Origin of the sequence: Microbacterium sp. UBA1612 (assembly GCF_002321605.1) — a bacterium.
In the GTDB taxonomy this organism is placed as follows: domain Bacteria; phylum Actinomycetota; class Actinomycetes; order Actinomycetales; family Microbacteriaceae; genus Microbacterium; species Microbacterium luteum.
In genome coordinates, this window is the sequence record NZ_DCMW01000003.1 from 196,602 (window position 1) to 252,815 (window position 56,214).

The window sequence follows — 56,214 nt, forward strand, 5'->3', positions numbered from 1 at the left end:
TCATGTCCAAGATGGGCATCTCGACGGTGTCCTCCTACGCCGGCGCACAGGTGTTCGAGGCCGTCGGCCTCTCGCAGGAGTTCGTCGACAAGTATTTCACCGGCACCGAGACCAAGCTCGGGGGCGTCGGACTCGAGGTCATCGCGACCGAGAACTCGTCGCGACACGAGTACGCCTATCCCGAGGACGGAGCGGTGCGCGCCCACGAGCGGCTGTGGACGGGCGGTGAGTACCAGTGGCGCCGAGACGGCTCCCCTCACCTGTTCAACCCCGACACCGTGTTCCGGCTGCAGCACGCGACCCGGACCGGTCGATACGACATCTTCCGCGAGTACACGAAGCTCGTCGACGACCAGGCCGCCGAGCTGAAGACGCTGCGAGGCCTCTTCCGGCTGCGCACGGACGAGCGCACGCCCGTTCCGATCGATGAGGTCGAGCCGGTCTCGTCGATCGTCAAGCGCTTCCAGACCGGCGCGATGAGCTACGGCTCGATTTCGAAGGAAGCGCACGAGACGCTGGCGATCGCGATGAACCGCATCGGCGGCAAGTCCAACACCGGCGAGGGCGGCGAAGACGTCGACCGTCTCATGGACCCGGAACGGCGCAGTTCGATCAAGCAGGTGGCATCGGGTCGCTTCGGGGTCACGAGCCTCTACCTCACGGAGTCCGACGACATCCAGATCAAGCTCGCGCAGGGTGCGAAGCCCGGTGAGGGCGGCCAGCTGCCGCCCACGAAGGTGTATCCGTGGGTGGCTCGCACGCGTCACGCGACCGCCGGGGTGGGGCTGATCTCGCCTCCGCCGCACCACGACATCTACTCCATCGAGGACCTCAAGCAGCTCATCTTCGACCTCAAGCGCGCCAACCCGAAGGCGCGCATCCACGTCAAGCTCGTGAGCCAGTCGGGAATCGGCGCGGTGGCGGCGGGTACGGCGAAGGCACTCGCGGACGTGATCCTCGTATCGGGTCATGACGGCGGGACCGGAGCGAGCCCGATGAACTCGCTCAAGCACGCCGGCACGCCGTGGGAGCTGGGGCTCGCCGAGACGCAGCAGACGCTCATGCTCAACAACATGCGCGACCGCGTCGTGGTGCAGGTCGACGGGCAGATCAAGACCGGTCGCGACGTCATCATCGGCGCGCTGCTGGGCGCCGAGGAGTTCGGCTTCGCCACAGCACCGCTGGTGGTCTCGGGCTGCATCATGATGCGCGTGTGCCACCTGGACACGTGCCCGGTGGGAGTGGCGACGCAGAACCCGGTGCTCCGCTCGCGGTTCACCGGCAAGCCCGAGTTCGTCGTCAACTTCATGGAGTTCATCGCGCAGGAGGTGCGTGAATACCTCGCGGCCCTCGGCTTCCGCACGCTGGATGAGGCGATTGGCCACAACGAGCTGCTCGACATCGACCGCGCGATCCAGCACTGGAAGGCGAGCGGCATGGATCTCGCTCCCGTCCTCGAGGGCCCGGCGTTCGCCGACGACCTCGCACGGCGTCAGACGCGCAGCCAGGATCATGAGCTCGACGACCACTTCGACGTGCAGCTCATCGAGCGCGCTCGCGAGGTCATCGAGGGCGGGGGAGAAATCTCGATCGACCTCCCGGTGCGCAACACGGCGCGCGCGGTGGGGACGCTGCTCGGTCATCACGTGACCGTCGCCCACGGCGAAAACGGCCTGACGAGCGGGTCGATCCAGGTCAATCTCACCGGCTCCGCCGGTCAGTCCTTCGGTGCGTTCCTGCCCGCCGGGATCACGCTGCGCCTGGAGGGCGACTCGAACGACTACGTCGGCAAGGGCCTGTCGGGTGGCAAGGTGGTCGTGCGTCCGCCTCGCGCCGCGACCTTCGACCCGTCGCAGAACGTCATCGCCGGCAACGTCATCGGCTACGGCGCCACCCGCGGATCGCTCTTCCTCGGCGGTGTCGTCGGAGAGAGATTCCTCGTGCGCAACTCCGGTGCGTCCGCGGTCGTGGAAGGCGTGGGCGACCACGCGCTGGAGTACATGACCGGCGGGCTGGCGGTGATCCTCGGCACCACGGGACGCAACCTCGGCGCTGGGATGTCCGGCGGCACCGCCTACGTCTACCGGCTCGATGAGTCGCAGGTGAACCGCGACGCGCTGGCGACCGGTGAGCTGCAACTGGGCGAACTCGGCTCCGGTGACGCCGAGATCCTGCGCGACCTGCTCGAGCAGCACGTCGCCGAGACCGGATCCGCGCTCGCGAAGGCGATGCTCGACGACTTCGACAACGAAATCTCCCACTTCGTCCGGGTGCTGCCGCGCGACTACGCCGCGGTGCTGCAGACCCGACAGGACGCCGTCGACCAGGGGCTCGACCCCGACGGCGACATCGTGTGGAGCCGCATTCTGGAGGTGACAGGTGGCTGACCCCAAGGGATTCCTCAAGACGACCGAGCGCGAGCTTCCCGCCCGCCGGCCGGTCCCCGTGCGCATCCTCGACTGGAAGGAAGTGTACGAACCCGGTGACTCGGCAGTGCTCCGGCGTCAGGCCGGACGCTGCATGGACTGCGGGGTGCCGTTCTGTCACAAGGGCTGCCCGCTCGGCAACCTCATCCCGGAGTGGAACGATCTGATGTGGCGCGGCGAGGGCCGCGCCGCGATCGAGCGGCTCCACGCGACGAACAACTTCCCGGAGTTCACCGGGCGGCTGTGCCCCGCTCCGTGCGAGAGCTCCTGCGTGCTCGGGATCAACCAGCCCGCCGTCACGATCAAGCAGATCGAGGTCGCCACCATCGACGACGCCGTCGCGAACGGCTGGGTCGAGCCGGAGCCGCCCGAGCGTCTCACGGGCAAGACCGTCGCGGTCGTCGGATCCGGTCCCGCCGGACTGGCCGCCGCTCAGCAGCTGACCCGTGCAGGTCACACGGTCGCGGTCTACGAGCGCGACGACCGCATCGGCGGGCTGCTGCGCTACGGCATCCCCGACTTCAAGATGGAGAAGCGTCACATCGAGATGCGTCTGCGTCAGATGCAGGATGAGGGCACGCGGTTCCGTGCCGGTGTCGAGATCGGAGTCGACATCACGTGGGCGGACCTGCGCGCGCGATACGACGCCGTGCTGATCGCCACGGGCGCGACCGTTCCCCGCGATCTGCCGATCCCGGGTCGGGACCTCGCCGGCGTTCATTACGCCATGGAGTATCTCGTCGAATCGAACAAGGCCGTCGCCGGCGACGCGGTCGCCAACCAGATCAGCGCCGAAGGCAAGCACGTCGTGGTCATCGGCGGCGGCGACACCGGAGCCGACTGCATCGGCACCGCACACCGGCAGGGCGCACTCAGCGTCACGAACCTCGCGATCGGCAAGCAGCCTCCCGAGGAGCGGCCAGAGCATCAGCCGTGGCCGATGACGCCGACGCTCTTCGAGGTGGCCAGCGCTCACGAGGAGGGAGGAGAGCGCTCCTACCTCGCCTCGACGGTGGAGTTCCTCTCGAACGATGTCGGCGAGGTGCGCGCCCTCGTGGTCGCCGAGACCGAGTTCGTCGACGGCCGTCGCGTGCCGAAGAAGGGCACCGAGCGGGAGATCCCCGCGGATCTGGTGCTCATCGCCATGGGCTTCACCGGTCCCGAGCAGGAGGCCTTGGACAGCCAGATCGGCACGGCCTTCACGTCGCGAGGCAACGTGGAGCGCGCGAGCGATTACCAGACCGAGGTTGCGGGGGTCTTCGTCGCCGGAGACGCCGGTCGCGGTCAGTCCCTCATCGTGTGGGCGATCGCCGAGGGTCGCGCCGCCGCATCGGCGATCGACGAGCACCTCATGGGCGTCACCTCGCTCCCGGCACCGGTCACCCCGACCGATGTCGCGATCGGACTGCAGCCTGCGTAGTCTGGTCACGGCCATCAGGCCGACCTCACCCCCAGCACCCGGAGAAGACATCGGATGAGACGTGCCAAGATCGTCGCCACGCTGGGTCCCGCCACATCGTCGTATGAGATGGTCCGCGCGATCATCGACGCCGGTGTGGACGTGGCCCGCCTGAACCTGAGCCACGGCGACTACTCGGTCCACGACAACAACTTCGCCAACGTCCGCAAAGCGGCCGACGACGCAGGGCGCGCGGTCGCCGTGCTCGTCGACCTCCAGGGACCCAAGATCCGCCTCGGCCGCTTCGCCGACGGACCCCACGAGCTCGCCGAGGGCGACATCTTCAAGATCACCGTCGACGACATCCCCGGCACCAAGGAGATCGTCTCGACGACCTTCAAGGGTCTGCCGCAGGACGTCAAGGCCGGCGACTTCCTTCTGATCGACGACGGCAAGGTTCGCGTCAAGGTCCTCGAGACCGACGGCACGACCGTGACCACCGAGGTCATCGTCGGCGGCCCGGTCTCCAACAACAAGGGCATCAACCTTCCCGGCGTCGCCGTGAACGTTCCCGCCCTGTCCGAGAAGGACGAGGACGACCTCCGTTGGGCGCTGCGCACCGGAGCGGACCTGATCGCCCTCTCCTTCGTCCGCTCCGCGAAAGACGTGCGCCGCGTGCACGTGATCATGTCGGAGGAGGGGCGCCACATCCCGATCATCGCGAAGATCGAGAAGCCCCAGGCGGTGGACAACCTCGAGGAGATCATCGACGCGTTCGACGGCATCATGGTCGCCCGTGGCGACCTGGGCGTCGAACTGCCGCTGGAGGCGGTTCCGATCGTGCAGAAGCGCGCCGTGGAGCTGTGCCGCCGCATGGCGAAGCCCGTCATCGTGGCGACGCAGATGCTCGAATCGATGATCAACAGCCCGGTTCCGACCCGCGCCGAGACGAGCGACGTCGCCAACGCGGTGCTCGACGGCGCCGACGCGGTCATGCTCTCGGGCGAGACCAGCGTGGGTGACTACCCGGTCGTCGTGGTGGAGACGATGGCCCGCATCGTCGACTCGACGGAGGTGCACGGACTCGAGCGCATCGCGCCGCTGCGGTCCAAGCCGCGCACGCAGGGCGGCGCCATCACTCTTGCCGCACTCGAGGTCGCCGCTTTCGTCGAAGCGAAGTACCTCTGCACATTCACCGAGTCCGGCGACACCGCGCGACGTCTCTCGCGTCTGCGTCCGGGCATACCGATGCTCGCCTTCACGCCGGATCCCGCTATCCGTCGACGGATGGCCGTCACGTGGGGTATCCAGTCCAGCCTCGTCGAGCATGTGCCGCACACCGACCGGATGTTCATCCAGGTCGACGACTACCTGCTGTCCAACGACCTGGCCAAGGTCGGCGACAAGGTCGTCGTGATCTCCGGTTCGCCTCCCGGGATCACCGGATCGACCAACGACATCCGCATCCACAAGGTGGGCGACGCGGTGCACGGCGCCGCGCCGATCTATCAGTCACGCGAATAGTCATCGCTCGGACCGGAACGGTCGCGCTATCCTGAGCGCGACCGTTCCGTCGTCCGTGAGGAGATCATCATGATCTGGGACATCTTCTGGTTCATGCTGATGGCGTTCTACGTCATCGCGTACATCTTCGTGGTGGCCCTGGTGATCGTGGATCTTTTCCGCGACCACCAGCTCGCCGGCGGGTGGAAGGCGCTCTGGATCGTCTTCCTTGTCTTCGTTCCGATGCTGACCGCCCTGGTCTACGTGATAGCTCGAGGACGCGGTATGGCCGAGCGGTCCGCGCGGCGGGAGCGCCCGGGTGCTCCGGAGGCCGATGACTACCGCCCTGCTGCATCGTCCGACCCTTCCGGCGACATCGCCAAGGCCAAGGAGCTCCTCGACGCCGGCGTGATCACGCGGGGCGAGTTCGACGCTCTGAAGAGCAAGGCACTCGGCAACCAGTACTTCGGCTGAGCGACGCTGTCACCCCCGCCAGGGCGTGACAGGGTGGTGGCATGCAGCTTCTTCGCAAGGGATGGTTTGCCGGGAGAGTCCGTGCTCGAACGGTCGAGATCGCTCGTGACCTCGACGCCGACGGCTATGTCGTGCGGGGTTCGAAACCGGAGGACGCCGCCGGAGTGACCGCCCTCGTGCGTGCGCACCTGGCCGGCGCGCCTTCGTTCGAGTACGCGCGTTCCGACGGTGCGGTGATCGTGACCGCCGAGGGTGGGGAGATCGCCGGGATCGCCGTCGTGCGCGCTTCCCTGTCGCCGCAGCAGAACGTGGTCGTGCACGTGCGCGCCCTCGTCACGGCACCGGAGCATCGTGGACGAGGAATCGCCTCCCTCGCTCTGGCCGTGATCCCTCAGGTGCTCGGCGCTGACCTGTCGCCCGAGGTGATCTTCGGTGCCGCGGCGAGTGAGCACGCCGTCTTCTTCCAGCGCAACGGGTTCGATGTGCTGCAGCCGGGGGAGCGGCTCGACCTGGGTGCCCACACCGAGGTTCTCGTGGACGCCGCGGCGGCGCCGCTGGACACCTGGTTCGTCAGAGCGACGTGACGAGGGTGTGCCGGTGGTGGGAGTCGAACCCACACGCCCTCTCGGGCAACCGAGTTTGAGTCGGTCGCGTCTGCCATTCCGCCACACCGGCCGGTGCGGAGATGACGATACCGTAGGATTCAATGGTGACAGAGCAAGATCAGTCCGCGTCTGCGGCCAGCGCCCCCCGTCGAGTCGTCGTCGCCGAAGATGAGTCCCTCATCCGCCTCGACATCGTGGAGATCCTGCGCGACAACGGATTCGACGTCGTCGGAGAAGCAGGTGACGGCGAGACCGCCGTGCAGCTGGCGACCGAGCTTCGGCCCGACCTCGTCGTGATGGACGTGAAGATGCCGCAGCTGGACGGCATCTCCGCCGCCGAGAAGCTGAGCAAGAACAACATCGCGCCCGTGGTGCTGCTGACCGCCTTCAGCCAGAAGGAACTTGTCGAGCGAGCGAGCGAGGCCGGTGCGCTCGCGTACGTCGTCAAGCCGTTCACGCCCAATGACCTGCTGCCCGCCATCGAGATCGCCCTCGCGCGCCACGAGCAGATCATCACCCTCGAAGCCGAGGTCGCCGACATGGTGGAGCGCTTCGAGACCCGCAAGCTCGTGGATCGCGCCAAGGGCCTGCTCAACGAGAAGATGGGTCTGTCCGAGCCTGAGGCGTTCCGCTGGATCCAGAAGGCGTCGATGGACCGCCGCCTCACGATGCAGGATGTCGCCAAGGCCATCATCGAGCAGCTGGCGCCCAAGAAGGACTGACGCCCTCGAACCCTCGGATCTCCCCGTCTTCGCCGGCACCGCCGTCAGGAGGCGGGGAGATCCGTTATGTGGTTGGTGATGCGCACCGTCGAGCAGCGTCGGCCGTCCTCGTCGGTGACCACGATCTCGTGCACCGTCATGCTGCGCCCGAGGTGGACGGGGGTGCACACGCCGGTCACGAGGCCGGATCGCGCCGATCGCGTGTGCGTGGCGTTGATGTCGACGCCGACCGCGAGCCGGCCCGGTCCGGCGTGCAGATTGGCCGCCATCGAGCCGAGGGATTCACCCAGGACCACGTAGGCTCCGCCGTGAAGGAGCCCCACCGGCTGGGTGTTCCCGTCGACCGGCATCGTGGCGACGGCGCGCTCCACGGTGAACTCCGTGAAGCGGATGCCCATCTTCTCGGCCAGGGCGCCCATCCCGCGCTCGGTGGCCCAGTCGAGTGCGTCGACGGTCGTCGCATCGGTCATGGCGGGAGCCTCCCTCGGAGCGGTTCGGGGGTGTCGGCACCCGCGTCTAGGCTTGCAGGGTGACGGACTCCGCAAAGCCTACCCTTCTGGTCGTCGACGGACATTCGCTCGCGTACCGCGCGTTCTACGCCCTCCCGGTCGACAACTTCTCCACGCGCGACGGGCAGCACACCAACGGCGTGTATGGCTTCCTCGCGATGCTGATCAATCTGATCAAGGCCGAGAAGCCGACCCATATGGCCGTCGCCTTCGACACCTCGCGGCAGTCCTTCCGCACTCGCGAGTACACCGAGTACAAGGCCAACCGGTCAGAGACACCGCCGGAGTTCAAGGGCCAGATCCCGCTGTTGAAGGACTGCCTCGCCGCCATGAGCATCACGGTGCTCGAACAGGAGGACATCGAGGCGGACGACATTCTGGCCACCCTCGCCACGCAGGGCTCCGCCGCCGGCTTCGACGTGCTGGTGTGCTCCGGCGACCGCGACACCATCCAGCTCGTCGACGACAACGTCACCCTGCTCTACCCGAACGTGCAGGGTGTGTCGCAGCTCAAGCGCTACGACCGCGAGGCGGTGCTGGAGCGCTACAAGGTGCCACCGGAGCAGTACCCCGATGTCGCGGCGCTGGTCGGTGAGACGAGCGACAACCTGCCCGGGGTTCCGAAGGTGGGGGAGAAGACCGCCGTCAAATGGCTCACGCAGTTCGGCACGCTCGATGACCTTCTCGCGCAGGCCGACACCATCAAGGGCGTCGTCGGCAACAACCTCCGTGACCACATCGACGATGTGCGCCGAAATCGCTCGCTCAACCGCCTGCTGCGTGACGTCGAGCTTCCTGTCGTGCCCGGCGACCTGGCCGTGCGGCCGATCGATGCCCAGGCGGTGCGCGACATCTTCGCGCGTCTGGAGTTCCGGACCCTCCTGCCACGCGTTTTCGAAGCGGCCGGCGTCGACGGTGCGATGGCCGCCGCTTCTGCACCTGTCGCGGAGGCCCCGACGCCGTCGGAGCCCGATGCCGCCGCGCTCTCGGAATGGTTGCAGGCCACGTCGGGCGAGGTGGGGGTGACCGTGTCGACCCTCGGCGAGCTGCCCCGCCGCGTCGGCCTGGCCACATCCGACGCGGCCGTCGAAGTGACCTGGGACGACGCGACCGCCGACATCCTGCTCCCGTGGCTCTCTTCGGATGCACCCAAGGTCTTCTGCGACGCGAAGGCGCAGGTGAAGGCCCTTCGCCGAGCCGGGGCGGTCGTCGACACCGTCGTCTTCGACGTGCTCATAGCCGGCTGGCTGCTGCGCCCCAGCCTTCCCGACAAGTCGCTCGCCGACCTCGTCGAGAGCTACCTCGATGAGAAGCTCCCCACCTCCGACCCGACGCAGCTCGTGCCGGAGGAGGAGGGGGCCACCCCCGGCCAGCTCTCGTGGTACGCCCTGAGAGTCGCCGATGCCCTCCGTGACAAGCTTCCCGCGCGCGTCGCCGACGTCCTCGTCGACATCGAGCTGCCCACGCTGCTGACTCTCGCGGACATGGAGCTGGCGGGTGTCGCCGTCTCGCACGAGAAGTTGGCGGCGTTCTCCGGTGATCTCGGTTCGCGCGCCGACGCCATCGCACAGGAGGCGTACGCGACGATCGGTCGCGAGGTCAACCTGGGCTCGCCGAAGCAGCTTCAGCAGGTGCTCTTCGAGGAGCTGGAGCTGCCGAAGACGCGCAAGACCAAGACCGGCTTTTCCACCGACGCGGCGGTTCTGGCGGATCTGCAGGAGTCGAGCCCGCATCCGTTCCTGCGTCTTCTGCTGCAGCACCGGGAGGCGACGAAGCTGCGGCAGATCGTCGAGTCGCTCGATGCGGCCATCGGAGACGACGGCCGCATCCACACGACGTACGTGCAGACCGGCAGCCAGACCGGTCGACTCTCGAGCACGGACCCGAACCTGCAGAACATCCCCATCCGCACCGAAGAGAGCCGGCTCATCCGCGCGGCCTTCGAGGTCGGGAACGGGTACGAGACCCTCCTGACCGCCGACTACTCGCAGATCGAGATGCGCATCATGGCGCACCTCTCGGGCGATGAGGGTCTGATCGAGGCGTTCAACACCGGCGAGGACCTGCACCGCTTCGTCGGTGCGCGAGTGTTCGGCGTCGAACCTGCCGAGGTCAGCCCCGCCATGCGCACGAAGGTCAAAGCGATGTCGTACGGACTGGTCTACGGCCTCTCGGCGTTCGGTCTGTCGAAGCAGCTGCGGATCGAGCAGTCCGAGGCGAAGGAACTCATGCGAGAGTACTTCGCCCGTTTCGGTGCCGTGCGTGACTACCTGCGGTCATCGGTCGAGCAGGCTCGCATCGACGGATACACCGAGACGATCTTCGGCCGTCGTCGTCCTTTCCCCGATCTCGCCAGCCCGAATCGCGTGCTGCGCGAGAACGCCGAGCGCGCAGCGCTCAACGCCCCCATCCAGGGAAGTGCGGCAGACATCATGAAGATCGCGCTGCTGAACATCCACGCGGAACTCGGTGATGCCGATCTGTCGTCGCGCGTGCTGCTGCAGATCCACGACGAACTCGTGGTCGAGGTCGCCGCCGGCGAGTGGGATGCCGTCGAGCGGATCGTCACGGCTCGCATGGGTGATGCCGCGAGCCTCACCGTTCCGCTGGACGTGCAGATCGGCCGCGGCGCGGACTGGAGTGTGGCCGGACACTGACGCCCGCCTGAGCGGGCCCGGGATCTTCTAGGCTCGGAGCATGACAACGCCTGAACGCACCCCCACGCCGATCGACACGATCGCGGAGGCGTGGGTCGACACGGTCGCGGACCTCGATCCGATCGTCGCGACGTACATCGGCCGCTTCGAGCACAACCATCGCTTCGCGGACTATTCGCCCGCGGGCGTCGCGGCCGGCGCCGATGCCGCTCGTCGCGCCCTCGCCGATCTGTCCGTTGCCGAGGTGACGGACGCGGTCGACGCCGTGACCAAGGAGGATCTCTCGCGAACGCTCGAGCTGGAACTCGAGCTCCACGATGCGCAGTGGCCCCTCCGCGACCTCAACGTGATCGCCTCGCCCGCACAGGACATCCGTTCCGTGTTCGACCTCATGCCTACCGAGACGATCGAGGACTGGTCGACCGTCTCCACGCGGATGTCGGCGCTGCCGGAAGCCGTCGCGGGATATACGCAGACCCTCCGCGAGGGCCTGTCGCAAGGCGTGGTACCGGCCCGGCGCCAGGTCGCCGAGGTCCTCGGCCAGATCGCGCGGTATACCGCCGACAACGGGTTCTTCGCCTCGTTCGTCGCGGAGGCCGCGCCCGGAGACGGCCATCTTCCCGCATCCCTCGCACGCGATCTGACCGACAACGCCAACGCGGCCCGCGTCGCCTACGACCGCTTGGCCGCCTTCCTCTCGAACGAGCTGGCGCCGGTCGCCGGCGAGAAGGACGCGGTGGGTCGCGAGCTCTACGGGCTCCACTCGCGACGCTTCCTCGGCGCGACGATCGACCTCGACGAGACGTACGAGTGGGGTCTGGAAGAGCTCGCGCGCATGGTCGCCGAGCAGGAGGCCATCGCGAAGGAGATCCTGCCCGGTGGCTCCGTCGAGGATGCCGTCGCCTTCCTCGAACAGGACGAGTCGCGGAAGTTGCACGGCACCGACGCCCTGCAGCGCTGGATGCAGGAGACGAGCGATCGCGCCGTCGAGGAGCTCGGCCGCACGCACTTCGACATCCCTGAGCCCATCCGACGCCTGCAGTGCATGATCGCGCCGACGAGAGAGGGCGGCATCTACTACACCGGGCCGACCGACGACTTCTCGCGGCCCGGCCGCATGTGGTGGTCGGTTCCGGAAGGCGTCGAGTCGTTCGACACGTGGCGCGAGCTCACGACGGTGTACCACGAGGGCGTTCCGGGTCATCATCTGCAGATCGCGCAGGCGGTGTTCAACCGCGCGACGCTCAACTCGTGGCGGCGGCTGCTCGCCGGCACTTCGGGGCACGCGGAAGGGTGGGCGCTGTACGCGGAGCGTCTCATGGAGCAGCTGGGCTACCTCGATGACCCTGCCGACCGGTTGGGAATGCTCGACGGGCAGCGCATGCGGGCCGCCCGCGTGGTCCTCGACATCGGCGTGCACCTGGAGAAGCCGCGACCCGACGGCAACGGCACCTGGGACGCCGATTACGCCCTCGACTTCATGATGCGCAACGTCAACATGCCGCCCGAGTTCGTGCGTTTCGAGGTGAACCGCTATCTGGGATGGCCGGGTCAGGCACCGTCCTACAAGGTCGGGCAGCGCATCTGGGAGAACCTGCGCGACGACTTTGCGACGGCGCAGGGGGGCGCGTTCTCCATCACGGACTTCCACAAGCGTGCTCTCGACGTCGGGGGAGTGGGCCTGGACACGCTCCGTTCGGCCCTCGTCTGACCGGAGCGGGAATAGCCCGGCGCCTGCGGCGTTCTCATGCATGTGAATACAAGCGATCTGTCCGGCGTCCACCTCGGCCTCGACACCTTCGGAGACATCACCGTCGATTCCGACGATCGTCCCTTGACCGCTGCACAGACGATCCGCAACGTGGTCGACCAGGCCGTCCTCGCCGACGAGGTGGGCCTGTCGTTCTTCGGTGTCGGGGAGCACCATCGCCCCGATTTCGCCGTCTCGAGTCCGGAGATCGTGCTCGCCGCCGCTGCGGCTCGCACCCGCGACATCCATCTCGGCACCGCGGTGACCGTGCTGTCGTCCGATGATCCGGTGCGGGTCTACGAGCGGTTCGCCACCCTGGATGCCGTGTCGGGCGGTCGAGCGGAGGTGATCCTCGGGCGCGGCTCGTTCATCGAGTCCTTCCCGCTGTTCGGCTATGAGCTGAGCGACTACGAGGTGCTGTTCGAGGAGAAGCTGGAGCTCTTCTCACGTCTGCGCGACGAACGTCCCGTCACGTGGCAGGGGAGCACGCGCGCACCGCTCGTCGAGGCGGATGTGCATCCGAAGACCGAATCGGGACGTCTGACCGCGTGGGTCGGCGTCGGCGGCTCGCCCGAATCCGTGGTGCGCGCCGCGCGCCACGGTTACGGACTGATGCTCGCGATCATCGGCGGTCCTGCCGGCAGGTTCCGCCCCTTCGCCGATCTCTACCGCCGCTCACTCGATCAGCTGGGCCGTCCGCAGCTCCCCATCGGCGTGCACTCGCCCGGCCACGTGGCCGAGACCGACGAGCAGGCGTGGGAAGAGGCCTACGCCGGCTTCCAGGCGATGCACGACACCATCGGCCGAGAGCGCGGATGGCCGCCCTACAGCAGACTCGCCTTCCAGCGCGACGTCGGCCCGGAGGGATCGACCTACTCGGGCTCTCCCGAGACGGTCGCCCGCAAGATCGCCGAGACCGTGCGCACGCTCGGGGTGGATCGGTTCGACATGAAGTTCTCCACCGGAACGCTCTCGCACGACAAGCTCTTGAAGAGCATCGAGCTCTATGGCACCCGCGTCGCACCGCGCGTGCGGGAACTGCTCGCGTCGTGACGGTCGTACGATGGGGCGCATGACCGACGCCGCACGGGCCCGGACCTCCGACGCCGGACGCCGCCTCGATCGTCTGCCGTTCGGCCGCCCGCATCTGAAGGTGCTCACCGGCTCCGGCATCGGGTGGGCTCTGGACGCGATGGACGTCGGATTGATCTCGTTCATCATCGCGGCGCTCGCCCAGCAGTGGGACCTCGCGCCGGGGGAGACGGCGTGGATCGCGTCGATCGGATTCATCGGCATGGCGATCGGTGCGAGCATCGGCGGGCTCCTGGCCGATCGTATCGGCCGCCGCCAGGTTTTCGCGCTGACCCTGCTGGTGTACGGGCTGGCGACCGGGGCCAGCGCCCTCGTCAGCGGAATCGCGGCCCTCCTCGTCCTGCGTTTCCTCGTCGGGCTCGGGCTCGGCGCCGAGCTGCCCGTGGCCTCGACGTATGTGAGCGAGTTCGCTCCCGCGCGCATCCGCGGCCGCGTCATCGTGATCCTCGAGGCCTTCTGGGCCCTCGGCTGGACCGCTGCGGCCCTCATCGGGTACCTCGTCATCCCGCTCTCCGACGACGGGTGGCGCTGGGCCTTCGCTCTCGGTGCGATCCCCGCCGCCTACGCCCTCATCGTGCGTTGGGGACTGCCGGAATCAGCGCGCTGGCTGGAGCGCCGCGGTCGTCACCAGGAGGCCGACGAGATCGTCGCGACGTTCGAAGCGGCCTCGACGCGCCCACCGGCGCACCGGCGGCCGGCGCCATCGGTCTCACCGGCACCGCAGGCGACCACCCCGCCGAAGGCTTCTGTGCGCGCCCTGTGGCAGCCCGATCTTCGGGTGCGCACCAGCGCGCTGTGGCTGGTGTGGTTCTGCGTGAACTTCGCCTACTACGGCGCGTTCATCTGGATCCCGACGCTCCTGGTCGCCCAGGGTTTCGACCTGGTGCGCTCCTTCGAGTACACGCTGTGGATCACCCTCGCCCAGCTTCCGGGATACGCCGTGGCGGCGTGGCTCATCGAGGTCTGGGGGCGGCGCGCGACACTGTCGGTCTTCCTCATCGGAAGCGCCGTCGCCGCGCTGCTGTTCGGCACCGCGTCGACCGAGGCGATGATCCTCCTCACCGGGATGGCGCTGTCGTTCTTCAACCTCGGCGCGTGGGGCGCGCTCTATGCGGTGACACCCGAGATGTATCCGACGTCGCTGCGGGCCACGGGCGCCGGCTGGGCGGCGGGGGCCGGGCGGATCGCATCGATCGTCGCCCCGCTGTCGGTACCCCTTCTGCTCGGCACCGGAGGCGCTCCGGTGCTGTTCACGGTCTTCGGTGCCGTCTTCGCCGTCGCCGCGGTGGGCACCTGGGGTCTCGTGGATCGCCGCGGGGTGTCGTTGGATGAGGGATGACACCCGGGGCGACTCGGTGAGGTACGTCGCGATCGGCGACTCGTTCACCGAGGGTGTGGGCGACGAGCTTCCGGACGGTTCGGTCCGCGGATGGGCCGATCTCGTCGCGAGAGGATGGGCGGACGGGACGGGCCGGACCATCGAGTACGCCAATCTCGCCATCCGCGGCAAGCTCATCTGGCCGATCGTCGATGAGCAGCTGGAGCGCGCGCTCGCACTGAGACCGACCCACGTGTCCTTCAACGGCGGCGGCAACGACATGCTGCGCCCGCGCATCCCGCTGTCGCGTGTCGTCGATGCTTTCAGCCGCGTCCTTCAGCGGTGTGACGAAGAGGGCGTGACGCTCATCCTCCTATCCGGCGCGAATCCTTCCGCGCAGCTTCCGCTGTCGCGCCTCATTCAGTCGCGTGGCGATGCCCTCTCGCGCCAGGTGGTGGCGCGGGTCGAAGGCCGGAACGACGTGGTGCGCGCGCTCAACTGGCCGGATCGCGAGCTCTCGACACCGGGCTATTGGGCTCAGGATCGACTTCACATGAATGCCCGCGGGCATCACCGGGTCGCAGCGCGAGTGCTGCATGCGCTGGGAGTCGAGGCGCCGGGGGAGTGGTGGTCGCTGCCGGCCCTCGAGCTGCCAAGGCTGGGAGCCGGCAGATACACCCGCGACCACCTGGGGCCGTGGGTTCGCCGGCGTCTGACGGGGACCTCGTCCGGTGACGGCCGGGCGGCGAAACATCCGTCATTCATCACGATCGTGCCGGCCGCGACCGCAGAACCGTAGACCGACGCCCGTTGTCAAGCCCGCGCGCGAGATGCAGCCGGTTCGGAAGGATCAGTGGCTGAGAAGTCGATGACCCTCGCACATCGGCGGAAAGGACCTCGCTATGAGTATCGGAGGCGGAATCGCCCTCTTCGTGATCGGCGCCATCCTCGCGTTCGCGGTGAACGTGGACGTGGAGTGGGTGAACCTCGACCTCATCGGCTACATCCTGATGGGGGCGGGCTTCCTCGTGTTCCTCATCGGTCTCGTGCTCGTCGCGCGCCGTCGTCGCAGTGACACGGTCACGCGCACCGAGACGGACCCCGCGAGCGGAGAGCGCGTCACGCGTCGCTCGACCACCCGGGATGACGTCGACGGAATCTGACGTTTCGGTGTGTGTCCTCGCATGACGTCACGCGAAGACACACACCGACACATCGATTGACCCGCACCCCGGGTCGGCGGATCGTGTCGTCATGACCGATTCTCCTTCTCTCCTCCATGAGCCGCTTCGGTTCGCGTACTGGGTCCCCAACGTCAGCGGGGGACTGGTCGTCTCGAACATCGAGCAGCGCACGTCGTGGGACTACGAGTACAACGTGCGACTCGCCCAGACGGCGGAGCGCGTCGGGTTCGAGTACGCCCTCAGCCAGGTGCGTTACCTGTCGAGCTACGGCGCGGCTCAGCAGCACGAGTCGACCTCGATCAGTCTTGCGCTGCTGCTCGCGACCGAGCGTCTCAAGGTCATCGCGGCCGTGCACCCGGGCCTGTGGGAGCCGGCGGTGCTCGCGAAGTACATCCTGACCGCTGACCAGTTCTCCCACGGCCGCGCAGCTGTGAATGTCGTCAGCGGCTGGTTCAAGGACGAGTACACGAAGCTCGGACTCCCGTGGCTGGAACACGACGAGCGCTATCGCCGCTCCGCCGAGTTCATCGAGGTGCTGCGCGCACTCTGGACGGAGGAGAACGTCGACTTCCACGGTGACTTCTACCGCGTGAACGACTTCACGCTGCGTCCCGGCCCGTATCCGGTCGAGGGACGCAGGCATCCGGAGATCTTCCAGGGCGGGAACTCGACGGCGGCACGGTTCAACGGCGGGGCTCACGCCGACTGGTACTTCTCCAACGGCAAGGACTTCGACGGCTTCACCGAGCAGTACGACGACGTCACGAGGATCGCCGCCGAACACGGCCGCACCGTGAGGTTCGGTCTGAACGCGTTCACGATCATCCGCGACACCGAAGCCGAGGCGCGCGAACAGCTGCGGGAGATCATCGCTCAGGCGGACGGTGCCTCCGTCGAGGGATTCCGTCGCTCCGTGCAGCAGGCGGGCGCGGCGACGGCGGACCGGAAAGGGATGTGGGCGGACTCGAGCCTCGAGGATCTGGTGCAGTACAACGACGGCTTCCGAACACAGCTGTTCGGGCCGCCCGAGCAGGTCGCCGAGCGCATCATCGCGTACAAGAAGCGCGGCGTGAACCTCTTCCTCCTCGGATTCCTGCACTTCCAGGAAGAGCTGGAGGAATTCGGCGAGAAGGTCATCCCGATCGTTCGGGAGCTCGAGGCAGAAGCGCTGCGCTCCGGCGATCCGCTCGCGGTCTCTCGCTAGCGTCGTCAGGTGGCAGGTGCGCCGGTGACAGAGTAGACGAGTTCGACGAACTGCCCGGCCCGGTCGACATCCACGAGCGTCAGTCGGTCGGACTCGAGGCGCCGGGGGAGCAGGGGAGCGCCTCGACCCAGGGTGATCGGTGCGACGGAGAGTCGGATCTCGTCCAGCAGTCCTGCGTCGGCGAACTGTCCCGCGACGTCGCCGCCACCGATGATCCAGACGTCCCCGCCATCGGCAGATGCTCTGATGGCGGGGACGTGGTCGGCCACGGAGCCGCCGACGAAGTGGAGATCTGCACCGTCGACACCGACGCGGTCGCGAGCCGTGAACACCCACGTCGCGCGGTCACCGTAGGCGTCGCGCCATCGCTCGGGGTGCTCGCGCAGCTTCTCGTTCTCGCACACCCACTCGTACGTCGAGGAGCCCATCACCTGGGCGCCGATCGTGCGAAGGAAACGGGTGAACCCTTGCATCGCCCCCTCCGAAGGCACGGCGAAGAGCCAGTCCAGGGAGTGCTGATCGTCGGCCAGGTACCCGTCGAGGGTGGTGGCGGTGGTGTAGACGAAGCGTGTCATGCCGGCACCCTACGGTGAGGTCCGGACATCGCCTCGCCGGCGCCGACGGCGCCTGCCCGCCAGGAGGAGGGGCGGCTGGTCATCCGTGAGTTGACATAATGTACATTATCGGCGAATACTTCTGGATATGGGGGCAGGAGCACGCAATAGTCTGGACCGGTGCTCGACTCACTCACCGGCTTCCTCGTCGTGGGTCTGGCCATCGCCGTCGGGTACGTCATCGCTCGGGTGGACCTGCTGGGCGAACATGCCCGTCCGGTGCTCGCACGACTCACCTTCTTCGTGCTTTCGCCGTTCCTGCTGTTCGTCGTGCTGGCCGAGGCCGACGTGCGCACGCTCTTCTCCGCCCTCCTGCCCGTCTCCGCGATAGCCGCCGCGGTCGCGATCGCCATCCATGCGATCGTGGCACGCCTGCTGTGGCGACGGAACGTCGGAGAGACGACGATCGGCGCGCTGAGCGCCGGGCAGGTCAACTCCAACAACATCGGCATCCCGCTCTCGCTGTATCTGCTCGGCAGCGCCGCATACCCCGCGCCGGTGATCCTGATGCAGCTGCTCGTGCTCACACCGATAGCGATGGCGATCATGGAATCCGTCACGGCGCAGCAACGCTCGGTCGGTCGCATCCTCGTGCGCACCGTCACGAACCCCCTCGTCATCGGATCCGTCCTCGGCACCCTGGTCGCCGTCAGCGGCCTCGAGCTGCCGCCGACGGCGATGGAGCCGGCGCGACTCATCGCCGACGCCTGCGTGCCGGTTCTCCTCATCAGCTACGGCTTGTCCCTGTTCGGCCAGCGGGTGCTCGGCGCCTCGGGCCGGCGGCGCGATGTCGTGCTGGCCACATCGCTGAAGCTCGTCGTGATGCCACTGACGGCCTGGCTGTGCGGACAGCTGCTGTTCGGCATGTCGCCCCACGACGTGTTGATCGTCGTCGTTCTGGCAGCGCTCCCCACCGCCCAGAACGTCTTCAACTACTCCCAGCGGTTCGGCATCGGCGAGACGATCTCCCGAGACACGGTCTTTCTCACCACGATCGGCTGCGTTCCCGTCCTGTTCGCGGCGTCGCTTCTGTTGGGCTGACCTCTCCCCCGGCGCGCACGATCCGCGTACAGTGGAGACGAGCCATTCCCAGGAAACTTTCAGAAAGGCCTCTCATGTCTCTCGAATCAGCGGAGAAGTCCGCCGTCAACGGCATCCGCACAGCGCTCGGCATCGGCGGCGTTCTCGCCGTGATCGTCGGCATCCTGATCCTCGTCTGGCCGGGGCGCACGGCGGCCGTGGTCACCGCGATCATCGCCATCTACGCGATCGCCGCAGGCCTCGTCTACGCCGGGCTCGGCATCTTCTCGAAGGCGAAGGGCGGCTGGTCGCGCGTCGGCCACATCGTGCTCGGAATGCTCTTCGTCATCGCCGGCGTGGTCGCCTTCTTCAACCTCGCTCAGACGACGGAGTTCCTCGCGATCTTCCTCGGCATCCTCGTCGGTGTCATGTGGATCATCGAAGGGGTCGTCTCCCTGTCCACGCTGAGCGACTCCCGCTCGAAGGGCTGGACGATCTTCTTCGCCATCCTCAGCATTGTCGCCGGAATCGTCCTGCTCTTCAGCCCGCTGTGGGGCGCGCTCGTGCTGTGGTGGGTGCTCGGCATCTCGCTCGTCATCCTCGGCATCGTCCAGATCATCCGCGCGTTCACGTTCAGCCCCCTCGACGCCTGAGCCGCGCGACCGTCGCCGCCACGCGATAAACACCTTCCGGCGCGAGAAACGTCGCAATGTGTGGTGTTTCGCGCTGGAAGTGGTTTCTCGGAGAACGCGCGGGCGGCCACGAGAAACGGGGCGGGTCAGCCGATCGGCAGATGGCGCGCCCACCAGCCGAGTACCGCGTCGAAGCGCTCGACCCGATGGCGCGGCTGGCCCGCCCGCGTGAGTTCGTGGTCCTCCCCCGGGAAGATCAGCATCTCCGTCTCGACGCCCTGACGCTTCAGCGCGGAATAGTAGCGCGTAGCCTGTTCGAGGGGGCACCGGTAGTCCGCCTCGGAGTGGATGACGAGTGTCGGCGTCGTGACGCGATCGACCACCGCCATCGGACTCTGCGCCGCGATCGCCTCGGGATCGGTGCCGACGTACTCATCCCCGAAGAACGTTCCGATGTCGCTCGTGCCTTGGAACGAAACGGGGTCCAGGAAGCCGCGTTCGACGATCGCCGCGGCGAAACGCTCCTCGTGCGCGATGGTCCACGCCGTCAGGTAGCCGCCATACGACCCGCCCATGATGCCCACGCGGTCGCCGTCCAGTCGCGGGTCCGCCGCCAGGAGCCCGTCGAGAAAATCGAGAACGTCGGCCATGTCGACCGTGCCCATCGCCTGCCGGATGCTTCGCCCGTGCGCACTCCCGTAGCCCGCTGAGCCCCGGGGATTGCAATAGACCACCGCGTATCCGGCATCGACGAGCACCTGTGTCTCGTCGAAGAGGTGTATTCCATAAGCGGCATACGGTCCGCCGTGGATCTGAAGGATGACCGGGTGCGGACCCTCACCGTCCGGGATCGCGCTCCAGCCATGGATCGGATACCCGTCGCGGCCGGTGATCTCGTGCTCGGCGATCGGCACCGGGGCGATGGCGCCCGCTTCACCGTGGTGGGTCAAGCAGCGGGCCTCGCCGCCGTCCATCAGGAAGAGTTCGCCGAGGCTCCCCGGGGTCGCCGCTGCCGCGACGACCCTCGTGCCCGACGCGGCGTGACCGCTCACCTCGACATCGCCGTCGAGCACGGCGGAAGCGGTGCCGTCCCGTGCGACGCGGAGCAGGTGCACGCGCCCGCGGGTGCGGTTCTGCACGAGAAGGTCGTCGCCGACGACGGTCAGGTGGCTGCCCGCTTCACCCAGATCGAACCGGTCGGCGTCGTGCACGCGCCGGACGCCGTCTGCTCCGACGAGGAAGAGCCCCGTCGCCGGAGCGACGAAGTCGACCCCCCGCTCCCCGACATCTGCCGCCAAGAGAGCGAGCGTGCCGTCGCCGCACACGGCGAGGTCGGAGATCGTCAACCGCGCATCGGCCCCCACGACCTCCGACTCGTTCCCGTCGTCGAGGCCGACGGCGACGACGCGGGAACTGAGATCCCGGCGCGCCGACTCGATCGCATCGACGACGGTGAACACGCGGCCTTCGTGCACCGCCAGTGCGCTGTGCGATTCGTCACCGAGCGTCACCCGTCGCGAGGGGACCGGAACGGTGGGGGTCTCCTCCGACTCCCCCACGCGGGCCGCCGCGGGATAGGCGGGCTCGTCGTCCGGGTCGGCCACCGGCACCACGAAGACGTGCGACGGTCGGTCGGCGATGTATCCGACCCCGTTGGCGTGCCAGCGGATGCCGGTGACACGACGCGGCGCCTCCGCGGCAGGCTCGAGCCCGGCCACGGTACCGTACCGGCCCGGCTCGGGCACGCGGGCGAGAAAGACCGCGCGGTCACCATCGGGCGTCCACGCGTGCTCTGCGATCCCCAGAGGCTCATCCGTGATCTGCACCGCCTCTCCCCCGGTGGCGCGCACCACGAACAGCTGCGCCCTGCCGCCCGCGTCGGGGCGCCGGAACAGGACCCGTGAGCCATCGGGACTGATGAGCGGTGCCGCGTCGGCGACGCCGCGTGTCAGTCGGCGGGGACGCCCGTGGGGGAGGTCGGCGCGCCACACCTGTCCGACGTAGCGGTTCGCCCTGATGTCGGGTCGCGACGTCGCGTAGACCGCGAAGGAGCCGTCGCGTGAGATGTCGGGCCGGCCGACCGCGATGAGGGATTCGATGTCGGCGGCTCGCACGTCATTCCCCCGCGAACGAACCGGTGTCCCCGACCAGCCGGGTGTTGTCGGCGGGAACCGGCTCGATCGCCGCGAGAGCGACCTCGGCGGCGAACTCCGACACGTTGTACAGGCGCCCTGCCGACTCGCGACGTGTGGCGATCGCGCCGGGGTTCGCGCGTTCCAGGAGCGTGGCGGTGATGGTCCCCTCGATCATGTCGCCCGAGACCACGACGAACTCCACGCCGCGCTCGGCGAGAGCCGGGATGCGCTCACGCAGCGCATCCTCACCGGCACGCTTGGACAGAGCGACCGGCTCGTACTCCGGCATCGTCGCCGTCGTGCGGATGAAGTGCGCCTGGTGGCTCGTCACGAACACCACGCGAGCGCCCTGAGGCAGGAGCGGCAGCGCGGTCTCCAGAGTGCGCACCTGGGCGTCGCGGTTGAGCGTCAGGGCATAGTCTTCGGCGACGCCGGACTCCATGCCCCCGGATGCGTTCAGAACGAGGATGTCCAGGGACCCGAAAGCGCGTGCGACCTCGTCGAACATCGCCGCGACCGAGTCCGGGTCGGTCAGGTCTGCCCCGACGACGAGGACCCGCACGCCCAGCTCTCGCAGTTCCGTGGCGAGCTTCTCGGCCCGCGGGGCCTTGTTGCGGAAGTTGATCACGACATCCGCTCCGGCCTGCGCGAGGTATCGCGCCGTGTCGGCGCCGATGCCCCGCGAGGAACCGGTGACGAGGGCGGTCTTTCCGGCCAGGGAACCGGCGGGGAGGGGCTGGGACATGGGCTTCGCTCCTGAGGTCGTGACGGGCGCGCGCGTGCGCACGAGCCGCTCATGACCCTATCAACGGGTCTCATCCGATTTCGGGGCGCGCGACGACGGCCCGGCGCCCGGTGTGCGTTGCTAGAGTTCGAGCAAGGGGAAGGAGGCGGGTCGATGATGCCCGATCTGACGCAGTATCTCTGGATCGTCTGGCTCGTGCTCGCACTGCTGTTCGTGATCGTCGAGCTGCTGACGCTCGAGTTCACCTTCCTGATGCTCGCTGCCGGCGCTCTGATCGGTGGGCTGGGCGTCAATCTCCTCGGCGGACCCTGGTGGCTGCAGGTGGGCGCGGCCGCGGCGATCTCCGCGCTCCTGCTGTTCACGATCAGACCCTTGCTGCTGCGCGCGCTGCGCCGCTCCTCGGGCGACGTCAAGACGAACGTCGATGCGCTCTACGGCATCGACGGCCGTGTGGTCGCGGCCTTCGTCGAGGGTGACGGAAGCGTGAAACTCGACAACGGGGAGACCTGGACCGCACGAGCAGCCTCCGGCATCCTCGACGCCGACCTCGAGCTCGGCACTCGGGTGACCGTCTACGCGGTGCGGGGCGCGACGGTCGAGGTCCGGCCCACCCACGTTCATCGCGAGAAAGAAGCTGACCATGGTTGACATCGGCTCGTTCATCGGACAGATCTTCGTCATCGTCCTGCTGCTGGTCGTCGCGATCTTCGTGGTCGTGGTGATCTTCCGCTCCATCCGCATCATCCCGCAGGCGTACGCCGGCATCGTCGAGCGGCTCGGCCGCTACCAGCGCACGCTGAGCCCCGGTCTCAACCTGCTGGTGCCGTTCATCGACCGCCTCCGACCCTTGGTCGACATGCGCGAGCAGGTCGTCTCCTTCCCGCCGCAACCGGTCATCACCGAGGACAACCTCGTCGTCTCGATCGACACGGTCGTCTACTTCCAGGTCACGGATGCGCGCGCCGCGACGTACGAGATCGCGAACTACCTCAGCGCTGTCGAGCAACTCACCACGACGACGCTCCGCAACGTGGTCGGCGGGCTGAACCTCGAGGAGGCCCTGACGAGCCGCGACAACATCAACGGCCAGCTGCGGGTCGTCCTCGACGAGGCGACCGGCAAGTGGGGGCTGCGCGTCTCCCGAGTCGAGCTGAAGGCCATCGACCCGCCGGTGTCGATCCAGGACTCGATGGAGAAGCAGATGCGCGCGGAGCGGGACCGTCGCGCGGCGATCCTGACCGCCGAGGGATCGAAGCAGTCTCAGATCCTCGAGGCGGAGGGCCGTCGGCAGTCCGAGATCCTCCGCGCCGAGGGCGACAAGCAGGCGGCCGTGCTGCGAGCCCAGGGCGAGGCCGAGGCCATCGAGATGGTCTTCGACGCCATCCACGCCGGTGAACCCGACGACAAGCTCCTCGCCTACCAGTACCTGCAGACCCTCCCCAAGATCGCCGACAGTGCATCGAGCAAGCTGTGGGTCATCCCGAGCGAGATGACCGAGGCACTGAAGGGCATCGGCGCCGCCTTCGGCGGTCGCTCCGACGACACCCCTCGCCGTGAGCCGGGCTCGAAGCCGAAGCCGACCGGGCCGACCCGCGCCGCCGCCGACGCGGCGCTCGCCGCCGCCCGCGAGGCGGCGTCCGCCGCCGATGACATCGCCACGGAAGCGCGCAAGACCACACCCGGTGCCGCCGGCGGCGGAGCGGATGAGGCACGCTAGACCTCGTGCACCCCTGGTTCACCGCTTCCGCACCCCCTCGCGTTCTGGCCCATCGTGGCCTGGTCACCGCGACAGACGCCGCGGACGGGATCGTTGAGAACTCGTTCGCCGCCGTCACGTCCGCGCACGCCGCCGGAGCTGCCTACGTCGAGTCGGACTGCCATCTCACCTCCGACGGCGAGGTCGTGCTCTTCCACGACGTCGATCTGCGCCGCGTCACCGGCGACCCCCGCCCGATCGCACATGTCACCCTGCAGGAGCTCGACGACCTGATGTCCTCCCGGGGCGGCCTGGTCACCCTGCGCCAAGCACTGGAGACGTTTCCGGGTCTCCGCTTCAACATCGATGTGAAGGCGGCGGCTGCCGCCGTTCCGGCAGGACGCATCATCGCCGCGCACGCGGAGCGCGTGCTGCTGACGAGCTTCGACGACGACAGGCGTCATACGGCGCTGCGCGCCGCGACCGTCGGGTCGGCCCGCCCCGCGACATCGGCGGGGTCGAGGACGGTGGCGCGCTTCCTCGCCGCCGCTTCCCTACGTTCGATCGCCATGGCGCGCAGAGCACTGGTGGGCGTCGATGCGCTTCAGGTGCCGGAGAGGCAGGGTCCGATGCGCATCGTCTCACCGCGCAGCATCGTGCTCGCGCACGCACTCGGCGTCGAGGTCCATGTGTGGACGGTCAACGATGCCGCGCGCATGTCGACGCTCTTGGACTGGGGTGTCGACGGCATCGTCACCGACGTCGCCGACGTCGCCCTCGACGTGGTTGCGACGCGGTCGTCGACGCCGCCACGCGCGGGCGGCTGACGGCGCTGTGCATCGACTGTGAATGGCGTCTTCGCGGCGTCCGTTCGGATGATTCCCACAGGTCGTCGCGTTATACCTGGTGACCGACGAGAGGACCACCCCCTATGGCAGACCGCAGTCTGCGCGGCATCCGACTCGGCGCCCAGAGCCTACAAAGCGAAGAGGGCGTCGTTTTCCACGACCGCGCGCAGCACACCTACTCGTGTTCGTCCTGTGGGCGAGACACGGTGATGACCTTCGCCGCCGACGCGGAGGTCCCGGAGGCTTGGGAGTGCCGCACCTGCGGCGCCGAGGCTCTTCTGCGAATCGGTGAGGGCACGGCCACGGTGGACCACAGCGGCGACAAGGCCGCCCGCACCCACTGGGACATGCTGCTCGAGCGTCGCACGATCCCGGAGCTGGAAGAGCTCCTGGAGGAGCGCTTGACCTACATCCGCGAACGACGCGGTGCGGCTGCCTCCACCGACAAGCTCAGCGCCTGAATCCCACTCATCGACCGGCGCCGGCTCCCTCGGGAGTCGGCGCCGTCGTCGTTCGCAGGGGCGAACGACGGGAGAGCACCGTCACGACCACCCCGAGAGCGGTGATCGCCGCGAGGCTCCCCCACCCCAGGATGGCCTGAACGGCCGGGCCGACCACGACCGCGCCGGTGAGACCGGTGCGCAGCGGCACGTCGAGCACCATCGCGCCGGCGGTGTCCGTCGGCAACGACTCCAGGGTGACGCCCGAGGGATCGATGATCTGGCTGGTGCCCACCGTCGACAGATTGACCACCGCACGTCCGGTCTCGATCGCGCGCATGCGTGCGAAGGCGAGCTGCTGCAGGTTCTCATCGGTGTCACGGAAGTCGGCGTTGTTCGTCTGCAGCACGTAGATCTCCGCGCCGTCGCGGGCGCCCTCCCAGATGACGTCGTCGTAGATCACGTCGAAGCAGATCGCGAGGCCGACACCGATCCCGTCGACATCGAAGTACGGCGGATTGGATCCGGGCGTGTACTCCCGCTGGATCAGACCGATGAGGTCGGGCACGATCGCCTCGTAGAACCAGCGATCGGGCACATACTCCCCCATCGGGACCGGGTTGGCCTTGTCGTGCACCTGCTCCGCACCGTTCTCGGCCGTCCAGAGGATCGACGTGTTGAACACGTCGTCGCCCCGCTCCGTCGCAGCGTTCACGATGAGCGGCGCGTCGGCGCGCTCGCTCAAGCCGTCGAGCGCGGCCGCCGTCGCGGCATCCTGCAGCGGGTCGTATCCGATACCGCCCTCTGGCCACACCAGCACGTCGAGGTCGTCCTCGAGGATCGGCTGGGACGCCTCGATCTGGGCGTTCAGCACCTCATACGGCTCCCGCTCATCGAAGTACGCAGACGGTCCGTTGCCCTGCACGGCACCGACCCGCCACGTGCCGACATCCGTCGTCGGGAACGCCGGCACCGCGACCAGAAGCACCGCGGCGACGGCCGCCGGCACGGCCGAGCGCACATCCCGGAGCCGACCCGCTCGGAGCCACTCGATGACGGCGGCGGTGAACACGACCATGAGGAAGGTCAGCCCGCTGACGCCCACCCAGGAGACGATGTGGGCGAGCGGACTCTCCGACTGGCTCATCCCGAGCCGCCCCCAGGGGAAGCCGGTGTAAGGCCAGGAACCCATGATCTGCTCGCGCAGGGTCCAGATTCCTCCCACCAGCACCGGCAGCCCGACGAGGTTGGCCCACCGTGAGGGCCAGATTCGCGGGAACCAGCGGTACGAGAGCGTCAGCAGAACCGACCCGAGCGCGATGAACAGCGTCTCGACACCCGCCAGCGCGAACCAGGGAATCACCCCGAGATAGCGGGTGATCCAGACGATGTGGATGAGGTAGAACGACGCACCGAAGGCGAGGCCGACCAGGAGCGCTCCGCCCACGCTGCGGCCGATGAGGGAGACGAGCGCGAATGCGACTCCCACGAATGCCAGGGGCCACCAACCGATGTCCGGGTAGGCGGCATCGAGGACCGCTCCCCCGACCAGCGAGGTCACGACGGCCGCCCACAGCGGCAAGACGGGCCGGATGGCCGGGGCGAGACTCACGCGTCCACCCTAATCCGGCGCCCCTGCGCGACTGCTTCGAGAAGGATCGGCACTCCGGGAGATCACACCGAGCTGTACGCGACGATCCCCCGCCGCACCGACTCGAGAGCACGCCGTGCGGTGCCGGCGAGTTCCGGTGGCGCGACGAGCGAGAGCTGGTCGAGCAGGTCGATCGTCTGCTTCGTCCAGCGGACGAAGTCGCCGGCTGCCATGTCGGCCTCGGCGAGCACGGTGTCCAGAGGCAGTCCGCGCGCCCACCCGTGCATCGCGGCGGACAGGTTCGGCGAGGGCGGTTCAGAACCGGGCAGGCGATGCTCGGTCTCGAGGTCGTCGAGCCGCTGCCACAGATCGGTCGTCTTCTCGAGGGCGATGCGGAATGCCCCGCGCGGCAGGCGCCGATCCCCGTAGCCGCCGTCGTCGCGGCGCGGCTCGTAGACCAGCGCACACGCGATCGCCGCGAGCGAGGGAGCGTCGAGCGCGCTCCAGAGCCGCAGCCGAAGGCTCTCCGCGACGAGAAGGTCGCGTTCGCCGTAGATGCGCTTCATCGTGCGGCCGTCGTCGGTGAGCGTCGTCGCCCCGTCGGCGGCGATCTCGACGTAGCCGACCTCATCGAGCACCTCGACGACGCGATCGAAGATCCGCGCCACCGTGCCGGTGCGGGAGTCGATCTGCCCGCGAAGCTTCCGCACGGTGCGATCGAGCTTGTGGTACCGCTCGGCCCAGCGCGCGTGATGCTCGCGATCGGGGCACTCATGACTCGGATGACGCCTCATGCGATTGCGCAGCGACTGGATCTCGCGCTGCCGGGCATCGCGGGTCGACTTTCCCGCGGTGACGTCCTTGCGATTGATCTTCTCGATGTCGCTCAGCTCGCGGCGGATCGCGGCGTACTCGACGAAGTCGCCGCGGTCGCATGCCATGGCATCGGCGTATCCCGCGAGCGACTCCTCGGCATCCTTGACCTGGCGCGCGATGCCGACCACGGCCCGGTCGGCCTGGAATTGCGCGAACGAGGACTCGAGGATCTCGCGCGCCTGCCCGCGACCGAAGCGGTCGATCAGGTTCACCGCCATGTTGTACGTGGGCCGGAAGCTGGAGTTCAGCGGGTAGGTGCGGCGCGACGCGAGCGCGGCCACCGCCTGCGGGTCCACGCCCTCGGTCCACTGCACCACCGCGTGTCCTTCGACGTCGATGCCCCGGCGTCCCGCACGCCCGGTCAGCTGCGTGTACTCGCCGGAGGTGATGGCCACCCGCGCCTCGCCGTTGAACTTCTCGAGTTTCTCGAGCACGACCGTCCGGGCGGGCATGTTGATGCCGAGCGCGAGCGTCTCGGTGGCGAAGACCGCCTTGACGAGCTTGCGCTGGAACAGCTCCTCGACGATCTCCTTGAAGGCCGGGAGGAGGCCCGCGTGGTGCGCCGCGACGCCGCGCTCGAGGTTGTCCTTCCACTCCCAGTAGCCGAGCACGCCGAGGTCTTCTTCGACGAGGTTGCGGGTGCGGTCCTCGACGATCTCCCGGATGAGGCTGCGCTCCTCGGGCGAGGTCAGACGCACGCCGGAGCGCCGCACCTGGATGACGGCCTGATCGCACCCGGCCCGGCTGAAGATGAAGAAGATCGCGGGGAGCAGATTCGAGCGTCGGAGAAGCTCAACGACATCCGGCCGATCCAGTCGCTCGATCCGCTGCGGATGCCCGGCTCGCTGGGGCCGCCTGCCGCCCCGGTGCGGTCGGCGGCCGCCACCCCCGTGCCGCCCGCTCTCGTAGCCGCTGCCGCGAGCCGAACGGATGCGCAGCAGCTCCTGGTTCACCTGGGCCGTTGCGACGCCGGCGCGGTCGTCGAACAGCGGCAGAAGGTCTCCGCGTACGAGGACGTGCTGCTCGAGAGGGACCGGTCGGGTCTCGGACACGATGATCTCCGTGTCCCCGCGCACCGCATCCAGCCAGTCGCCGAACTCCTCCGCGTTCGACACCGTCGCCGACAGGGCGATCAGTCGCACGGCCGGCGGGAGATGGATGATGACCTCTTCCCACACCGCGCCACGGAAACGATCGGCGAGGTAATGGACCTCGTCCATCACGACGAAGCGCAGCCCCTGGAGCGCGGGCGAGTCGGCGTAGAGCATGTTGCGCAGGACCTCGGTGGTCATCACCACGATGCGGGCGCTCGCATTGATGTTCGTGTCGCCGGTGAGCAGTCCTACCTCGTCCGGCCCGTACACGTCGACGAGTTCGCGGAACTTCTGATTCGACAGCGCCTTCATCGGCGTCGTGTAGAACGCCTTGTCCCCCGGGGCGGACATCGCCAGGTGGATGCCGAACTCCCCCACGATGGTCTTTCCGGCCCCCGTGGGCGCGGCCACGAGCACGCTGCGGCCCGACTCGAGCGCGTGGCATCCCGCGAGCTGGAAGGGGTCGAGGTCGAAGCGCTGCCGTTCGGCGAACTCGCTCGTACGGGGATGCTCGCGGTGCTCGTTCGCTCGGGCGAACCGCTCGGCGGGCGAGAGAGAGGTCACGACGACGACCCGTCCGCGAGGAACGCCTCTTCGCGCTTGCGTCGACGCCGATCGAACACCAGCGACACTGCGGCGGCGGCGAAGAACAGCACGACCAGGATGCCGGCGAGCAGGATCATCGACACCACGTCAGCGCCTGGCGTCGCGACCGCCGCGAAGATCGTCGCGACGAGAACGGCCACCCGCCAGCCCTTGAGGATGTCACGCCCGCTGATCACACCGGCGATGTTGAGGGCGACCAGGAACACCGGGAGGACGAAGGAGACCCCGACGACGATGATCAGCTTCATGACGAAGTCGTAGTAGTACTTCGCGTCGTAGAACGACGAGCCGCCCTCCGGCACGAAGGTGGCCATGATCTCCACGATGTGGGGCATCACCAGCAGACCGGTCCAGCATCCCGCGAAGAACAGCGGGATCGCCGCCGCGACGAACCAGATCGTGTATCGGATCTCCGTGCGAGTCAGACCCGGCATCACGAACGCCCAGATCTGCCACAGCCAGACCGGTGCCGACAGCACCAGGCCGATGGCGAAGGCCATCCGGATGCGCAGATCGAACGCCGAGGTCACCGTGCTGAACATGACGGCGACGTCGATCTCATCCCCCCGCTCGACGGCGATGTACCTGATGGGCTCCGTGATGAGCCAGATGACGAAATCCGTGATGAAGAAGGCCACCACCATGCCGACGACCAGCGCGATCGCCGCGATCATCAGGCGCTTGCGCAGCTCGACGAGATGCTGGCCGAGCGACATCCGCCTCTCACCGCGTCGGGGCTTCGCCGCCTTCGATGCGGGTGTGTCGGTCGCCACCGATCAGGGTTTCGGGTCGGATGCCCCGCCCGATGTCGGCGTGGACGGCGAGTCCGCGGTCGCCGACGGGGTGTCGGCGCGGTCACCGCCTCGAGGCGCGTCCTCGTCTTTCATCGCCTTCATCTCGCCCCGGAACACCCGGGCGGACTGGCCGACGCTCTTGGCGAGGGCGGGCAGCTTGGCGGCACCGAACAGCAGCAGGATGACCGCGAGGATCAGCAGCAGGTGCCATGGGCTGAATGCGTTAGCCATGAGGAGGACTCCAGATCGTTGACCTGTTCTCAGTCTAACCGCGCTATCGCGAGCGGGAACGGTGCTGGGCGCGGCGGGTCTCAGCTCGGGCCGTACAGTCGCAGAGCGCTCTCGGCCCAATCCGCTGCCGCACGGCGTGCGCCCTCGGGCTCCAGGATCTCGACATCGCCACCGAGCTTGGCGGCCAGACGGCGCAGACTGTTCTCGTCGGCGACGCGCATCGTGGCCACCGTCACGCCCCTCTCCGTCTCGGTGTCCGCCCGCCGAAGGTAGTCGCCCAGGAGCGCCGCCGACGCTGCGGGGAACCGGATGCGCACCACGAGCTCATCCGAACCGTCCGCGAACCAGTCGGGCACGGGATCGGCGGCGTGTGAGACCGTCAGATCCGTCAGCCGGATATCACTGACGCGGTCGAGGTGGAAGGTGCGCATCGCCTCGCGCAGGTGGCACCATCCCTGCAGGTACCACTGACCGTCGGCGATGCTCACCTTCACGGGGTCGACCGTGCGGGTGGTCGCCGGAGCATCGGGGGCCTTGTAGGCGAAGGCGACGGCGCGTCCGACGCGCAACGCCTCGGCGACGCGATCGCGTACCGCGTCAACGGGGGCGGGCGCGACGATGAGGTCGGCCGGGGTGCCGGAGGCGCCGCGGGCGAGCTTGGCGAGGAGTTCCGAGAACAGCTCGCTGTCACCGACCCCGGGAATCCCGCGGGTGAGCTGAAGGCCGGCGAGGAGCGCAGCCGCCTCGCGCGCGGTGAGGCGCGGCGTGCGCTCGAGCGCGACCGAGTGCGTGATGACGATGCGGTCGTCCCGATCGAGCAGATCCCAGTCGATGTCGAACAGATCGTTGGCCATCTGCCAGAAGCCGCCGTCACCCGGCAGGCCGATGACGGTGAGCTTCTCCACCATCTCTCGCATCTGGTCGGGGGTGACGTCGAACTCCTCGGCCGCCTCCGCGACCGACACCTCCCCCTTCCCGATCAGATACGGCACCAGCTGCAGCATGAGCGCCGCGCGGTCGGTGGCGACGAGCGGCTTGCGCACGGGGTTCACGCGGCACCGCCGTGACGGGCGAGCGTCGAGCGCAGGCGCGTGAGGACGGCGTCCCGCAGCGCGGCGGGTTCGACCACCCGCACCTCCGGGCCGTAGGAGGCGAGCTCGTCGGCGAAGATGTGCACGTCGACGAAGGGCACGCGCACCCCCTGCTCGGCCGGCTGGGCGCGGCGCGCGAGTCGCAGCGCGGCTTCCGTCCCCGGTTCCACCTCGAGCAGCGCCACGTTGCGTGCTGCGACCTCCTGCAGGCCGGACAGCGCCCGCTCCCCCGCTCCCCGACGGAGCGCTGCGTCGAAGTGCTGGCGCGTGGCGGTGACGGCGCCGACGATGCGCGACAGCAGGAAGGTCCGCTCCTCGTCGACGCCGAGGTCGTGCGCGAGCACGTGCCAGCGTCCCTCATACTCGACCAGGGCGAGGGGGCGCACACGCCGCGTGCGCGGGGCGGCGTCGCCGGGCTTCAGATACGGGAACGTCACGACGCGGGCGTGCTCGATCGCCTGCTGCAACGGCACGAACGCCGCGTCGTTGGTGCTCAGCCGAGGCGCGAACCCCTGGATCGGCGCATCCATGGGGATGCCGAGCGCGCGGATCTTGCGGAGGCCGGCCCGAGCCTCCACGGACATCGAGCTCTCGCTCCAGACGCTCCCGGCGAGGGTGAGGAGCGCGAGCTCGGCCGGCGAGAACTCCAGGTCGTCCGGGAGGGTGTACTCCGCCGCGGGCACGCGGTAGCGCGCTTCGCGCAGATCATCGGGGTCGGCCCAGTCGCCGATCGTCTCGATCGGGACGCCGAGGGCTCGGAGGTTCTCTTTGTCGCGCTCGAACATCTTCTCGAGAGCATCCTTGGAAGCTCCCGCTTCGCGCTGCTCGCGGTACCCGGTGACGTTGGCCAGGATCGTGTCCTTCGTCAGCCCCTGATCCGTCGCGGTGAGAGCCACCACGAGGTTGACCAGCCGCTCTTCGGGCGGGGTCTTCACGGATGCGGTGGCCACGACGCCAAGTCTAGGCAGGCCCGAGGGAAGACGAGGCTCAGGACGCCTCGTCGACGCCGAGGATGTCGATGACGAAGACGAGCGTGGAGCCGGCGGGGATCGCTCCGCTCGCCTGGTCGCCGTAACCCTGATCCGGTGGAATCACCGCGAGCACCTGGGACCCGACGGTCTGGCCCTCGAGCGCCGCGGAGAACCCGGGCACGACCTCGTCGAGCGAGAGCGCCGCGGGTGTCGTCTCCCACGTGGAGTCGAACACCTCGCGGTCTGCCCACGTCAGTCCGGTGTAGTGCACCCGCACGGTGTCGCCGGCCTCGACGACCTCGCCGTCGCCCTCGATGAGGGTCTGCACGACGAGCTCGTCGGGAGCCGCGGCATCGGGGATGATGACGCCCGGCCGGCCGTCGGGGGCGCGCACGACCGTGGGCATCCCGAGGCTCGAGTTGTAGCGAAGGTCGCCCTCGGCCTGCGGCAGATAGACCTTGCGGACGTCGACGACGGCGAGAAGCGACTCGTCTTCGGCGAGGCCGGCCTGGGCGGCGTAGTCGGGGTTGATCTCGTCGGCCGGGAGGCCGATGACGATGCGAGACCCCGCCTGAGCGCACTGCAGCGCCTCGGAGAGGCCGGGAAGCGCGGCGGCGATGTTCTCCATCGAGAAGACGTTCGTCAGATCACCGTCGTAGGCGGTCGCGGCGAACGGCTCCCCGCTGTCGCCGGCGTAGAACGAGTAGTCCATGACCAGCAGCTGCGAGTCCGTGGACAGCTCGGGTCCTTCGCCCTCCGACAGGCGCTCCACCGCCACCTCGTCGACGTGGAACGGGGAGTAGACCTCCACCCGCGGCTCGGCGTCGATGTCACCGGAGACGGTCGCGAGCGAGGCCAGGTCGGTGTCGCTCTCCACGCAGGTGGGCGCGGCGGCTTCGACGGTGCAGCCGACGAGGCCGACAGAGGTCATTCCGATGAGGGCGAGAGCAGCGGGGATCTTGCGCACCGGTTCATCCTAGGCGGTCGCGGTGCCTTCGTCCTCCGCGGCGGACGCGAGACGAGCGCCTGCGGCGGCACGCTCGGCCTCGCGCACACGCTTGCGGAGATTCTTGTCGGTGATCTCCCGATCCCCCACCGCGCCGGGTGTCCACAGCTCCACATCCTCATCGCCGTAGCTCGACTTCGACGCGCGGCGCTTCTGCTCCGGGGCCACCGCGCCGGGCGCGAGTCGTCGTGCCCACACCAGGAAGCCGGTGTGGGCGACCATGCGGTGATCGGGCCGCACCGCGAGCCCTTCGACGTGCCACCCGCGCACCATCGTCTCGTTCGCGTCCGGCTCGGTGAACAGCCCCGTTCCGCGGATGAACTCGGCCACGCGGCTCAGCTGCGTCGCCGTGGCGACGTAGCAGACCACGACGCCGCCCGGCGTCAGCGCGTCGGCGACGGCGTCGAGGCACTCCCAGGGGGCGAGCATGTCGAGGACCACCCGGTCGATCGTGCCCGGCTCGACCACGGCGGGGAGGGCCTCAGCGAGGTCGCCCAGCTCGATGCGCCACGTGGCGGGCACCTCCCCGAGGAAGGTCTCCACGTTCGCCCGGGCGACGGCGGCGAACTCCTCGCGCCGCTCGAACGACACCAGCGACCCGGTCTCCCCGATCGCGCGCAGCAGCCACAGCGAGAGCGCACCCGAGCCGACGCCGGCCTCGACGACGCGCGCCCCCGGGAACACATCCGCCTCCGCGAGGATCTGCGCGGCGTCCTTCGGGTAGACGATCGCCGCGCCGCGCGGCATCGACATCACGAAATCGCGCAGCAGCGGACGAAGCGCAAGATACTCGTGACCGCCGCTGCCGGTGACGACGGACCCGTCGGGCTGACCGATCAGCGACGTGTGCCGCAGGACGCCATGGTGGGTGTGCAGCTCGCCGTCCTGACGCAGGGTGATGGTGTGGAGGCGGCCCTTCGGACCGGTCAGCTGAACACGGTCGCCGACCCGGAAGGGGCCGCTCGGGCGTGCGGCGGTCATCGGTTCTCCTCCGCGGTGCGGTGCGCCGCGTGCAGGGCGGCGAGGTCGTCGGCGGTGCGATCGGCGAGCGTCGGCCAGAGCTCGTGGGCGCCGACGCCCTCGAGCGACACCATGAGGGGTACGCCGAGCGTCACCGCCCCGGAGGCAGCGGCGGCGCGCACGCCGGTCGGCGAGTCCTCGACCGCCACGGCGTCCAGCGGTGACACACCGAGGGCCTCGCAGGCCTGGAGATAGGGATCGGGATACGGCTTGGGCCGCGCGACGTCGTCGCCGCCGACGATGACGTCGAACGCGTCGAAATCGATGAGCGACACCACGTGGTCGGCCATGCGACGCATGGACATCGTCACGAGCGCCGTCTTGATGCCGGCCGCACGCAGACTCCGCAGCAGCTCCTTCGCGCCGGGCCGGAACGGCACGCCCTTCTGCGAAAGCTGCGACATGACCTCGGAGGTCAGGTGGTCGACGATGTCGCCCTTGCTCATGCGCACGCCGGCCGACTGCAGGATGCCCGCAGAGTCCTCCAGCGCGAGTCCCACCAGCTGCAGCGCCTGCTCGTGGGACCAGGTGCCCCCGAAGCTCTCGATGAGCGGTGTCTCGGCGGCCATCCAGTACGGCTCGGTGTCGACGAGGGTTCCGTCCATGTCCCACAGGACGGCGGCGATGCGCGGAGAATTCACCCGCCCATGCTACGCACCCGGCGTCCCGCCCACCGCCCGGATCGGGGTCGCCCGCGCCTGCCGCTGCGCCCGTGCGCGCGGAGCGTGCCTATCCTGGAGGGACCGATCGGGGAGGTTGTGTGGACGCACTGGGACGCCGCGTGCTGGTCGCCGCGTTCGACGGGTGGAACGACGCCGGCGAGGCCGCATCCGCTGCGCTTGCGCACGTGAAGGGCTCCGGCGACTACGAACCGGTGTTCTCCGTCGACCCGGAACTGTACTTCGACTACCAGTACACCAGGCCGCATCTGGTTGCCGACGCCGAGGGCCACCGCCGCCTCACCTGGCCGGAGGCGACGGTTCTCCGCCCGACCGAGCCGCAGGGCGACACCGAGCTGTGGCTGCTGACCGGGGTCGAGCCCGCTCGCGCGTGGCAGGCGTTCAGTGCGGAGTTCATCGACGTGGCCCTGCGCGAAGACATCACCGGCTTCGTGTCACTGGGGTCGATGATGTCGGATGTCCCGCACACGCGCCCGATCTCGGTCTTCGCCGGCAGCGAGAACGATCAGGTGCGCGAGACGCTCGGACTCGAACGCGGCAGCTATGAAGGACCGGTGGGCATCCTGTCCGTGCTGGGACATGCCGCCGACGCGGCGGGCATCCCCACCGCGAGCCTGTGGGCGAGCGTGCCGCACTACGTTGCGGGCCACACGCCGTCCCCGAAGGCATCACTGGCTCTGCTGGACCGACTCGAGTCGCTCACCGGCATCCCCGTCGGTCGCGGCAGCCTCGCGACCGAGGCGATCGCGTGGGAGGCGACCATCGACGCGGCCGCCGCCGACGACGAGGAGATGACGGAGTACATCCGACAGCTCGAGGAGAACCGCGACACCGTCGATTCCCCCGAGGCCTCGGGTGACGCGATCGCCCAGGAGTTCGAGCAGTATCTGCGGCGGCGCGGCGACGGTCCGTCCAAGCCCGGCCGCGACGACCGGCGCTGATCCCCTCTCGCGGCGGCCCCGGGTCAGTACGCGTCGATGACGCCGAGGCTCAGCAGCACGATGAGGACGGTGCCGAGCGCGACGCGGTAGAGCACGAACGGCAGGAAGCTGTGCCGTGAGATCCACCGCATGAAGAAGGCGATCACGGCGAGAGCCACGACGAAGGCGACCACCGTCGCCAGGGCCGTCTCGCCGAGGGAGAACACCCCGGGCTCGTCCCAGCTCTTGAACAGCTGGTAGAAGCCGCTGCCGAACACGGCCGGGATCGCGAGCAGGAACGCGTATCGCGCCGCGGCGGCGCGTTCGTAGCCCATGAACAGTCCCGCCGTGATGGTGCCGCCGGATCGGGAGACGCCCGGGATGAGCGCCAGGCTCTGCGCGAATCCGTAGACGACGCCGTGGCCGACGGTGAGATCGTTCAGAGAACGACGCTTCGCCCCGACGTGATCGGCGATGCCGAGCAGAACGCCGAAGAAGATCAGCATCGCGGCGATGATCCACAGCGAGCGGAACGTGGTCTCGATCTGATCCTGGAAGAGCAGGCCCAGCACGACGATCGGGATGCTGCCGACGATGATCAGCCACCCCATCCGCGCGTCGGGATCGTTCCGGGGAATCCGGCCGAACAGGGCGAGGAACCAGTTTCGGATGATGCGCACGATGTCACGCCAGAAGAAGACCACGACGGCCGCTTCGGTGCCGATCTGCGTGATCGCGGTGAAGGCGGCACCGGGGTCCTCGGCGGTGGGCAGGAACTCGCCGAGGATGCGCAGATGGGCGCTCGAGGACACGGGCAGGAACTCGGTGAGTCCCTGCACGAGGCCGAGCACGATCGCCTCGAGCAGTTGCATGGGGTGGCCTTTCGGTGAGGTCAGCAGGTGCGCAGCAAGTCGCCGAGCACGCGCTGGCCGAACACGAGCGATTCGACCGGCACCCGCTCGTCGACACCGTGGAACATTCCGGTGAAGTCGAGATCAGCGGGAAGTCGCAGCGGCGCGAACCCGTATCCGGCGATCCCGAGGGACGCCAGTGCTTTGTTGTCGGTGCCGCCGCCCATGAGGTACGGGATCACCGGCACGCCAGGGTCGTGGCGAGCCAGCGCGGCGACCATCGCATCGATCAGGTCGCCGGCGAAGGGCACCTCGAGCCCGATGTCGGAGTGGACCACGTCGACGGCCACGTCGTCGCCGACGATCCGCTGGATGTCGGCCAGTGCCGCATCCTCCGTGCCGGGCAGCACCCGCACGTCGATGAGCGCTTCGGCACGGTCGGGGATGACGTTGTGCTTGTAGCCGGCGGTGAGCCCCGTCGGGTTGGTCGTCGTGCGCAGCGTCGAGCGCAGGAATCCCGCCGCCGGCCCGGTGCGCCGCGCGAGACTGTCGGCGTCGTCCCCGGCGGCGCCGGTCAGCTCGCCCAGCATGCGGGTGAACTCCCGTGTCGTGTCCGTGAGGTGCACCGGCCACTCGGTGCGTCCGAGGGCGGCGACCGCCTCGCCCAGCCGCGTGACGGCGTTGTCGTCGTGCACGCTCGAGCCGTGTGCGGCGCGTCCGGTCGCGACCAGCCGGATCCAGACCAGGGCCTTCTCCCCCACCTGCAGCAGATAGGCACGCCGCTCACCGACGTGGATCGAGTAGCCGCCGACTTCGCTGATCGCCTCGGTCGCGCCGGCGAACCATTCCGGGCGGTCCCGCACGACGAGGGAGGAGCCCTCGATGCCGCCGTTCTCCTCGTCGGCGAAGAACGCCAGCACGATGTCGCGGTCGGGCTGCTCCCCCGCACGGGCCATGTCGGCGACGGCCGTGAGGATCATGGCGTCCATGTCCTTCATGTCCACCGCGCCGCGCCCCCACAGCATCCCATCGCGGATCTCGCCGGCGAACGGGTCGACCGACCAGTCCTCGGCAATGGCGGGAACGACATCGAGGTGCCCGTGGAGCACGAGTGCCGGTCGGTCTGGATTGCGGCCCCGGATCCGCGCGTGCACGTTGGTGCGCCGCGGGACGGGCTCGTAGTAGTCGACGGCCAGGCCGAGATCTTCCAGGTAAGCGCCGACGTACTCGGCCGCCTCCCGCTCCCCCGCCGCATTACCGCCGCCGTGGTTGGTCGTGTCGAAGCGGATGAGGTCACGCGCCACGCGTGCGACCTCGGGGAGGTCGGAGGGGGTCGCCGGCATGCGCACCAGGCTACCGGGCCGGGACGCGTCGCTCGGACACGCGCGGGACCACCGCGCGTAGGGCGTTCGGTGCGGAACGTGCTAGGCTCGACCCTCGGTTGCGAAAGCTGCCGACCACCTGCGCGGGTGGCGGAATAGGTAGACGCGCTAGCTTGAGGTGCTAGTGCCCGTATTAGGGCGTGGGGGTTCAAGTCCCCCCTCGCGCACACGAATGAAATGGCCCCTGACCTGGGATTCTATCTCTCGGGTCGGGGGCCATTCGTGTTGGAAGTGCTAGAAAAAGTGCTAAGCGCGGATCCGGAAGGATCGTAAGACGCCAACGACGGTGACATTCAGGGCTTCCTCGGGCTGAGGTGGAGATTTGTCCTTCGCGCGTTGAAGGGGCGGTTCATCGGCTCGTCCCCTGCGCGTGGCGCAGGTCACGGTGCCATGCGTAGACATGTGACGGTGTCGAGCCCCGGTGCGAGTGCGACCGCTGTGCTGGGGTCGGTTGTTTCCTGGAGTTTTCTGCGGCGCGCGCGGGCTTAGTTGAACCTGTGAGGCGTACATGTTGGGGGCGTAACGTCAGGTTATGGATACGCAGACACGAACGAGCGGTGCAGATACCGCAACGCTGGGCCTGGGATCGGTGCTGGTGGGTTCGTTGCCTGCGGCGCTGATGACTGATGAGGCCCCGGATCGTTACACGGTGGAGGCGGTGTTCACGCGCCGCCCTGAACGGGACGAGATCACGGAGATCCTGGGGAGCGAGACGCGGGAACGTCTCGCGAAGGCAGGGTACTCGACTGTCGAGGTGACGATCTCGGATCGTCGCTTGGAGATCGCGAACACGAATCTTGAGGAGTTGCGCGACGGTCTCGGCGGCGTGCTCGCTGACCGCCTGGCGGAGATCAGCGAGGGTGTCCGTGCGAAGCAGGATGCGGCGGCGGTCCGGTTCCGCGAGGCGGCTGCGGGTGAGCATGACAGAGCGGCCTCTGTCGCGGCTCTCGCGGAGTCGGTGACGTTCCGCACCTCCGAGACACGAGTGCCTGAGCCGGATCGGCGTGTCGCGGCGACCGACGATCGTGCCCGTATCGACGACTGGACTGACGAGGGTGGTCACGGGCGTTGATGGCGTCCGTGGCCGTGGGATGTGGGGCGCATCATGGGTGGGTTTCGTTCGACCACACCGCGCTCGGTGGATCGGCGGAGCGGCAGGGCTGGGAGTGAGTTCACGGCCCTGGCGAAGACGATCCGGGATCGGGGGTTGCTGCGTCGCCGGTATGGGTATTACTGGTCGAAGCTGATCGGTCTGCCGCTCGTGCTCGCCGGCGGGCTGTTGGTGTTCGTGTGGATCGGTGACACGTGGTGGCAGTTGTTCACGGCGGTGTTCTTGGCGGTGGTGTTCACGCAGATCGCCTTTCTCGGGCATGATTCGGCCCACCGGCAGATCTTCGTTTCGGGCAAGTGGAATGACTGGACAAGTCTCGTGCTCGGCGACCTGCTGGTGGGGATGAGCTATGGATGGTGGCAGCACAAGCACACCCGTCACCACGCGAATCCGAACAAGCTGGGGTCTGATCCGGACATCGAGCTGCCGGTCATCGTCGTGGCTCCGGAGCGTGCCGCGCCGAGAGGGCGGGTTCTGTCGTGGTTGCGCTCGCATCAGGGGATCTTCTTCTTCCCGATCCTGCTCCTGGAGGGCGTCTCGCTGCATGCGTCCGGGGTGCGTCGGGTGGTCACGCGCGGTTCGTTGAGCAGGCGATGGGTCGAGATCGGGTTCCTCTTGGTCCGGCTGGTCGGTTTCCCGGTGCTCGTCTTCCTCGTGCTGTCGCCGGGCATCGCGTTCGTGTTCCTCGCGGTGCAGCTCGGGCTCTTCGGGTTCTACATGGGCGTCTCGTTCGCCCCGAACCACAAGGGGATGCCGATCGTGCCGAGCGATGCGAGCTTCGACTTCCTGCGCCGCCAGGCGATGATGAGCCGAAACGTCCGCGGCGGACGTCTGCTCGACACCGCGATGGGCGGGTTGAATTATCAGATCGAGCATCACCTCTTTCCGTCCATGCCGCGCCCTCACCTGCGCAAGGCAGCGCCCATCATCGCCGCCTACTGCCGGAGCCATGATGTGCCCTATGTGCAGACCGGGCTGCTGGCGTCCTATGCGATCATCGTGCGGTACATCAACCGTGTCGGGCTCGGGGAGCGCGACGTGTTCACCTGCCCCCTGGTCGAGCAGCGCCGCTACTTCACCGCAGCCCCGCAGTGAGCACGCACGACCACACGGCAGCCGGGCGACGGCACGCCGCCGTCGTCTACAACCCTGTGAAGACCCCGCTGGAGCGGCTTCGCCCCGTGGTCGCGGAGTATGAGGCCGAGCACGGGTGGGCGCAGACGCGCTGGTACGAGACCCGCAGCGACGACGCGGGCCGGGCCGCAGCGGAGCACGCTCTCGCTGCTGCTCCGGCGGTGGTGATGGTCGCTGGCGGCGATGGCACGGTCCGAGCCGTCGCGGAGGTGATGCAAGGGACGGGCATCCCGGTCGCGCTGGTTCCCCTGGGCACCGGCAATCTCCTCGCACGTGATATCGGTGCGCCGCTCAACGACATCGCCGCCTGCGTCTCCGTTGCCTTCGCAGGTGAGGACCGGTCCGTGGATGTCGGGGTGGCTGAGCTCGAGGACGAGAGCGGCGCCCGGCGTTCGCACGCGTTCATGGTCATGGCCGGCATCGGACTGGATGCGGAGATGGCGGAGAGCACAAGCACCATCGCGAAAAAGCATCTCGGCTGGTTCGCGTACGTCACACCGATCGCCCGCTCGGTCATCGCGAACAAGCTCTTCCATCTCGACTACCGAATCGACGGAGGGCGGGTGAGGTCGACGCGGGCGCACACGGTGATCGTCGGCAACTGCGGAACCCTCACCGGGAACATGCTCCTGATCCCCGCTGCGATCATCGACGACGGCCTGCTGGACGTCGTAATGATGCGCCCGACAGGACGCTTCGGGTGGGCGCGGATCGGAACCCGCCTCACCCTGCAAGGCCTCGCCCGCCGCTCCCCGCTCAGCCGCCGGCTCCTCCAGCAGACACCCGACCTCCACGCGCTCGCCTACGTCCAAGGAACCCGGTTCGAAGCCCGGTTCGACGCCCCTCACCTCATCGAACTCGACGGCGACAGCTTCGGTCACATCACCCGTGTTCGTGTCAGTGTCCGCCCAGGCACCCTGCATGTGCGCGTGGCGGCCGAAACGAACTCGGTGGAGAAGGGCACCGCCGCCCGGCAGCGGCCGTCACGCCTTTAGAAACCCCGACGCCACGGCAAGAGAGGTGGACCGCACCCCGTGCGTCCCGTGCGGGGGTGACTACGCCTTGGCCCGCTTGGCGCGCTGCCGGAGTATCCCGAAGATCAGGGTGCCGATGAAGAGCACGATTCCGATGATGGCCAACCAGAGCAGGCCCTCGAACACGAATCCCACGATCGACAGCACCGCCCAGGCCACAAGCAGGATGAGAAGAACTGTCCACATGCTCCTCACGCTACGCTCAATCGCCAGAGAATACCGGTGATCAACGACATTGCCTCTGCGCGATCTGTCCGGGCCCGCGGCTGGCCGGAGGATTCACAGCACGGGCTGACATAGTAGAAGCGTGCTCCGCCTCGGTGATGGCATACCGATCCGAGGAGAAGGGGCGCTCATGCCCGCATGGTGGGAACAACTTCTACACATCACAACCGGTCGCATCAGTCGCCACCACGAACTTCCCGATCTCCGGCACCTGCCGACACGGCCGGTCGCCCTGGAACGGACCCACTACCTCGTGAACGATCGCGAACGCGACAGCCAAGCGCCTCGCACCTACGTCCTCCGCACCCAGCCCCGCACGCGAAGATCCCCAGCCGGGGTCGCCGTCACCTCCAACGGACGCGGCGTCGGCCATCTGCCCGCCGATGCAGCAGACGCCATAGGCCCGCTTCTCGACCAACTCGGCGGGGCGGCAATCGTCAACGGCACAGGACCGAAAGCGGGAAGCATCCGACTCCGAATCGACCTGCCAGCCCCTGATGCGGTCGGCAAGTTCATCCAGACGCTCGCGAACACTCTCGAGCGCTCCGATCATCCGTGACTCCGAAATGATATTCCCGCGGCAGTCTCTCGTAGCCGGGGCTGGCCGGGCGACTCTTCATGCTGACGCCGACGCCATCTCGGGACATGGGACTGTCTGAATAACGGTGTGTGAGGGTCCGGCCTGATCCGAAAGGAGATGGCCGTGGCTGACACGACCAAGATGTTGGACGAGACGATGATTGATCCCGTGACCGGGGAGATCATCGATCAGAAGGACCTCGCGGAGCGGTTGCTCGCGCAGGCGAAGGAACAGGGCGTGAGCCTGGTGGGCCCGGGAGGGCTGCTGAACCAGCTCACCAAGAGTGTGCTCGAGACGGCGTTGAACGCTGAGCTGACCGAGCATCTCGGCCATGATCACGGCGGGACGCCGACGGCCGCGAATATGCGCAACGGGACGCGGGTCAAGACGGTGTTGACCGAGATCGGCCCGGTGGAGATCGAGGTCCCCAGGGATCGGGATGGGTCGTTCGAGCCGGTCATCGTCCCCAAACGGAAACGCCGCCTCGAGGGGATCGATCAGATCGTGCTTTCCCTCTCGTCCCGCGGGCTCACGACAGGTGAGATCGCGGCGCACTTCGACGAGGTCTACGGGGCGAAGGTCTCCAAGGACACCATCAGCCGGATCACGGAGAAAGTCGCCGGGGAGCTCGCGGAGTGGTCCGCGCGACCGTTGGACGCGCTCTACCCGGTGATCTTCGTCGACGCGATCGTCGTCAAAGTCCGCGACGGGCAGGTCCGCAACACCCCGTTCTACGTCGTGATGGGCGTCACCACGGCCGGGGAACGGGAGATCCTGGGGATCTGGGCCGGTGATGGCGGCGAAGGCGCAAGGTTCTGGCTGCAGGTGTTCACGGAGCTGAAGAACCGTGGCGTCGAGGATGTCCTGATCGCCGTCTGCGACGGGCTGAAGGGACTCCCCGAAGCGATCAACACGACGTGGGAGCAGGCGGTTGTGCAGCAGTGCATCGTGCACCTGATCCGCAACAGCTTCCGCTACGCCGGCCGCCAACGCCGCGACGCGATCGTGAAGGCGCTCAGACCGGTCTACACGGCCCCGTCCGAGCAGGCCGCGAAAGACAGGTTCGAAGAGTTCGCCGCCGAGTGGGGTGGGCGATACCCGGCGATCATCCAGCTCTGGAAGAGCGGCTGGGCGGAGTTCGTGCCGTTCCTCGAGTACGACGTCGAGATACGGAGGGTGATCTGCACGACGAACGCGATCGAATCGATCAACGCCCGATACCGCAGGGCGGTCCGGGCGCGCGGGCACTTCCCGAACGAGCAAGCCGCGTTGAAGTGTCTCTACCTCGTGACCCGCTCGCTTGACCCCACCGGCGGCGGCAGGGCACGCTGGGTGATCAGGTGGAAGCCAGCGCTCAACGCGTTCGCGATCACCTTCGCCGGACGGTTCGAGAGAACCACCTACTAATGAAAACCGCCGGACCCCACACACCGTTTATCGGACAGACCCCGGGACATTGCGAGAGGCTAACTGTTTTCGCGCCATTCGGCTACAGGCCGAGACGCTCTCGAAGACTAGAAGGTGACCGGAATCATGCGGCTCATGCATGGCATGACGTCTTCCGTGTTATGAGAGGCTCGGAGTCAAGCGGGTTACCAGCGCGGCTGCGTCATTTGGACGCCCGGAGATCAACGGCGTCCCGTATCGGCGACGACAGGGTCCCTTTAGCGTTGCGATGCCGACGCACGACCATAGGTCTTACGAGTTGAGATGGGCGGCGAAGCGGTCTACAGCGGAGCGCTGCATGGTCGGGGTGACGTGAGAGTAGATGTTCATCGTCGTGGTGATCGTGGAGTGCCCGAGCCGCTCTTGCACGACCTTGGGGTGTTCGCCGAGTTCGAGCAGCAGGGTCGCGTGGGTGTGACGCAGTCCTTTGATTGTGACCCGGTGTAGGGAGTCGAACTTCGCGGTGGCCCATTTGAGGCGGCGATCCCAGCGGCTGGTCATCGCGTCGGGTGAGCGGAGCTTCCCGTCGTCGTCGCCGAAGATGTAGGCGTCGGCTTTCGCAAGCTCGAACGACACCTCGGCCCGCGCGACCTTGTAGGAGGCGAGCACCTTCAATGTCTCGGTGTCCACGTCGATGACGCGGGCTTGCCCGGTCTTGGTGGTCTTCGTCTTCGTCCAGTCGTCGGTATCGACGGCGCGGCGGATGCTGACTCGCATCGTCTTCGTGTTGATGTCCGACCACTTGAGGGCGAGCGCTTCGGAGCGGCGCATGCCGGTGTAGGCGATGAGTCGCCACAGCGGGAACAGTTCGTCGTCGAGGGTGTCGCGGTTCCATGTGAGGAAGGTCTGCAACTGCTCGGCCGTCCAGGTCGCGATCTCGGGTTTCTGCGCCCGCACCTCGCTGGACTTCGGCGGCTTCACGGTGCGCTTCTTCTTCGCCGGGTTCACCGTCAGGTGCCCGTCGTCGATCGCCGCGTCGAGGATCGCACCCAGCACGACATGCACCTTGTGGACGCTGTTGGCAGAGAGCGGCTGTCCTTTGCCGTATTCGTCGTTGCGGCCGTGGTCTTCGAGGTCGCGGTAGTGGCGGGCGATGCGGGTGGCGGTGAGTTTGTCGAGCCGGATTGTGCCGAGCTGGGGGCGGATGTGGTTGCGGATGATCTTCTTGTAGCCCTTGGTCGTGGACGCCGCGAGCTTGAGCCCCGCCACCCACTCATCCGCATAGGTGCCCACGGTCGGAACCTTGTTGCCGAACTTCTCGTTCTGCTTCCGCTGCTTCAACGCCTCCTGCAAGGCGTCGTTGGCCTCGTCGGTGCTGGTGAACCCGGAACGGGTCAACCGCCGCGATCCCATCTCGGGGTATTCGGGGTCTTTCAGGACGTAGATCTGGAACCGCCACCGCTTCCCCGTGTCGGTGTCGTAGGACTGGATCGAGCCGGGCTGCCGCGAGCGGGAGCGCCGCTGCTGCTTCTCATCCGCACCGCCCTGCCCTGCGGACTGTGGATTTTTCGTCATGACCGGGTGCTCCTTGCCGTCGTCTGCCCAGGCCGATGGGTGTCGCCGTAGTTCTCGATGTAGTCGGCGGCGTTGAACACGCGCCCTTCCGGGTCGAGCTGCACGCCGCGCTCCTGGATCACGCGCGCGCGTGCCCGTGCCGTCTCCAAACGTTCCTGGTAGGCGGCGATGGTCTTGGGGTGCGCGCTCGGCTTCTCGGGGTCGTCTCTGCTGGGGGTGGTCATGCCCGCGAGGGTGGTTTCGAGGTGGTGGATGCGGTCGGTGCAGATCACCCATTCCTGCTGCCAGTAGTTGAACAGCCCCTCATCGGTGAGCACGAGTTCCCCGCGCATCCACCTGTCGATCTCCTCCGGCTCGTACTCCTCCGGCACCCCGGTGAGGGTCGTCTGCTCGTCCGGTGGGGTCAGGAGCGCGGCGGGGGTGGTGCGCAGCAGGTAGGCGATCACGGTCAGGTCGTCCACGTCCACGCGACGATCCCCGGCCTCCAGCTTGCTGATGCCCGAGGTGGAGAGCTTTCGCCCGGCGGCTTTCAGCCCGTCGGACATGGTGCGCAAGTCCATACCGATCGCTTGCCGGGCCGCGCGGATGTTCTGCGCGACGTGCGTGTTCGTGATGCCTGCGGGGTTGCCCCGCACCCTCTCTGTTTCCATAGTAGAAAACTACAACGCAATGCTTGACAGTGCAAGTGCGATTCTCTACGGTGGGATGAACCACATTTCTCGGCGCTGACACGAACGGATGGTGCGACATGCGGCAGAGCACCCTTGACATGGACGACCTCCGCAAGCGGCGCAGCCTCGTCATCACCCGCAAAGAAGCCGCCGAAGCACTCGGCGTCGATCCCCGCACGATCACCACGAGCATCAACGAGGGTACGATCCCGCATGTGAAGCTCGGGCGGCGCATCGTGATCCCCCGCGAGAAGTTCCTTGCCCTCTTCGCGGACGCCGTGACTGACAACGGGGAAGCCTGACACCTCCGCTGGCTGTGCCGAATCGGCACCCCCGCCCCTGGCTTCCCGGTGGATGTCGGTGGGGCGACGTAAACTAGGTACAGAACGCCAACCATAAGGAGGCACCCCGCATGGCTCTCAAGACTCCGGTATCCGAGGCCCATGTCCGGCGCGTGCTCGCGGAGGTCGAGGCCGGGCAGGTCACGGCCGGTGCGGTCGTCACTGAGGCGGATCGAGAGATTGCCCGCCGTCAGGTGCGCGGTGAACTGTCCGCGGATGAGGCGGTGCGCGAGGCGATCGCTGCGGCGCTTGACAGCTTCCCCGAGAAGTAGCCCGTCCGGGCAGGAGCACCAGTGCCCGACCGCTACAGCTACCCGAACAGCCTCGTTCTGATCAACAAACTCGGCATCACCGACTACGACCGCTGGAAAGCCGTGGAGACGGCCGCGATCCATCAGCGCATGGTCGAACTCACCGAGCACCCGATCCCCGGACGATTCGAACTCGCCCACTTGCAGGCCATCCACAGGCACCTGACCGCTGATCTGTATGTCTGGGGTGGTGACATTCGCGACACCGACACTCACCCCGGCGGCACGGGCATCGCACACTGCCGTCCGCCGTTCATCGTGCCCGAGGCAGAGCGCGTCTTCGGCGAACTCGCCGCCCGCGAGCACCTCCGCGACCTGGACGCGGATGCGTTCTCCGACGGGCTTGCCTGGGTGTGGGGTGAAACGACGGCGATCCATCCGTTCCGCGACGTGAACACCCGCAGCCAGCACATCATGTTCAACCAGCTCGCCAGCGACGCCGGATGGGGCATCGACTGGTCGCAGATTCCCGGCGACGTGTTCGCCCACGCCCGCACCCTCGCGATCGTGGAAGACCACACAGGCATCGACGCGCTGATCCGGCCGAACTGTCCCGCGTCAAGTTGTTGGCAGGATTTCTTCTCTTTCGAAGGTGGGGGTGGTGGGGTCGGCCAGGCCCATGTGCACCTCTATCGGCCGGTTCCAGGCGATCGCCTCGTGCGGGCGTTCGGTGTTGTACTCGGTCCGGTAGTCCTCGGCGCGTTCGATCAGCGTCAGCGCGTCGGGGATCTCGTCGAGGAACAGTCGCTCGTACTTCAGGGTCCCGAACCCGCGTTCGCGTGACCCGTTCTGCCCGGGGGTCTTCACCCGGGTGCGGACGTGCCGCAATTCGGGGTGTCTCATGATGAACAGCTCGAAGTTCAGCGACCGGAACGGGCCGCCGTTGTCGGTGACGATCGTCAGCACCGGCAGCACCTCACCGGTGTCGGGGTCGACCTCGCATTCGTCGACGAGCGGGTGCCCGAACATGACCTCGTAGTCGGCGAGGGCGAGCTCGATCGCGGCGATCGCGTCGTACTGGTTCGCGGTCGGCGAGACGTGGAACGGGTGCTCGAGCTTGGAGTACCAGTCTCGGCACCCCGCGATCCGCCACGTCCCGCCGGTCGTGGTCTCGAACTCGCTGAAGTCCAACTGCCAGACCTGGTTCGGGCCTGTCGGGTTCTTCGCGAACGCGGCCTTGCGATCCTTCGCCAGCTCACGCCGCTGCTTCTGATACTCCGACGGCAGGATCAGCCCGTCATCGCGCAGCAGCCGCAGCACCGTCGCCTGCGACACCTTGTGGCCGTCGTGACGGGTCAGCGCCCAGATCTTCCGGTGCCCCCACGCCGGCTTCGCCAGCGCGTGCTTGGTCACCAGGTCCCGCGCCGCGTCCCTCGCGGGCTGCGGCCACGGCCCCTTCGGCGGCTGCTCCTGCTTCGCCTTGGCCTGCCAGCGACGCCAGGTGCGTTCGGGCATGTCGATCAGCCTGCAGAACCTCGCGGTCGACATGCCCGCCTCGATGCGGATCACCTCGAGGTCCTCGAAGGGCCCAACCGGCCCTCCGCCGACTTCTTCCACACCCGGATCTCGACCGCCGCCTCACCGAGCGCCTGGGTCAGATCCGCGACCTCCGCCTCGAGCTGCTGCTCCCGCGTCGACGGCCCGGACTTCCCCGCCGCCAGTCCGGTCTTCCCCGCCTCGAGAAAGTCCGCCTTCCACCGACCGATCGACTGCTCGCTGACCTTCTCGCGCCGAGCCGCCTCAGCGATCGTCATCTCGCCGGCGAGGACGCTCAGCACGATCCGCGTCTTCTTCTCCACCGGGATCGCTGGTGGTCTACCCATGGTCAAACTCTCCGCTCAGGACTCAACTAACAGCCCTGCCAAACAGTCTGACGCGCGACAGAACCTCCACCGGCTCGACGCAAGCGGGCGACGTGGGGAGGCGTTGACGGTGGAGCAGGTGCGTAGCTTCGAAGCGCGCGGTATCTCGCGGACGCCGGACGTGCTGGATCGCGAACTCGCCGCAGCCCGCCGCCGCCGTTCTCATTCGGCCGCGGAGTCGTTCGACACGGAGACACGCCGCCCGGAACCGCCAACGCCCCACGGCGGACTGTCCCTGTGAACCCATGAGTGGGTTACTCGGCCTATTCGGCTGTTCGGTCTTCGGTGATCGCTCGCAGCGCTGATAGGTGACGCGTGAAGGCACGTTCGCCCTTGCTAGTGGCTTCGATCCACGTTCTGGGGCGGCTGCCGACATACCCCTTAGTGGTCTTCACATAGCCCGCCTTCTCCAGGTGCGAGATGGACTTGCTGAGTGAAGAATCATCGGCTTCCAAGGCGTCACGGAGCGTTCCGAAGTCGATCTCGGTGCGTCGCCCCAGTGCCGCCATTAGGGAGAACCGCAACGGCGTCTGGAAGGCGGGGTCAAGCTCATGCCTGGGATGCGCCATCACAGCTCTCGTTGGGGGTCACTGCGAGGGAAGAGTGCCGCCACACCCATGATGATGAACACGAGCACGCCCGCCGCCACGGTGTAAGGGGCGGTGAACCAGCTCGTGAATGTCGTCAGGAGCACGCACGCGAACACGACCAACGCACATGCCCCGAAACACACCCAATGGAGCGAGCCCCATTGATACCCCACTCGCGGAAGCCCGAACGAGGCGCGCCAACTCACGAGCACGACGATCAGGAACACCATGACGACAATGCCGGAGATCGCCGCAGCAAGAGGGTAGGCAGACGTGATGAGCAGCACGCCGATGGCCGCACCGATAAGCACCGTCATGAGACGGGACGCTGTGCTCAGAGGAGCACGGCCCCACGGTTCGGACGATCTGCGCGAGACAGCTATAAGGTTTCGCACGGGCGCTGCCGCCATCGTGACGAAGAGGGCAAGGGGAACGAGCACGTTCAGCCACCATGGGTAGGCGATACCCGTGATGCTCAGCACTCCCAGCGCAACGAATCCTGCCATCACGAGGCCGTAGAAGCCCCAATGCAGCGGCGATGGTTTGGCTCGGATGTTGAAGCGTTCGCGCGCCCCGCTGAGGAGCGAGCTGAACGTCAGTACTGGTGTGAGCATCACCCACGTCGCCGAATAGCCGCCAGTGCGCTCTGAGACTTGTTCCACTGTGGAGCCCCCGAACGTGAACAGGTACACCCCAACATAGGCGGCGATCAGAACCGCTGACCAAAGCATCAGCCACCAGTACCCGCGGGAGGGCCTGCGCTCACTCGCACTGTTCTCCAACCGCGCGAACTCCCGGAGCCGTTCGCTCGCTGCGCTTGCCAAATCATCTGTACTTTCCATATTGCAAGTATACGAGAGCGGGCACCCCAAAGCGCAAGCAATGGAGATTCCGCCTCCCTCCGCATCACCCCACCGGCGTTGACGGAGCGCGCAGCTATCTGATCGCGCCGCGGCTCAACGAACCGTCTGCCAGCGCGGCGGCTGATTCTGCCAGCGCATGGTTACAGGCTGAGTCCTGGCCGCCCTCTGTCCTGATCAGGGCCGGTTCTCGTCAGCCCGGTGTTGCGGCGGGCGAGGGCCTCCTGACGAGCTTGCAGAGCCTCGCGCTCGACCCGCTGCTGCTCCCGCCGCTGGGTGAGCCATTCGGCGGCCTCAGCGACGGGGCGCGCGTCCAACTCCGCGATCACCCGCCGAGCCTCGACTGCCCGCTTCCTGGCGTGTTCGGCGTCGGCCATGGGGTTGGGGGTGCGGAAGGTGCCTCGCATCTGCCGTGCCTGTTCCGCCCCGTACATCTCGATGGTGAGGCGATCCCGCTCGACGGCCTGCCGCTGGGCCGTCTGCTGCCTCGCGGCCTCGGCGTCGCTGAGGGCCTGTTCAGCCGCCCGCACCTCGGGGTGGGCGGCGGCATGTCCGGTTGCGATCGTCTGCGCCCACTCGGTGACGGGGCGCAAGAGAGACGGTGCGGTGCCCCAGGCCTGGGTGACCTGCTGCTCGATCTTCTCGACCGATTCTTCCGCGAGGTTGATGTTCCGGGCGGCGGTGCGCCTGCGCCCGAACCTCGCCGCCCGCGCCTCCTCACGGGCGGCGTGAAGATGCGCGCGAGCCTTCACGAGTTCTTGCCCGTCCGCGCGGGTTCGCGTCTCCACGTCGGCTGTGACCGTGTTGCGGGTGTGCTCGGCGGTCTTCTTCGCGTGGGTCACAAGCTCGGCGTGCTCCTCGGCTTCGACCTGATGCGCCCGCTTCTGTGCAGCGAATCGGACGGCGGCATTCTCGAACAGGGCGGCTTGCTGCTTCGCGCGTTCGATGAGCTGGGTGAGGCGTGCCCGCTCCGTCTGCACGAGCCGCACCGGCCCCTCATCCACGAGTCCCCGCACGGCCTCTGCTGCGCGTTCGGTCGCGTCGGTGAGGCCGCGGTCGGCGCGGTCGCGCTCCATCGCCGCGACGAACTGCTCCCGCGCCCGCTCCTGGCTCTCGGCGACGACATGCAACAGGTTCTGCTCGCGGCCGCGGGTCATGCCGACATAGACGCCTGCGGCGCTGGTCGCGTCGGTGAGGATCGTGTGCGACCCGGTGACGGTCGCGCCCTGCACCCCGTAGGCGGTCGCCGCATACGACAGGTGCGCGTGTTCGGCCACATACTCGGCCGGGAGCCTGACGGTGCGCTGCCGCTTCCGCCCGCTCCCCGCCTCGCGCACACGCAATGCCCCGTCCTGCTCGACGCGTTGCACGATCCAGTTCTGCCGGTTCGCGACACCGATGCTGGTGTTGTTCTTGCGTGTTTGGATCACGTCCCCGGCACCGATGGGGAGGCCGTCGTTGCCGGTGGCGGTGCGGTGGTCGTCGACCTCGCCGCGCGACACTCGTTCCTCTCGGATACGCGCGTTGACACTGCGGGCCTCGTCGTTGGACGTGACCGTGACCGCCTCTCCCTCCCGGCGGTGCCCGGCGATGTGCTCGCGCATGTCCTCGTTGCTGGCGTGCAGGCGGACGAGGCCGAGCGCGGTGAGTTGGTCGAACACCTCGCCGGGGTTGCCACCGTCGCGCATCCGCACCGTCAGGTCGGCGTAGGCGCGGTCAGTGAAACGGTGCACGTGCGCCATGTCGAACGTGCGGCCCCGGAGCTGTGCGGCCATCTCGAGCACCCCGCCGCGACCCACGGCGGCGAGCTGCGCGCGATCCCCGACGAGCGCGACGGTCGCGCCCGCTTCGGCGGTGACGGTGAGCAATGCGATTGCAGTGTCTTGGTCGAGCATCCCGGCCTCGTCCACGATCACCCGCTCACCGCGCGCCAGCCGCGCGCCCTCTGCCGGGCCGCGATAGATGCGCCCGGTTTCGGGGTCAGTGTCGCCGGGCGCGAGGCGTGTCCATACGCCGTCGCTGTTCCATCGCCACCCGTGCGCGTGCACGAGCGCCGCAACACTGGTCGCGGGCACACCGAGTTCATCGTGCGCGACCTGCGCGGCGCGCAACGTCGGCGCAACAACCCGCGACGCCCGCCCGTGTCGAGCAGCGACCTCGATTGCAACCCCGAGCATCGTCGTCTTCCCGCTACCTGCTGCACCTTCCACGACCACGAGAGGATCGGTCGATGCAACCGCAGCGGCGGCGCGCCCCTGCCCGGCATCCAGGCCGTGTCTGCGCGCCACCTTGCGCACGTCCGGGTGTCCAGGGTCTTGTTGCGGGATTTGCGCGGCGATGAGGTCGCGCAGCTCCGTCTCCGCCTGCACCACACGCAAGCTGGTCAGGTGCGCCACATGCTCCGGGGCAGGTGCGCCGGTCGGGAGGATCGAGAAGCAATCCTCCATCGCCAACGCGGTGGCGATGTTCACGAACTCGCGTATCTCGGCCGGTGCGGCTTGCACGCCGTACTCGGTCATGATCCGGGTGACGTGCTCCTGCACCGAGTGGCGCGTCCACGCCGAACCGCCCGCGGCGCACCGATTCAGCGCACGGTTCGCAACGGTCTGCACGGAGAGGTCATCCAGCGACGTCGGCATACGGCGCACGGGCCGACGCAACGTGTCCGGGTCGTAGCCGGCGTCGCGTAGTTCGCTCACCCATGCCTGTTCCTCGTGCAGGGTGATGGGCTTCTTCGCGGGCCGCTCATGCGCCCACGCTTTCGCCGCGAGCCTGGCCGAGACGACCGGCCCCATCGCCTCGCCAGGATGCGCCGCCTCCCACTCGGCCTCGAAGCGTTCCAGGTGCTTGCGTACTTGGTCGCCGCGCTTGCTCATCACGTCGTTGAACCGCTCGAGCTCGACCACCTCACCCGACACCGGATCAAGGGTCAAGCCGTGCCGATCCAGCACTCCCGCAAGTTCCGGGTGTGCGGCGATGACGGCGGTGCCCAGGGCGCGGATCACACCCTGCTGCTTGAACAGCGCCGCGGTGTCTAACGCCCGCCACTTCCCGGCCGCCCATACGCGGGTGCCGATCTGGAAGTGGACATGCCGGTGCGGGTCACCCGCCCGGCTCGTGCGGTGCGACACCGCCACCGTCTGCAGCTGCGAGACAGACACGATCTCCTGCTTGCCGCGCGGCCCGACACGGGTCACGGAATGCTGGGCGAGCCAGTGCTGAACTTCGCCCACGGCATCCTGCTGCGCCCGGTCGAGAGCGCCTGAGACTTCCGGGTGGAGCGCGGCGGCGATTGAGAGCGACTTCGGGGCGTTCACGACCATCTCCGCGAACCGTGGCGACCCTAGCCGCCCCTCACCCGGTAGGCGCGGCTTGCCCATCGACTCACCCGTGAGCGGGTTCGTCCAGTCCACCCAGGCAAAGTACGTCTCCGGGTCAAGCCCGAGCGCGGCGGCCACACTCCCGTCGCCATCAAGCGCGGTGAACCCCGCCACCGCTGCATCTGCGCCGAGATAGTAGTCATCCGCGCGAGAGCGATCGGCCTCGACATAACGGCGCGCATCGGCCCCGGTTCCCCGGAACAGGATCACACCGCCATGCATGGGACTCACCGCCTATGATTTCTACTACGGCAACTGAACTATCTACCACGGTAGCATACGTTCATTCAGAAGGAGAAGACGGGAAAAGGAGGTCACTTCACTGACACTCAAGGCTGGGGAGCTTGTTTTGGAGTTGCGAGCTGTCGGCTTGGTTGTGTTGCGGTCGATGTAGCGGGGCGGCGGCTACCTGTCGGCAAGCGAGCGGGGGTAGGCGCTCACGCTATGTGACACCATGGAATTGCTGACGCGACTCGTCCAGGGAAGGAAGGCCATGAACGACGAACAACTGTTCTCCGATCCCGGTCATCCGGTGTCGAGCGTTCGGGTGATCCCGCGTGGGCGTGCCGCGTATCGGGCTGATGCTGAGAGTCGTTCCGTCGTAGTCCGTCATCTGCTGGGGTACGAGCCATTTACGAAGTTCTGTCTTGGTCTTGGTGTGGACTCAACCCATCTAGCTTCCAGCGTCGGACGTTTCGGTGACCTTGTGCGGGCTCAGAGCGACGCGATTCGGGCCGATGGAATAGAAGATGCCTCGGCTGTGTTCTTGGGAAACGTCCTCGTACGTCTTCGCGACGATGCGTCCTGGGTCAGGTATGGTGACGAGTTTCCAAGCGCGGGCACCGAGCAGCAGCAGTATGAGGTTCTTCATCTTCTCGACTTGCTCATGGACTCCGACGACGCCACCTATCGAAAGGGCCTGGACATGATCGAAGGGTGGGCTCGGTCGTAACCAAGCCCACCCACCCTTGTAGGACTGCGGTGTCGTGTTACGAGGTTCCGCAGTTGGGGGTGTCGACGATGTCGTACGCGGCCGCGGTGTACGTGGTGCCACCTCTGACGAGGGTGCCGTTGGTGACGGTGCGGAAGATGGTTCGGTCGACATTGTCGTAGCAGTTGTATGCGTACTCCAGGGCGAGGCTCGAACCGCCCGTGCGCTGCGCCGATCGACTGGCCACGAAGTTGTTGTAGTGGCCCCAGGCGAGGAACCCGATCGTGGAGGACATCGCAGCGCTCACGAACGGGGCGAGGCAGCTTGTGAGGTTGTCGGAGACGATCTGCGACGTCTGCTTGTAGATCAGAACCGTCAAACCACAACCAGATGGGAACGCGCGTTGAGCCACGGCGCCGTCGCTTGCGCCTTCCTCGACGTACTGGACGGAGGAGCCGCCGAGGATTTCCCCGCCGTTCGCTTCGATCTCAGCAATCCGCTCTGCGACGCCAGGTAGCGATGTGTCGATCGGCGGGGCGGGTTCGGTAAGGGACGAATCATCGACGGGCGGGGGTGCTACCTCAGTAGCGTGGGCAGGGCCACCGATGGCGAATCCGACGACCACCGCGAATGCGGCGACTGCTGCCGCGACGGTCCTGGCAGACCGACGAAGTGTTGACATCACATAACTCCTTGAACGCATGGATGAGTGCTGTTGGGTTGTTGGAGTGAATGGGTCTGGATTGGCGGCCTCCTCGCTGTTCCTATGCCGGGACGAAGCCCGAGCGGCGGCGGTAACGACCGCGGACGGCGGCGGCGATGAGTGCTGCGACCCCGAGGAGGGTGAGGATGCCGCCGAGGATGAGGATGCCGCGGTCGGTAGGCGTGATGCGGGTCAGTAGGAACACCGTGTTCTCGTCGAGGCCGAGGTCGAGATCTTCGACGTACATGTAGCGGGCGAACACGGAATAGAGCAGGGTGACGATCGAGTACAGCCCTGCGGTGACGAGAGCCACCCCCACGACGATGAGTGCCCGGATGCGGGCCGTCTGTGCTGTTGCGAGTTGAGTCGTCATGGGGTTCTCCTTCTGAGGTGTCCGTGCGGGGCCGGTCAGGGACCGGCCGGCCCCGCACTGGTGGTTACGACCAGGCGCCGTCGTAAGGGTTGCAGCGGTACTGGGCGAGTGACTGCGCCCAGCCGACGAGCGGCCGCCAGGATTCGAGGTTGTACTGGGGGAGGGATGCCGGAAGGCCCGCGATGTGGCAGTAGAACTGCTCCTGGATGGTGTTCGTCCATCGCCACGCGTTGCCGCCGAGCTTCGATTTCACCTCGTCGACGTGCGCGAACCAGGTTGCCGGGCCGGCCCAGGTCTGCCCCCACGCCCGCGGCGTGACGTTGATCTTGTAACCACCGGAGGGGAACGTGACCGTCGGCTGGTAGTAGAGGTCCTGGCCGAGCCACGGGTCCGCGACGATCGGGTAGGCGTACTGCCCGCCGTCGTGATCGATCAGCTGCGTCAGCGTGGTCCCGTCGACCTGGTAGCTGGTGGGAACGGGTGCACCGTTGGCGTCCACCGCCCAGGCGGGAGCGACGCCACCGATGAACTCCCCGGTCGCGCTGGTGATGTGCACCGCGCCATCCTCGTCGACCGCCAGCGTCGCGCCCTCCGCCACGTCGACGCTGTAGCTGTAGCTCTCCGGCGCGCTGACATTGCCGATGAGGGTGAGGATCTGCACCGACCCGTCGTCCTTCGCCAGCGGAACACTGGTCGCGCCGTTTCCGTGCTCGAACAGCCGCACGTCTTCGCCCGCCACAGACTCCTCCGCAACGGCCGTCGTCGTGGGGAGCCAGATCGACACGCTCCGGTCTTCGCCGTGAGTGGTGACCGGCTCCGCTCCTGTCGTCGGAACGGTCGCCGGCGTGACGGCCTCCACGCCGCGCGCGGCGGATGCGCCGTCGTACAGGTTCTCGCGTACCTCCGGGGCCACCCGCGCTAGCAGAGCGTCGAGGCTTTCGCCGTCCTCCGCGTTTGCGGCCGTAGCCGGCGATATTGCCAGTACTCCCAACATCGCGGCCGCGAGGACCGCCACTCGTCTGTTCTTCACGTTCGTTCTCCCGTCTGTGATCCCTGCGCCT

The 56,214-nt window shown here is 67.7% G+C and carries 54 protein-coding genes, 2 tRNA genes and 1 pseudogene; 30 read left to right on the forward strand and 27 right to left on the reverse strand.

The annotated features are described in order from the left end of the window. From B3S45_RS01480 to B3S45_RS01500, 5 genes are all read left to right on the forward strand, one after another. On the forward strand, positions 1-2,387 hold a 2,387-nt coding region (locus B3S45_RS01480; protein ID WP_286717000.1), incomplete at its 5' end, for a glutamate synthase-related protein. Then, complete coding sequence (locus B3S45_RS01485) at positions 2,380-3,846, forward strand: glutamate synthase subunit beta (RefSeq protein ID WP_286717002.1); 1,467 nt, start codon at positions 2,380-2,382, stop codon at positions 3,844-3,846. The genes B3S45_RS01480 and B3S45_RS01485, both read left to right, overlap by 8 nt. A gap of 54 nt (positions 3,847-3,900) precedes the next feature. Beyond that, positions 3,901-5,349, forward strand: a complete 1,449-nt coding sequence (pyk, locus tag B3S45_RS01490) for a pyruvate kinase (protein ID WP_286717004.1) — start codon at positions 3,901-3,903, stop codon at positions 5,347-5,349. Between the two features lie 69 nt (positions 5,350-5,418). Next, a complete protein-coding gene (locus B3S45_RS01495) occupies positions 5,419-5,802 on the forward strand; it encodes an SHOCT domain-containing protein (protein WP_286717006.1) in 384 nt (127 codons plus the stop codon). 41 nt (positions 5,803-5,843) lie between these two features. Then, complete coding sequence (locus B3S45_RS01500; RefSeq protein ID WP_286717007.1) at positions 5,844-6,386, forward strand: GNAT family N-acetyltransferase; 543 nt, start codon at positions 5,844-5,846, stop codon at positions 6,384-6,386. An 8-nt stretch (positions 6,387-6,394) separates the two neighbouring features. On the opposite strand, the gene B3S45_RS01505 is transcribed toward B3S45_RS01500, so the two are convergent. Beyond that, positions 6,395-6,477: transfer RNA gene (locus tag B3S45_RS01505), tRNA-Leu, on the reverse strand. Positions 6,478-6,508: 31 nt separating this feature from the next. Here B3S45_RS01505 and B3S45_RS01510 point away from each other — a divergent pair. After that, positions 6,509-7,129 carry an ANTAR domain-containing response regulator gene (locus B3S45_RS01510; protein ID WP_390178680.1) on the forward strand — a complete coding sequence of 207 codons (621 nt, stop codon included), beginning with the start codon at positions 6,509-6,511 and terminating at the stop codon, positions 7,127-7,129. Positions 7,130-7,173: 44 nt separating this feature from the next. Here B3S45_RS01510 and B3S45_RS01515 read toward each other — a convergent pair whose 3' ends face one another. Then, the gene (locus B3S45_RS01515; protein WP_286717010.1) at positions 7,174-7,599 is read right to left on the reverse strand and encodes a hotdog fold thioesterase; all 426 of its coding nucleotides are present in this window, start codon (positions 7,597-7,599) and stop codon (positions 7,174-7,176) included. Positions 7,600-7,658: 59 nt separating this feature from the next. Here B3S45_RS01515 and polA point away from each other — a divergent pair, with 59 nt between their 5' ends. The 7 genes from polA (at position 7,659) to sfnG (ending at position 16,843) form a co-directional block, all read left to right on the forward strand. Continuing rightward, entirely contained in the window at positions 7,659-10,295 is a 2,637-nt protein-coding gene (gene polA, locus B3S45_RS01520; protein WP_286717011.1) for a DNA polymerase I, read from the forward strand. A gap of 40 nt (positions 10,296-10,335) precedes the next feature. Beyond that, complete coding sequence (locus B3S45_RS01525; protein ID WP_286717012.1) at positions 10,336-12,006, forward strand: DUF885 domain-containing protein; 1,671 nt, start codon at positions 10,336-10,338, stop codon at positions 12,004-12,006. 36 nt (positions 12,007-12,042) lie between these two features. Further along, on the forward strand, positions 12,043-13,098 hold the full coding sequence (locus B3S45_RS01530) for an LLM class flavin-dependent oxidoreductase (RefSeq protein WP_194383152.1): 1,056 nt from the start codon (positions 12,043-12,045) through the stop codon (positions 13,096-13,098). Positions 13,099-13,117: 19 nt separating this feature from the next. Beyond that, positions 13,118-14,476, forward strand: coding sequence for an MFS transporter (locus B3S45_RS01535; protein ID WP_071043526.1), 1,359 nt, complete (start codon positions 13,118-13,120; stop codon positions 14,474-14,476). Next, positions 14,466-15,254, forward strand: coding sequence for an SGNH/GDSL hydrolase family protein (locus B3S45_RS01540; RefSeq protein WP_194383153.1), 789 nt, complete (start codon positions 14,466-14,468; stop codon positions 15,252-15,254). The genes B3S45_RS01535 and B3S45_RS01540 overlap by 11 nt, the downstream gene beginning before the upstream one ends. Positions 15,255-15,357: 103 nt before the next feature. After that, a complete protein-coding gene (locus B3S45_RS01545; RefSeq protein WP_071043527.1) occupies positions 15,358-15,618 on the forward strand; it encodes a DUF6458 family protein in 261 nt (86 codons plus the stop codon). 91 nt (positions 15,619-15,709) lie between these two features. Further along, positions 15,710-16,843: a dimethylsulfone monooxygenase SfnG gene (gene sfnG / locus B3S45_RS01550; RefSeq protein ID WP_194383154.1), complete on the forward strand. Its 1,134-nt coding sequence runs from the start codon at positions 15,710-15,712 to the stop codon at positions 16,841-16,843. Positions 16,844-16,848: 5 nt separating this feature from the next. Here the strand turns inward: sfnG and B3S45_RS01555 are convergent, their stop codons facing one another. After that, positions 16,849-17,418 (reverse strand): dihydrofolate reductase family protein, encoded by a 570-nt coding sequence (locus tag B3S45_RS01555; protein WP_194383155.1) that lies wholly within the window; start codon positions 17,416-17,418, stop codon positions 16,849-16,851. Between the two features lie 159 nt (positions 17,419-17,577). Here B3S45_RS01555 and B3S45_RS01560 point away from each other — a divergent pair, with 159 nt between their 5' ends. Continuing rightward, positions 17,578-18,498 (forward strand): AEC family transporter, encoded by a 921-nt coding sequence (locus B3S45_RS01560; protein WP_286717014.1) that lies wholly within the window; start codon positions 17,578-17,580, stop codon positions 18,496-18,498. 74 nt (positions 18,499-18,572) lie between these two features. Continuing rightward, positions 18,573-19,130: an HdeD family acid-resistance protein gene (locus B3S45_RS01565; protein WP_194383157.1), complete on the forward strand. Its 558-nt coding sequence runs from the start codon at positions 18,573-18,575 to the stop codon at positions 19,128-19,130. Between the two features lie 125 nt (positions 19,131-19,255). On the opposite strand, the gene B3S45_RS01570 is transcribed toward B3S45_RS01565, so the two are convergent. Beyond that, on the reverse strand, positions 19,256-21,223 hold the full coding sequence (locus B3S45_RS01570) for a S9 family peptidase (protein ID WP_286717016.1): 1,968 nt from the start codon (positions 21,221-21,223) through the stop codon (positions 19,256-19,258). Between the two features lies 1 nt (position 21,224). Next, positions 21,225-21,989 (reverse strand): SDR family oxidoreductase, encoded by a 765-nt coding sequence (locus B3S45_RS01575; RefSeq protein WP_286717018.1) that lies wholly within the window; start codon positions 21,987-21,989, stop codon positions 21,225-21,227. A 153-nt stretch (positions 21,990-22,142) separates the two neighbouring features. On the opposite strand from B3S45_RS01575, the gene B3S45_RS01580 reads away from it, so the two are divergent. The 4 genes from B3S45_RS01580 to B3S45_RS01595 all read left to right on the forward strand — a co-directional run bounded on the left by B3S45_RS01580 (position 22,143) and on the right by B3S45_RS01595 (position 24,994). Beyond that, complete coding sequence (locus B3S45_RS01580; RefSeq protein WP_071043533.1) at positions 22,143-22,637, forward strand: NfeD family protein; 495 nt, start codon at positions 22,143-22,145, stop codon at positions 22,635-22,637. Further along, positions 22,630-23,706, forward strand: a complete 1,077-nt coding sequence (locus B3S45_RS01585; protein WP_286717020.1) for an SPFH domain-containing protein — start codon at positions 22,630-22,632, stop codon at positions 23,704-23,706. Before B3S45_RS01580 ends, B3S45_RS01585 begins: the two co-directional genes overlap by 8 nt. A gap of 5 nt (positions 23,707-23,711) precedes the next feature. Then, positions 23,712-24,512 (forward strand): glycerophosphodiester phosphodiesterase family protein, encoded by an 801-nt coding sequence (locus B3S45_RS01590; RefSeq protein ID WP_286717021.1) that lies wholly within the window; start codon positions 23,712-23,714, stop codon positions 24,510-24,512. A 104-nt stretch (positions 24,513-24,616) separates the two neighbouring features. After that, complete coding sequence (locus B3S45_RS01595) at positions 24,617-24,994, forward strand: RNA polymerase-binding protein RbpA (RefSeq protein WP_071043536.1); 378 nt, start codon at positions 24,617-24,619, stop codon at positions 24,992-24,994. 7 nt (positions 24,995-25,001) lie between these two features. On the opposite strand, the gene lnt is transcribed toward B3S45_RS01595, so the two are convergent. From lnt to B3S45_RS01640, 9 genes are all read right to left on the reverse strand, one after another. Beyond that, positions 25,002-26,585 carry an apolipoprotein N-acyltransferase gene (gene lnt, locus B3S45_RS01600; RefSeq protein WP_286717022.1) on the reverse strand — a complete coding sequence of 528 codons (1,584 nt, stop codon included), beginning with the start codon at positions 26,583-26,585 and terminating at the stop codon, positions 25,002-25,004. 62 nt (positions 26,586-26,647) lie between these two features. After that, complete coding sequence (locus B3S45_RS01605; protein ID WP_194383161.1) at positions 26,648-29,098, reverse strand: DEAD/DEAH box helicase; 2,451 nt, start codon at positions 29,096-29,098, stop codon at positions 26,648-26,650. Then, entirely contained in the window at positions 29,095-29,856 is a 762-nt protein-coding gene (tatC, locus tag B3S45_RS01610; protein ID WP_194385501.1) for a twin-arginine translocase subunit TatC, read from the reverse strand. The genes B3S45_RS01605 and tatC overlap by 4 nt, the downstream gene beginning before the upstream one ends. Positions 29,857-29,916: 60 nt before the next feature. Then, positions 29,917-30,165 (reverse strand): twin-arginine translocase TatA/TatE family subunit, encoded by a 249-nt coding sequence (gene tatA / locus B3S45_RS01615; protein ID WP_071043539.1) that lies wholly within the window; start codon positions 30,163-30,165, stop codon positions 29,917-29,919. An 80-nt stretch (positions 30,166-30,245) separates the two neighbouring features. Then, positions 30,246-31,217: a helix-turn-helix transcriptional regulator gene (locus tag B3S45_RS01620; protein ID WP_286717024.1), complete on the reverse strand. Its 972-nt coding sequence runs from the start codon at positions 31,215-31,217 to the stop codon at positions 30,246-30,248. Further along, positions 31,214-32,206, reverse strand: coding sequence for a helix-turn-helix transcriptional regulator (locus B3S45_RS01625; RefSeq protein WP_071043540.1), 993 nt, complete (start codon positions 32,204-32,206; stop codon positions 31,214-31,216). Before B3S45_RS01625 ends, B3S45_RS01620 begins: the two co-directional genes overlap by 4 nt. 37 nt (positions 32,207-32,243) lie before the next feature. Further along, complete coding sequence (locus tag B3S45_RS01630; protein ID WP_071043541.1) at positions 32,244-33,194, reverse strand: FKBP-type peptidyl-prolyl cis-trans isomerase; 951 nt, start codon at positions 33,192-33,194, stop codon at positions 32,244-32,246. Between the two features lie 9 nt (positions 33,195-33,203). Then, entirely contained in the window at positions 33,204-34,214 is a 1,011-nt protein-coding gene (locus B3S45_RS01635) for a tRNA (adenine-N1)-methyltransferase (RefSeq protein WP_071043542.1), read from the reverse strand. Continuing rightward, positions 34,211-34,894 (reverse strand): HAD family hydrolase, encoded by a 684-nt coding sequence (locus tag B3S45_RS01640; protein ID WP_071043543.1) that lies wholly within the window; start codon positions 34,892-34,894, stop codon positions 34,211-34,213. Before B3S45_RS01640 ends, B3S45_RS01635 begins: the two co-directional genes overlap by 4 nt. A gap of 119 nt (positions 34,895-35,013) precedes the next feature. Here B3S45_RS01640 and B3S45_RS01645 point away from each other — a divergent pair, with 119 nt between their 5' ends. Further along, complete coding sequence (locus B3S45_RS01645) at positions 35,014-35,874, forward strand: PAC2 family protein (RefSeq protein ID WP_071043544.1); 861 nt, start codon at positions 35,014-35,016, stop codon at positions 35,872-35,874. 23 nt (positions 35,875-35,897) lie between these two features. Here B3S45_RS01645 and B3S45_RS01650 read toward each other — a convergent pair whose 3' ends face one another. Together B3S45_RS01650 and B3S45_RS01655 are read right to left on the reverse strand one after the other, a co-directional pair. Then, positions 35,898-36,725 (reverse strand): undecaprenyl-diphosphate phosphatase, encoded by an 828-nt coding sequence (locus B3S45_RS01650; RefSeq protein ID WP_071043545.1) that lies wholly within the window; start codon positions 36,723-36,725, stop codon positions 35,898-35,900. A 20-nt stretch (positions 36,726-36,745) separates the two neighbouring features. Beyond that, positions 36,746-38,047: a M20/M25/M40 family metallo-hydrolase gene (locus tag B3S45_RS01655; protein WP_194383167.1), complete on the reverse strand. Its 1,302-nt coding sequence runs from the start codon at positions 38,045-38,047 to the stop codon at positions 36,746-36,748. A gap of 120 nt (positions 38,048-38,167) precedes the next feature. On the opposite strand from B3S45_RS01655, the gene B3S45_RS01660 reads away from it, so the two are divergent. From B3S45_RS01660 to B3S45_RS01675, 4 genes are all read left to right on the forward strand, one after another. After that, positions 38,168-38,253: transfer RNA gene (locus B3S45_RS01660), tRNA-Leu, on the forward strand. Between the two features lie 452 nt (positions 38,254-38,705). Continuing rightward, positions 38,706-39,158, forward strand: a complete 453-nt coding sequence (locus tag B3S45_RS01665) for a hypothetical protein (protein WP_227468335.1) — start codon at positions 38,706-38,708, stop codon at positions 39,156-39,158. Positions 39,159-39,191: 33 nt separating this feature from the next. Beyond that, positions 39,192-40,292 carry a fatty acid desaturase family protein gene (locus B3S45_RS01670; protein ID WP_286717031.1) on the forward strand — a complete coding sequence of 367 codons (1,101 nt, stop codon included), beginning with the start codon at positions 39,192-39,194 and terminating at the stop codon, positions 40,290-40,292. After that, positions 40,289-41,326 carry a diacylglycerol/lipid kinase family protein gene (locus tag B3S45_RS01675; protein WP_286717032.1) on the forward strand — a complete coding sequence of 346 codons (1,038 nt, stop codon included), beginning with the start codon at positions 40,289-40,291 and terminating at the stop codon, positions 41,324-41,326. Before B3S45_RS01670 ends, B3S45_RS01675 begins: the two co-directional genes overlap by 4 nt. Positions 41,327-41,386: 60 nt before the next feature. Here B3S45_RS01675 and B3S45_RS01680 read toward each other — a convergent pair whose 3' ends face one another. Then, complete coding sequence (locus tag B3S45_RS01680; protein WP_193598841.1) at positions 41,387-41,551, reverse strand: hypothetical protein; 165 nt, start codon at positions 41,549-41,551, stop codon at positions 41,387-41,389. Positions 41,552-41,720: 169 nt separating this feature from the next. Between B3S45_RS01680 and B3S45_RS01685 the strand changes: the two genes are divergently transcribed. Together B3S45_RS01685 and B3S45_RS01690 are read left to right on the forward strand one after the other, a co-directional pair. Beyond that, positions 41,721-42,149, forward strand: a complete 429-nt coding sequence (locus B3S45_RS01685; protein WP_286717033.1) for a hypothetical protein — start codon at positions 41,721-41,723, stop codon at positions 42,147-42,149. A gap of 177 nt (positions 42,150-42,326) precedes the next feature. Continuing rightward, positions 42,327-43,577 carry an IS256 family transposase gene (locus B3S45_RS01690; RefSeq protein WP_286717100.1) on the forward strand — a complete coding sequence of 417 codons (1,251 nt, stop codon included), beginning with the start codon at positions 42,327-42,329 and terminating at the stop codon, positions 43,575-43,577. A 291-nt stretch (positions 43,578-43,868) separates the two neighbouring features. Here B3S45_RS01690 and B3S45_RS01695 read toward each other — a convergent pair whose 3' ends face one another. Together B3S45_RS01695 and B3S45_RS01700 are read right to left on the reverse strand one after the other, a co-directional pair. Further along, a complete protein-coding gene (locus B3S45_RS01695; RefSeq protein ID WP_286717034.1) occupies positions 43,869-45,131 on the reverse strand; it encodes a tyrosine-type recombinase/integrase in 1,263 nt (420 codons plus the stop codon). After that, positions 45,128-45,781, reverse strand: a complete 654-nt coding sequence (locus tag B3S45_RS01700) for a helix-turn-helix domain-containing protein (RefSeq protein WP_286717035.1) — start codon at positions 45,779-45,781, stop codon at positions 45,128-45,130. Before B3S45_RS01700 ends, B3S45_RS01695 begins: the two co-directional genes overlap by 4 nt. A 98-nt stretch (positions 45,782-45,879) precedes the next feature. On the opposite strand from B3S45_RS01700, the gene B3S45_RS01705 reads away from it, so the two are divergent. The 3 genes and pseudogenes from B3S45_RS01705 to B3S45_RS01715 all read left to right on the forward strand — a co-directional run. After that, positions 45,880-46,104, forward strand: coding sequence for a helix-turn-helix domain-containing protein (locus B3S45_RS01705; protein ID WP_286717036.1), 225 nt, complete (start codon positions 45,880-45,882; stop codon positions 46,102-46,104). Between the two features lie 110 nt (positions 46,105-46,214). After that, positions 46,215-46,415 (forward strand): hypothetical protein, encoded by a 201-nt coding sequence (locus B3S45_RS01710; protein ID WP_286717037.1) that lies wholly within the window; start codon positions 46,215-46,217, stop codon positions 46,413-46,415. 129 nt (positions 46,416-46,544) lie between these two features. Next, positions 46,545-46,871: pseudogene (locus B3S45_RS01715) on the forward strand (Fic/DOC family protein); the annotation flags it as partial. 141 nt (positions 46,872-47,012) lie between these two features. Here B3S45_RS01715 and B3S45_RS01720 read toward each other — a convergent pair. The 5 genes from B3S45_RS01720 to mobF form a co-directional block, all read right to left on the reverse strand. Continuing rightward, the gene (locus tag B3S45_RS01720; protein ID WP_286717038.1) at positions 47,013-47,963 is read right to left on the reverse strand and encodes an integrase core domain-containing protein; all 951 of its coding nucleotides are present in this window, start codon (positions 47,961-47,963) and stop codon (positions 47,013-47,015) included. Continuing rightward, positions 47,960-48,277, reverse strand: coding sequence for a transposase (locus B3S45_RS01725; protein ID WP_286717040.1), 318 nt, complete (start codon positions 48,275-48,277; stop codon positions 47,960-47,962). Before B3S45_RS01725 ends, B3S45_RS01720 begins: the two co-directional genes overlap by 4 nt. Before the next feature lie 302 nt (positions 48,278-48,579). Further along, a complete protein-coding gene (locus B3S45_RS01730) occupies positions 48,580-48,885 on the reverse strand; it encodes a transcriptional regulator (RefSeq protein ID WP_286717041.1) in 306 nt (101 codons plus the stop codon). Then, complete coding sequence (locus B3S45_RS01735) at positions 48,885-49,748, reverse strand: hypothetical protein (protein WP_286717042.1); 864 nt, start codon at positions 49,746-49,748, stop codon at positions 48,885-48,887. Before B3S45_RS01735 ends, B3S45_RS01730 begins: the two co-directional genes overlap by 1 nt. A gap of 161 nt (positions 49,749-49,909) precedes the next feature. Next, positions 49,910-53,368 carry a MobF family relaxase gene (gene mobF, locus B3S45_RS01740; protein WP_286717102.1) on the reverse strand — a complete coding sequence of 1,153 codons (3,459 nt, stop codon included), beginning with the start codon at positions 53,366-53,368 and terminating at the stop codon, positions 49,910-49,912. A 232-nt stretch (positions 53,369-53,600) separates the two neighbouring features. On the opposite strand from mobF, the gene B3S45_RS01745 reads away from it, so the two are divergent. After that, positions 53,601-54,098, forward strand: coding sequence for a hypothetical protein (locus tag B3S45_RS01745; protein ID WP_286717044.1), 498 nt, complete (start codon positions 53,601-53,603; stop codon positions 54,096-54,098). Between the two features lie 37 nt (positions 54,099-54,135). Here the strand turns inward: B3S45_RS01745 and B3S45_RS01750 are convergent, their stop codons facing one another. The 3 genes from B3S45_RS01750 to B3S45_RS01760 all read right to left on the reverse strand — a co-directional run bounded on the left by B3S45_RS01750 (position 54,136) and on the right by B3S45_RS01760 (position 56,183). Beyond that, positions 54,136-54,456, reverse strand: a complete 321-nt coding sequence (locus B3S45_RS01750; RefSeq protein ID WP_286717045.1) for a hypothetical protein — start codon at positions 54,454-54,456, stop codon at positions 54,136-54,138. Positions 54,457-54,841: 385 nt separating this feature from the next. Beyond that, positions 54,842-55,153 (reverse strand): hypothetical protein, encoded by a 312-nt coding sequence (locus B3S45_RS01755; RefSeq protein ID WP_286717047.1) that lies wholly within the window; start codon positions 55,151-55,153, stop codon positions 54,842-54,844. A gap of 64 nt (positions 55,154-55,217) precedes the next feature. Further along, the gene (locus B3S45_RS01760; RefSeq protein ID WP_286717048.1) at positions 55,218-56,183 is read right to left on the reverse strand and encodes a DUF2599 domain-containing protein; all 966 of its coding nucleotides are present in this window, start codon (positions 56,181-56,183) and stop codon (positions 55,218-55,220) included. Positions 56,184-56,214 lie beyond the last annotated feature (31 nt).

Excerpts from the sequence above, each read along its gene's own strand:
- B3S45_RS01535 (WP_071043526.1), top strand. The coding sequence starts at position 13,118 with ATGACCGACGCCGCACGGGCCCGGACCTCCGACGCCGGACGCCGCCTC.
- B3S45_RS01575 (WP_286717018.1), bottom strand. The coding sequence starts at position 21,989 with ATGTCCCAGCCCCTCCCCGCCGGTTCCCTGGCCGGAAAGACCGCCCTC.
- B3S45_RS01735 (WP_286717042.1), bottom strand. The coding sequence starts at position 49,748 with ATGGAAAGTACAGATGATTTGGCAAGCGCAGCGAGCGAACGGCTCCGG.
- B3S45_RS01500 (WP_286717007.1), top strand. The coding sequence starts at position 5,844 with ATGCAGCTTCTTCGCAAGGGATGGTTTGCCGGGAGAGTCCGTGCTCGA.
- B3S45_RS01725 (WP_286717040.1), bottom strand. The coding sequence starts at position 48,277 with ATGGGTAGACCACCAGCGATCCCGGTGGAGAAGAAGACGCGGATCGTG.
- B3S45_RS01680 (WP_193598841.1), bottom strand. The coding sequence starts at position 41,551 with ATGTGGACAGTTCTTCTCATCCTGCTTGTGGCCTGGGCGGTGCTGTCG.
- B3S45_RS01655 (WP_194383167.1), bottom strand. The coding sequence starts at position 38,047 with ATGCCGGCGACCCCCTCCGACCTCCCCGAGGTCGCACGCGTGGCGCGT.
- mobF (WP_286717102.1), bottom strand. The coding sequence starts at position 53,368 with ATGCATGGCGGTGTGATCCTGTTCCGGGGAACCGGGGCCGATGCGCGC.
- B3S45_RS01665 (WP_227468335.1), top strand. The coding sequence starts at position 38,706 with ATGACTGATGAGGCCCCGGATCGTTACACGGTGGAGGCGGTGTTCACG.
- B3S45_RS01685 (WP_286717033.1), top strand. The coding sequence starts at position 41,721 with ATGCCCGCATGGTGGGAACAACTTCTACACATCACAACCGGTCGCATC.
- B3S45_RS01690 (WP_286717100.1), top strand. The coding sequence starts at position 42,327 with ATGATTGATCCCGTGACCGGGGAGATCATCGATCAGAAGGACCTCGCG.
- B3S45_RS01635 (WP_071043542.1), bottom strand. The coding sequence starts at position 34,214 with ATGACCGCCGCACGCCCGAGCGGCCCCTTCCGGGTCGGCGACCGTGTT.
- B3S45_RS01670 (WP_286717031.1), top strand. The coding sequence starts at position 39,192 with ATGGGTGGGTTTCGTTCGACCACACCGCGCTCGGTGGATCGGCGGAGC.
- B3S45_RS01530 (WP_194383152.1), top strand. The coding sequence starts at position 12,043 with ATGCATGTGAATACAAGCGATCTGTCCGGCGTCCACCTCGGCCTCGAC.
- sfnG (WP_194383154.1), top strand. The coding sequence starts at position 15,710 with ATGACCGATTCTCCTTCTCTCCTCCATGAGCCGCTTCGGTTCGCGTAC.
- B3S45_RS01515 (WP_286717010.1), bottom strand. The coding sequence starts at position 7,599 with ATGACCGATGCGACGACCGTCGACGCACTCGACTGGGCCACCGAGCGC.
- B3S45_RS01495 (WP_286717006.1), top strand. The coding sequence starts at position 5,419 with ATGATCTGGGACATCTTCTGGTTCATGCTGATGGCGTTCTACGTCATC.
- B3S45_RS01565 (WP_194383157.1), top strand. The coding sequence starts at position 18,573 with ATGTCTCTCGAATCAGCGGAGAAGTCCGCCGTCAACGGCATCCGCACA.
- pyk (WP_286717004.1), top strand. The coding sequence starts at position 3,901 with ATGAGACGTGCCAAGATCGTCGCCACGCTGGGTCCCGCCACATCGTCG.
- B3S45_RS01730 (WP_286717041.1), bottom strand. The coding sequence starts at position 48,885 with ATGGCGCATCCCAGGCATGAGCTTGACCCCGCCTTCCAGACGCCGTTG.
- B3S45_RS01595 (WP_071043536.1), top strand. The coding sequence starts at position 24,617 with ATGGCAGACCGCAGTCTGCGCGGCATCCGACTCGGCGCCCAGAGCCTA.
- B3S45_RS01700 (WP_286717035.1), bottom strand. The coding sequence starts at position 45,781 with ATGGAAACAGAGAGGGTGCGGGGCAACCCCGCAGGCATCACGAACACG.
- B3S45_RS01650 (WP_071043545.1), bottom strand. The coding sequence starts at position 36,725 with ATGCAACTGCTCGAGGCGATCGTGCTCGGCCTCGTGCAGGGACTCACC.
- tatC (WP_194385501.1), bottom strand. The coding sequence starts at position 29,856 with ATGTCGCTCGGCCAGCATCTCGTCGAGCTGCGCAAGCGCCTGATGATC.
- tatA (WP_071043539.1), bottom strand. The coding sequence starts at position 30,165 with ATGGCTAACGCATTCAGCCCATGGCACCTGCTGCTGATCCTCGCGGTC.
- B3S45_RS01525 (WP_286717012.1), top strand. The coding sequence starts at position 10,336 with ATGACAACGCCTGAACGCACCCCCACGCCGATCGACACGATCGCGGAG.
- B3S45_RS01755 (WP_286717047.1), bottom strand. The coding sequence starts at position 55,153 with ATGACGACTCAACTCGCAACAGCACAGACGGCCCGCATCCGGGCACTC.
- B3S45_RS01580 (WP_071043533.1), top strand. The coding sequence starts at position 22,143 with ATGATGCCCGATCTGACGCAGTATCTCTGGATCGTCTGGCTCGTGCTC.
- B3S45_RS01585 (WP_286717020.1), top strand. The coding sequence starts at position 22,630 with ATGGTTGACATCGGCTCGTTCATCGGACAGATCTTCGTCATCGTCCTG.
- B3S45_RS01540 (WP_194383153.1), top strand. The coding sequence starts at position 14,466 with ATGAGGGATGACACCCGGGGCGACTCGGTGAGGTACGTCGCGATCGGC.
- B3S45_RS01555 (WP_194383155.1), bottom strand. The coding sequence starts at position 17,418 with ATGACACGCTTCGTCTACACCACCGCCACCACCCTCGACGGGTACCTG.
- B3S45_RS01745 (WP_286717044.1), top strand. The coding sequence starts at position 53,601 with ATGGAATTGCTGACGCGACTCGTCCAGGGAAGGAAGGCCATGAACGAC.
- B3S45_RS01510 (WP_390178680.1), top strand. The coding sequence starts at position 6,509 with ATGGTGACAGAGCAAGATCAGTCCGCGTCTGCGGCCAGCGCCCCCCGT.
- B3S45_RS01545 (WP_071043527.1), top strand. The coding sequence starts at position 15,358 with ATGAGTATCGGAGGCGGAATCGCCCTCTTCGTGATCGGCGCCATCCTC.
- B3S45_RS01695 (WP_286717034.1), bottom strand. The coding sequence starts at position 45,131 with ATGACGAAAAATCCACAGTCCGCAGGGCAGGGCGGTGCGGATGAGAAG.
- B3S45_RS01710 (WP_286717037.1), top strand. The coding sequence starts at position 46,215 with ATGGCTCTCAAGACTCCGGTATCCGAGGCCCATGTCCGGCGCGTGCTC.
- B3S45_RS01705 (WP_286717036.1), top strand. The coding sequence starts at position 45,880 with ATGCGGCAGAGCACCCTTGACATGGACGACCTCCGCAAGCGGCGCAGC.